This is a genomic window from Flavobacterium zhairuonense (genome assembly GCF_004352915.1).
GTDB classification, from domain to species: Bacteria; Bacteroidota; Bacteroidia; order Flavobacteriales; family Flavobacteriaceae; genus Flavobacterium; species Flavobacterium zhairuonense.
Genome location: NZ_SJSY01000072.1, coordinates 57,672 through 115,342 on the forward strand (window position 1 = coordinate 57,672; position 57,671 = coordinate 115,342).

The window sequence follows — 57,671 nt, forward strand, 5'->3', positions numbered from 1 at the left end:
CTTTTGTAACACTAAAAAATTATTTAATTTGTTCACTTGTTTTTCCAAATCTACGTTCTCTTTTTTGATAACTAATGATAGCCTCATATAAATCTTGATCTTTAAAGTCTGGCCATAAGACATTCGTAAAATACAATTCTGCGTAGGCAATCTGCCATAGCAAAAAGTTACTTATTCTATGTTCTCCACTTGTTCGTATTAATAAATCTACGTCAGGTAAATTTTGCGTGTAAAGATGCTCATTTATAATTGAATCGTCAATAGTGTCTAATGAAATTATATTATTTTTAACTTTATCGCTGATGATTCTCACGGCATTTACCAATTCTTCTCTCGATCCGTAACTTAAAGCCAGTGTAAGCGTAAGACGAGTGTTGTTTTTCGTCTTATCCATAACGTCTAAAAGTTCTTTTTGGGCTGATTTTGGCAATTTCTCAAGATTTCCAATAGCGTTTAGTCTGATATTGTTTTCTTGTAAAGTAACTAGCTCTTTTTTTAATGAATTGATCAATATCTTCATTAATGCTTCAACTTCCAGTTTTGGTCGATTCCAATTTTCAGTAGAAAAAGCATATAATGTCAAATACTCTATGCCAAGTTTGGCACAGGTTGTAATTGTTTTTTTTACTGATTTTGTGCCGTTTTCATGGCCAAAAGCGCGTAAAAAACCTTGTTGTTTAGCCCAACGTCCGTTCCCATCCATAATAATGGCAAGGTGTTTAGGCAAATTTTTGTGATCTATAGAGTCTAGTAAATTCATTTTTTTATTCTGCGCAATAGCAAGGTTTTTGTCCAAAGGTATAAGTCAGTGTAATGCCAGAGAACACATACCAGTCATTATTATTTAAATTTCCAAAACGCAAATTCGAAAGATTGCTGTTTGAAGGATAGCTACCATCAATATTATCTGTAAAAGTATAGCGGGCGCCAACTTCGGCTCCTATAATAAAGTGGGGCGTTATATTTGATTTGATTCCTAAAGTCATCGGAATGGCAATCGAACTTGAAGTTTTGTCCTTGTACGTATAGCCTCCTTGAATGTATAGGTCATCATAAAAAAAGTAACTTAAACCTGTATATATATAAGGTGTAACTTTTGTATGGTAATCGTGCAGATTAAAATCGAAAAAATTAAATTCTAAACCGGCAGAAAGCTCTTTGATGTTGTTTCTAAAGCTGTATCCTCGGTTGTATCTTCCTGATTCATCTGAATCGGCATCATTTCCGGAAACTGTAGATTGTGTATACGAAAAGCGGTACGCGTGACGCGGACTTTTATTCCATTTGTATAATACACCGAAAGCCAGTTTGTCTGGATTGATATAAGTCGTACTTCCGACGTCGCCAATAAAGTTGCTTCCGCCAAGAAAAACACCTAACTCATTTATTTGAGCATGAAGTGTAATAAAGGGGAAAAAACATAACAATAAATTAAAAATTTTCTTCATTTAATTCAAAATTGCGTGCAAATATAATAATTATCGATACGAATCAACGTCGCTTTAGTTAAATGTGCTTTTTTTTCAATTTACATTATGATTTTGAGACATTTAATGCGGATTCGATACATGCAGAACGAGAAAAAGTGGTATTATCGTATAGTCGGGTGTCAGAAAAGGACTTAATTTCTCTTGTCTTCACCCCAAAGCAATTTATTCCTTAATGTTTTCAGGAAAGTTTCGCCAGGAATCTCTACCATTTTGATTTTGTAATCTGTTTTTTTGATTTTTAAAATAGACTCGTTTTTTACAGATGAAATCCTTGAATCTAAAGAAACTAAATATTGATCTTCTCTTCCTGATACGCGTAAAGTTATTTCAGTATCATCAGGAATAACAAGCGGTCTTGCCGTTAAGTTGTGTGGCGCGATTGGTGTTATGACTAAGCTTTTTACATCTGGCGTTAAAATAGGTCCGCCACAACTTAAAGAGTATCCGGTAGAGCCTGTTGGTGTTGAAATGATTAATCCGTCAGCCCAATAAGAATTTAAGTATTCGTTGTTTAAATACGTTTCTACAGTAATCATCGAAGTAGTGTCTTTGCGGCTGACAGTTACTTCGTTCATTGCAAAATTCAATTCTGCGAAAGCTTCATTATTTGGTTCAGAAGTTAGTCCGAGAAGGGTTCTTTCTGAAGTAGTATAATTTTGATCGATCACGTACTGCAATAAGATGTCGATGTTTTCTTTTTGGACTTTGGCAAGAAAGCCTAATCGGCCTGCATTAATTCCTAAAAGCGGAACGCCAGAATTTCGTACCAAAGCAGCAGATCTTAAAACGGTTCCATCTCCGCCAATACTAATCAGCATTTCAAAACTATCATCTAGAATTGTGCTCGATGAAAAAGTTTTATACTCTTTTTTCACCAGTTGTTTTTCATAAAGCATTTCCAGAAAATTCTCTTCAATAACAATTTCGACATTATTGGTGGTAAAAAACAAAAAAATGTCTTTTATAATAGGCTCGGTGCTGTTTTGATAATATTGTCCGTAAATGGCTATTTTCATTCTTTTTAAATTAGATAATTTGTCAATGTGTCAATTAGATAATTGTTTTAAAATGCGAAAATTATCTAATTGGCTAATTTTCTCATTGGCACATTCATAATTTATATGTTGAGATATTTGTCTAAGTAATCTGAGCGCTCTTTTAAGCTGTTGATGTAAGCGTCTTCCTGGTGTTCAGAAATAATTTCATAATTATATCGTCTGAAAGTTTGGATAATCTCGTTCAATGGACCAGTTCCAATTTTTACTGTAATCTGAACATTTTCAAGATCAGCTTCAGAAATAAAACAGCCAAGGACTTTGCCATTATTGCTTTCGACAATTTGAGCAATTTGTCCCATAGAATAATCCAAAAGCCCTTTTTGGACAATTATGATTCCTCCTTGTTCTTTTAGAAAAGGAGTTTCCTGAAAGAATTTCATGATGTCTTCCATTTCATAATAGCCAATATAGCTATTGTTTTCGTCTAATACAGGAACCGTATTGGTGTGATTTTTGGCAAAAACCTCAAGAACGTCAAGCCAAATCATAGATTTTCGGGCAAAAAAACGTTCTAAAGTGTATTTGTAGTCAATTGCTTTTTTATCGGTGTCAAAAGTTTCAATATCATCAGCCGCAATGCTGCCGATGAAAATCCCATCTTCTAGAATTGGGAAATGAGAAAAATTTACATCGATAAAAAAATCCTGAATCGAGGCTATCGTTTCCTGACTATCAATCGCTCTGAAATCATTGGTGATATAGTTTGTAATTTCTGTCATAAATCAATTGAAGATATTTCCTTTGCAAAATAATCAAAAAATACCAAAAACTACGACGTTTTACTTTGTATTTTTGTCTTTACAAATATAGTGTTACTAGAATTAATTATCTATTTATATGACAAAGTTAAGTGTTAATATCAATAAAATTGCAACTTTAAGAAATGCACGTGGCGGGAATGTTCCTGATTTATTAAAAGTAGCTGTCGATATTCAGAAATTTGGAGCTCAAGGAATTACGATTCATCCACGTCCCGACGAGCGCCACATACGCTATCAGGACGCTCGCGATTTAAAAGCAATTGTTACGACAGAATATAATATTGAAGGAAATCCGCAACATAATTTTATTGATTTGGTTTTAGAATGCAAGCCTGATCAAGTAACGCTGGTTCCTGATGCAATTGGAGCAATTACATCTTCTGCAGGTTGGGATACTATCAAAAATCAAGAATATTTGACTGAAGTTATTCAGGAATTTCAGAGAAACGGAATCAGAACGTCAATTTTTGTTGATCCTGTTTTGGAAATTATTGAAGGAGCAAAAAAAACAGGAACGGACAGGATTGAATTATATACAGAAGCTTTTGCGCATCAATACGAATTAGGAAATAAAAACGGAATTGAGCCGTACACGAAAGCGGCTGTATTAGCAAACGAATTAGGTTTGGGAATCAATGCTGGACATGATTTGAGTTTAGATAACATTAAATTCTTCAAAGAGAATATTCCGGGCTTATTAGAGGTTTCTATTGGCCACGCTTTAATTTCGGAAGCGCTTTATCTTGGATTGGATAATACTGTAAATATGTATCTGAATAAATTGAAATAAATCTTCAAAGTAAAAATAAAAATATGCTTTATTCAAAAATAGAAGGCGAAGGAAAGCCATTCATTATCATGCACGGTTTTCTGGGGATGTCTGATAATTGGAAAACACTTGCCGGACAATATGTAGAAGCCGGTTTTCAGGTTCATATTTTAGATTTAAGAAACCACGGGCGCAGTTTTCATTCAGATGAGTGGAGTTATGAAGCAATGGTTCAAGACGTGTTTGAATATTGTCAAGCAAATAATTTGACAAAAATTGATATTCTTGGGCACTCGATGGGAGGAAAAGTGGCAATGCTTTTTGCAACTACTCATTCTGAAATTGTCGATAAATTAATCGTGGCAGATATTGGTCCGAGATTTTACAAACAGCATCATCAAGATATTTTGGCTGGATTAAATGCAGTTGATTTTTCTGTTAAGCCAAGCCGAAATGACGTTGAAGCAATCGTTGCGCAATATGTGCCAGATTTTGGTACGCGCCAATTTTTGCTTAAAAACTTATATTGGAAAGAACCAGGACAATTGGCTTTTAGATTTAATCTAGAAGTTTTTAATAATAATCTGGATGCAATTGGAAAACCTTTAGCTGAAGGTTTGGTTTTTGATAAGCCAACATTGTTTATAAGAGGAGGAGATTCAGGCTATATTCAAGATGAAGATGTTGATGCGATAAAAGAGCATTTTCCGAATTTAAAACTGGAAACAATTCCAAATGCAGGACATTGGCTCCATGCTGAAAATCCGCAACTGTTTTTTGAGTTGACAGCAGGGTTTTTGAAAGAGTAGTTTTCTTTTGATGAAAATTTTATTACTTTTAAATGAATTTTAAACCTGAAAAACTATGAAATTATTACTTAGACTTCTTGTTACTGCAGCTTTGGTTTTGTTATTATCGAACCTTTTGACGGGTGTTGTAGTCACTAGTTTTGGAACCGCTGTAATTGTTGCAGTAGTTTTGGGCTTGTTGAATATTTTTATAAAACCTATTTTGGTGATTTTGACTTTGCCGGTAACAGTGGTGACACTTGGTTTGTTTTTATTGGTCATAAATGCAGTAATGATTTTATTATGTACTAAAATTGTTGGCGGTTTCGCAGTCGATTCATTCTGGACCGCATTAATTTTTAGTGTTATTTTGTCTGTTCTGCAATCGATCACTTATAAAATACTGGGAGACGATAAATAAAACAAATTGAGCAGATTAAAACTGCTTCAAATACAATAGATTAAAAACTTGGTTGGGTTGCAAAAATTTTATAATTTTGCAACCCAATTTTATTACGTAAATTAAAGAAGAAGATGGATATTAAAAGAGTAGCAATAGACGCTGTAAACGAGACGATTGTTATGAACGTTGTTCATATGGATTATAAAGGTCAAGTAGCAAAAAGAATTAACGAAAAAATGCCTTTAGCGCAAGTAAAAGGATTTAGAAAAGGTGCAGTGCCTAAAGATCTTGTTGAAAAGCAATATGGAAAAGCAATTAAACAAGAAGAGATTAAAAAAGTAGTTGATTTGGCTTTAGAGCGTTATATTCAATCTGAAAGATTAAATCTTTTAGGAACTCCTCTTGCTAAAGTAAACGAAAACTTTAACTGGGATGCTGAAGAATTGACTTTTGAATACGAAATTGGTTTAGTGCCAAACTTCGAAATTGATTTAGAAGCTAAAAATAATATCGTAAAATATATCGTTACTGCTGACGACAAATTAATCGACGGACAAGTAGAGCGTATCCAAAAACAATTTGGAAAAGCAATTCCACAAGAAGTATCTGATGCAAAATCTGACTTGACTGGAACTTTCTCAAGCGAAGCAAACGGAATCAATAATACAACTACAATTGCTGTTGATGCATTCAGCAAAAAAGCTCAAAAACAATTCACAGGTAAAAAAGTTGGAGATGTTGTTACAGTAAGCACAAAAGGTTTATTTGAAGATGACCACCAATTAATGGATTACTTAAAAGTAGGTCACGAAGGTGTTCACGGTTTAGATGTTGAAGTAAATTTCACTATTGAAGCAATCAACGGTTCTGAGCCAGCTGAATTAAACCAAGAATTATTTGACAGGCTTTTTGGTGAAGGTAAAGTTGCTTCTTTAGAAGATTTAAAAGCTAAAATTAAAGAAGATGCTGAATCTCAATTCGCACAGCAAGCTGACCAAAAATTATTATTAGATGTTCAGGATTTCTTGATCGAGAACACTAAATTTGATTTGCCAGCTGAATTCTTGAAAAAATGGTTGCAAACTGTTGGAGAGAAAAAACTTTCTGCTGAAGAAGCTGAAGTAGAATACGCAAGATCTGAAAAAGGTTTACGTTTCCAATTAATCGAAGGAAAAGCTTTAGCTCAAAGCAATATCCAAATTACATTTGAAGACTTAAAAGCTTTTACATCAAATGCTATCAGACAACAAATGGCTCAATTTGGTCAAACAAACCCAACTGACGAAGAAGTAGAAGGAATCGTGGCTAGAGTTTTATCTAACCAAGACGAAGTGAAAAGACTTTCTGAGCAAGTTGTAGCAGCTAAAATGTTAGATATCTTCAAAGAAAAAGCAAACCCTACAACTAAAGAGGTTACTTACGAAGAATTTATTGCAGCTTCTTACGGAGAATAATTTCTAAGAAAACAATTATATTGGAGCGTCAGGATTTTTTTCCTGACGCTCTTTTGTTTTAATTTATTTTTGATTACTTTTCAGGAGCTAATCCAGCTATCCGTTACAAGTTTTTTCATTGCTGTCTTTTTTTGTAAGGCATAAAAAGAGCTTCCGTTGGTCGCTTTTTTCTACCAACAAAAAATAGTTGCCATTTCAAAAAGCTTTTCACTACTATCTGGGCTAATTTTAGACAATTATTATTTTACTACGATTGTATGAAAAAATGGATTTTTTTCTTAAGAAAGATAAAATTGATTGAGAGTTTTAGTGTTGAGATTCCATTGTCGCTTAATGATTTAGTAAAAAAAATAGATATTCTCTTATATGAAGATAGATCTGGTTTTTTTTCGGGTACTTATTCGAGTAAAACCCAATTTATTGGCAAGGTAAATAAGAAAGGGTTTGAAATTAGAAATAATTTGATGCAGATGACTAAAGGTAAAACTGTAGTGATAGCTTATGGCTCTTTTACTGATTTAAATGAAAAAACGGAAGTAAATATTGAGATTAAAGGTTTTGATAAGTTCATGCATTTATTTTACGGTATGCAGTTATTATTCTATTCAATATTAATTTTATATTTAATATTTCACACTGACAGAATAATAAATCAACTTCATTCGTTGCCATTACATTCATCATTTTGGGGTATAGTAACAAATGTCATTATTCTAGGTTGTTTGTTTTTTGGGATGACAATTTATCCTTATTTTAAAATGAGAAAATCTATGGAAGAAATAGAAGATGATTTGAGAAGAGAGTTATGTCAAATAAGTAAAGAATAAAATAAAGAGACAGTTTGTCACATGAAATAAAAAGGTATGACCTTTGATGAAATGAAAATATACGTTAAATAAAGTAAACTTAGAACAGATACATATGAACTACGGTAAAGAATTCAAAAAATTTGCTACAAAGCACCAAGGAGTAAACGCTATGTACTATGACAAAATCATAGCAGCGATGAACCCAACGAACATGACTCCATATATTATCGAAGAGCGCCAGTTGAACGTTTCTCAATTAGACGTTTTTTCAAGATTAATGATGGACAGGATTATCTTTTTAGGAACAGGTATCGACGACCAAATCGCGAATATCGTTCAGGCACAATTATTATTCTTAGAAAGTGCTGATGCTTCAAAAGATATTCAAATTTACTTAAACTCTCCAGGAGGAAGTGTTTATGCAGGTCTAGGAATTTATGATACAATGCAGTACATCAAACCAGATGTTGCTACAATTTGTACAGGAATGGCAGCTTCTATGGGAGCAGTTTTATTATGTGCGGGAGCAGAGGGAAAACGTTCTGCATTGCCACACTCAAGAGTAATGATTCACCAGCCATCTGGAGGAGCACAGGGTGTTGCTACAGATATGGAAATCAATTTACGTGAAATGTTGAAATTGAAAGATGAATTATACAACATTATTTCGCACCATTCTGGACAAACTTTTGACAAAGTGCACAAAGATAGTGAGCGTGATTACTGGATGAAAGCTGATGAAGCAAAAGAATACGGAATGATCGACGAAGTATTAAGAAGAGGATAAATTTTTAAAAGATTCTAAGTTGCTGAGATGCTAAGATTCTAGGTTTTCTCTTTAACTTGTAAATCTAAAAATAATATTAAGCTGCAAAGAATTAAGTTTTTAAGTTTTAATTAAAATAAAAAGCTTAGAAACTTAGTATCTTTGCAGCTTAGTAACTTAAATAAAGAATGGCAAAAGTAGTTTTAGAATGTTCGTTTTGTGGAAGAAAAAAGCCAGAAACTAATTTATTAATTGCCGGGATTAATGCACATATCTGCGATAAGTGCATTGAGCAGGCGCACGGAATCGTATTAGAAGAATTAAAATCCAGCGGAAATGCTAAACTGGTTGGGGACTTAATTTTAAAGAAACCAAAAGAAATCAGAGCTTTCTTGGATCAATATGTTATTGGTCAGGATCAGACTAAAAAAGTAATGTCGGTTGCGGTTTACAATCACTACAAACGTTTAATGCAACAGCAATTAGACGACGAAGTTGAGATTGAAAAAAGCAACATTATAATGGTAGGACAAACCGGAACAGGAAAAACATTAGTTGCAAAAACGATTGCAAAAATGTTAGACGTTCCTTTGGCAATTGTTGATGCAACGGTATTGACAGAAGCTGGTTATGTTGGAGAAGATGTTGAAAGTATTTTAACGCGTCTTTTGCAAGCTGCAGATTATGATGTAAACAAAGCAGAAAGAGGAATCGTATTTATTGATGAAATTGATAAAATTGCTCGTAAAAGCGACAATCCGTCAATAACTCGTGACGTTTCTGGAGAAGGTGTTCAACAAGCGTTGCTAAAATTATTAGAAGGAACGATTGTAAATGTACCGCCAAAAGGAGGACGTAAGCATCCAGACCAGAAATTTGTTGAGGTTAATACTCAAAACATCTTGTTTATTGCAGGTGGAGCTTTTGATGGAGTAGAACGTATTATTTCAAAGCGTTTGAATCGTCAAGCAGTTGGTTATTCGACTTCTAAAAATGCAGATAATATCGACAAAGACAATTTATTGCAATATATTATTCCGAAAGACATTAAAGATTTTGGATTGATTCCAGAGATCATTGGTCGTCTTCCGGTCCTAACGCACATGGATCCTTTAGATAGAGAAACATTGCGCGCAATTTTGACACAACCTAAAAATGCATTGGTAAAACAATATCAAAAATTATTTTTAATGGATGATGTTGAATTCAGCATTACAGATGAAGCTTTGGATTTTATTGTTGATAAAGCTTTAGAATACAAATTAGGAGCTCGTGGATTGCGTTCGTTATGTGAAGCAATTTTGACAGATGCAATGTACGAACTGCCAAGTTCGGATGATACAACTCTGACAATCGACAAAGAATATGCAGAACATACTTTGAGTAAAAATTTATTGAAGCGTATGGAAATTGCTTCGTAATTATTAAAAATATATTTTCTAAAACCTGTTCATTTATTTGAACAGGTTTTTTTTATACTTTTTCAGAAAGATTTCCGTTTCAGATTTTATGTAAATTGCAGATATGAAAAATATGATTTTTGTAATTGGTTTGGCTGTGATTTTATCTTGTAATCAAAAAGATAATAAAGAAATAATTGTTTCTAAAAATGAAAGCAAAACTGAAATAATGGAAAAATCGACACCCCGAATCGAGATTAATTACAGTAAGTTTTATAAAGAGGCAAAAGAGTACACAATTAAAAACAATTTAAATAAAGATAAATTCATTTTGATTGATTTGGGATTGCACTCTGGTTTAAAACGATTCTTTATTTATGATTTTAAAAAGAATACAATTGTAAAATCTTGTATGGTTAGTCATGGTTGTGGTGATAATCAATGGGGAAGGACTTCTTCTAAAGAAAAAGTGCAAATTAGTAATGAATTTGATTCGCATTGTTCTTCACTTGGAAAATATGTGATTTTAGATCGCGGTATAAGTGAATGGGGGATAAAAGTCAATTATATTTTGCAGGGAAAAGACAAGACCAATTCAAATGCGAGAAATCGTGCAATAGTTTTGCATTCCTGGGAGGCAGTTTCTGAAAATGAAGTTTATCCAGAAGGAACTCCAGAAGGCTGGGGTTGTCCGGCAGTTTCAAATGAAAGCATGAAAGAAATCGATGAACTTTTGAAAACGAATAAAAAAGTTTTAATGTGGGTTATAAAATCCTAATTTTTGATGTTTTGAAAACAAAAACTTCTCATTTAGCCCTGATCGAAACGGCATCCTTTTGTGGTGGGGTTCACCACAAAAGATATAGTGGAGAGCAGGACAGGACTTCTTTTGAAACTGATATTTCTGCTCCTAAAAATTACTGAACCCTAAACTTCTCACGATATTCAATAGGTTTCATTCCAACCATTTTATAAAATACTTTTCTGAATGCTTTTGGGTCGTTATATCCTGTTTTTTCGATTATTTCTGAAATTGAAAGCTGTGTTTGTTCCAAGTATTTTTTAGAGCTTTCAACTCTGATGTTTTGTAGATATTCAATTGGCGGAATTCCCGTTACTTGCTTAAATCGGCGCGTCATGTTGCGGGCGCTTGTTGGAATATCTTTTGTGATTTCTTCCAGTTTTTCAATGGTATGATATTGACTTTCGATTTTTTGCTGCAACTGCGCTACCAAAGCATCATTGTGTAAGTGATTTGGTCTGAAAGTACTGAAATAACTTTGTTTGTATCGATTCAAATCGATTGAAAAGATTTTGGCAATTTGAACCGCAATTTCGTTGCCACAGTATTTTTGAACCAAAAGTATAAGCAAATGAAATGATGAGGTAGAGCCACCGCTTGTATAAAGACTTCCATCAGCAGTCAATGTTTCGTCTGGTTTTAGTTTCACTAACGGAAAAGCTTTTGTAAAAGCACTGCACGCGTCAACATGCGTGGTTGCAAGTTTTTCGTTTAATAATCCAGAAGCAGCGAACAAAAAAGCGCCAGTACAAAAACTAGCTAGTTCAGCTCCAGATTGATGTTGTTTTTTCAACCACGGAATAAAATTTCGGTTTTTTGCAATCATACCACTCATATCATCAGTAGTGAAAGCGGGAATTAGAATAAGTTCCAAATCGATGTTTGAAGTCTCAATGGCCTGAACATCATATCCAAATAAATTTTTTTGCGTAATTTGTTCAGCCGATTGAAATAGCATAATATCAAAAGGTTTTTCAGCATCTTTGCTTAGTTTATTGGCCGTTTCAAAAACTTCTAAAATCGCAGCTATACTCAATAATTTATAGTCGTGCGGTACGATCAAACCTGTTTTCTTGCTCATGACTTTTTCTTTTTTGGAATATTCTAATTCTTACAAAAGTAAACAAATTGTCTTAAATGACCCTAAAGTTGACTTTTATTGTCGTTTTAAACTAATCTTAAAATTTTACATTTGCTTTGATTAATTTGTAATTTTATAAAGATGAAAACAAAGATATTCTTAAATCTTCCGGTAAAAGATTTAAATCGTTCAATTGCTTTTTTTACTAAAATGGGTTTTTCATTTAATCCAAAGTTTACAGATGATAAAGCAACATGCATGATAATTGGTGAAGATATAAATGTGATGCTTTTGGTTGAAGCGTTTTACAAAACGTTTACCCACAAGCAAATTTGTGACGCCGCAACAGCTAGCGAAGTTTTAATTTCTATTTCGGTAGAAAGCCGAGAGCAGGTTGATGAATTGGTAAAGAAAGCAGTTGATGCAGGCGGAACGGATTACATAGAAGCAAAAGATTATGGCTGGATGTACCAAAGAGCTTTTCTTGATTTAGATGGCCATCATTGGGAGCTGTTCTTTATGGATGAAAGTCAGATTCCAAGTAATTAAAATGATTTCGGTAGAAGTTACAGTTAGGGTGCCAATAGAAAAAGTTTGGGATTTTTGGATTACGCCAAAGCATATCCAAAACTGGAATACAGCTTTTGACAATTGGTACACGCCTCATGCTGAAAATGATTTGAAGGAAGAAGGAAAGTTTAAGTACGAAATGACATCAAAGGATAATACTGGAAGTTTTGATTTTGAAGGAATATACACTAAAATTGAAAAATTCCGTTTAATAGAATACCAACTTTCAGATCACAGAATCGGGAGTGTTTATTTTGAGGATTTTGGTGATCAGGTGAAAATCATTGAAAAGTTTGAACCAAATAAAAACGATCCTGAAAGTATGCAAGAAAAGTGGTGTCAGGATGTACTTGATAACTTTAAAAATTATACAGAAAACAGTTAAAAAGATTTTTAAAACTAAATTTAGAAATAATGATAACAATCAAAAATACAGTAAACGCACCGATAGCTAAAGTTTGGGAATATTGGAACACACCAGAGCATATTACAAAATGGAGTTTTGCTTCGCCAGACTGGCACACGCCATATGCAGAAGCTGATTTGAGAGAAGGCGGAAAATTCAAATCGACTATGGCGGCTAAAGATGGCAGTATGAGTTTTGATTTTGGAGGCGAATTTACATTAGTAAAGCCTGAAGAAGCGCTTTCGTATGTTTTAGGCGATGGCAGAAAAGTTGAAATTACCTATACTGAAACAGCAAACGGTGTAGAAATCGTGGAGCGTTTTGATCCTGAAACAGTAAATCCTGAAGAAATGCAACGCGCAGGTTGGCAGGCGATTTTGGATAATTTTAAAAATTACGTAGAGAATAATTAGTTTTTAGGAGCAAAGGCTCAAAGGTGCAGAGGTGCAGAGGTTCAAAGATTGCAATACAGATTAAACTTAAATTGACTTACATAACTAATGGTTTAAATAAATTGTTTAACACAAAAAATCTAAAAAAATGACAAAACAAATATGGTTGAATCTTCCTGTAAAAAATATAGCAAAAGCGAAAGATTTTTTCTGGAAAATAGGTTTTTCGTTTAATGAACAGCACGATACGCCAAGTTCAACTTGCATGGTGGTTGGTGAAGGACATTTTGTAGTAATGCTTTTTGAGGAAATGCTTTTTTCTAGTTTCTCTCAAAATGCACTTACAGATACAAAGCTAAGTTCTGAAGTTTTGATTTCTATTGATGCCGAAAGCAGAGAAGAAGTTGACGAATTGGCTAAAAAAGTGACAGAAGCCGGAGGAACTGTTTTTGCAGCACCAGCAGAAAGCCAAGGCTGGATGTACGGTTGTGGATTTGCAGATTTAGATGGCCATAGATGGAATGTTTTGTATATGGATTTTAGTAAATTATCTTAATTATGGAAACATTAGAATTTAAGAGTAGAATTAAAGCTCCCGCGGCAAAAGTTTGGGAAGTTTTATGGGATGATGACACTTATAAAGAATGGACAGGTGCTTTTTGCGAAGGTTCATATGCTGTAAGTGATTGGAATGAAGGCGACAAAATTCATTTTATGTCACCAAATGGCGAAGGAATGAACAGTCTTATTGAGAAGAAGATTCCAAATGAATATATGGCTTTTAAGCATATAGGCGAGATTAAAGATTTCAAAGAACTGCCACTCGATGAAGAAACAAAAAAGTGGAGTGGTGCAATGGAAACCTATCGTTTGTTATCAGAAGATGGATTTACTGATTTGACGGCACACGTTGACGTTGTCGAAAAGTACATTGACTATTTTAAAGAAGCTTTTCCTAAAGGTTTGGAGAAAGTAAAAGAGTTATCTGAGAAGTAGAAATAGATTATAGAAGAAAGAGATGAGGTTTGATCTTTTGCTTCAAAAAAAAATAAAAATTTATAACTAACAATTAAAAATAAAAAAAATGGCAACAGTAAACCCTTATTTGTTATTTAATGGAAATTGCGAGCAAGCATTCCTATTTTATAAATCCGTTTTTGGAGGAGAATTTCCTTATATCGGAAAATTTAAAGACATGCCAAAAGAAGAAGGCTGTGATGAAGTTTCTGAAGCAGATGCTGAAAGAATCATGCACGTTTCATTACCAATTGGAGAGACAATTTTAATGGGAAGTGACAGCTCGACAAGATTTGGAGATCTTCCTTTTGGAGAAAATTTTTCAATTTCGATTAATACTGAAAGTGCAGCAGAAGCAGACCGAATTTTCAACGGACTTTCAGCTGGAGGAAAAGTGGAAATGCCGATGAACAAAACTTTCTGGGGCGCTTATTTCGGAATGTTCAAAGATAAATTTGGAATCAACTGGATGGTGAATTTTGATGAAAATCAACCGGCGAAATAATCATTAAAGTTATGTTATTCTAAAAGCGGAACATAATTGTTAAATTACTTTAAAAAGCGCATGTATATGCGCTTTTTCTTTGCAAAAAACAAGGATTATTCTTTTTTATCACCAATAGATTGCCGATTTTTGTCGCTTCAAAATCAATAAAGAAAAAATGGCAATAGAGGATAAAGAAATTATTTTATTAAAAGTTTCAGGACACGATAAAATAGGGGTTACAGCGGGTCTAACAGCTGTATTGGCGGCTTATGATGCTAATATTTTAGATATCGGTCAAGCCGATATTCACGATACACTTTCTTTAGGAATTTTATTCGAAATTGCTGCGGGTTCGTCTTCTGCACCAGTTTTGAAAGACTTGCTGTTTAAAGCTTACGAACTGGAAATTAAAGTGAAATTTATTCCAATTTCTATTGAAGATTACGAAACGTGGGTAAAATCACAATCAAAACAACGCTATATTATCAATATTTTAGGCGAAAAACTTGCCGCTTCTCAATTGGCGGCGGTGACTAAAATTATGTCAGACCAAAACCTGAATATTGATTCTATTATACGATTAACAGGGAGAACTTCTATTGTTGAGAAAGAACAATACCCTCGTTCTTGCATTCAATTATCTGTAACAGGCGAAATTGTAAATAAAATTGACATGACAGCTAATTTTATGGAAGTTTCAAGAACCCTTAATGTCGATATTTCTTTCCAAGAAGATAATATTTATAGAAGAAATCGTCGTTTAGTGTGTTTCGATATGGATTCTACTTTGATTCAAACTGAAGTTATCGACGAATTGGCAGAGTTGAATGGAGTAGGAGATCAGGTAAGAGCAATTACAGAATCAGCAATGAATGGCGAAATTGATTTCAACGAAAGTTTCAAAAAGCGTATGGCTTTGCTTGAAGGTTTGAGCGAAGAAGTTTTGCAAAATGTTGCCGTTAATTTGCCAATCACACAGGGCGCGCACCGTTTGATGAAAGCTTTGAAATACTACGGTTATAAAACCGCAATTCTTTCTGGAGGATTTACTTATTTTGGAGAATACCTGCAAAAAGAATTGGGAATTGACTACGTTCACGCCAATCAATTAGAGATAAAAGACGGTAAATTGACAGGAAAATATATAGGTGATATTGTTGACGGCCAAAAGAAAGCCGAGCACTTAAAAGCAATTGCTGAGAAAGAAGGAATCCACATCAACCAAACTATTGCCGTGGGCGACGGAGCAAACGATTTGCCAATGCTAAATTTAGCAGGATTAGGAATCGCTTTCCATGCAAAACCAAAAGTAAAAGAAAGCGCTTCAACCTCAATTTCAAGTTTAGGTCTTGATGGTGTTTTGTATCTTTTAGGGTACCACGATCGATATATTGATATGATGTAAATCTATTTTGTCATTTCGACCGAAGGGAGAAATCACACACGAAACTCGACAAAGATTGGCGACATTCTATGCGGAATTTCTTGTGTGATTTCTCCCTTCGGTCGAAATGACAATATTGAGAAAATCTCACCAACTTAGAATCTTAGCATCTTAATAATGGCATGTCCCTGCGGGTCGGGCTATCCGTTTCAATCTTTTGTGTCTCGTTAAAGAAACGAGACACAAAAGGATTTCCACTTCTATCCCTCATGCGAGTTTAGTGGAATTAGAGGTTTTTAATTTAAAATAGGTAATTACTCTTTTGCGGTGATGAATGAAAGTTGCTTGTTTACAATCTTCATTAATTCTTCTCTAGTCATTTTAATGTCAGAATAATTTTCTGAGATAACTTCTAATGTTACGTCCTTGAAGCGAATGACAAAATGTTTATAATTTGAATAATGGATATCTAAATGTTGAGGATGTTGGCGATTATTACTTTTTAATTCATGAATCCATTCAGAGTTGTAAACTTGATAGAAACCATATAACTCAATTCCAGTTATGTAATTAGTCATTCCAATTTCATCATTTGGATATCCATACTTGTAAATTTTGAACTTAAAATTTAATGCTTTTATTAGATCATTTTTTTCTTCTAATAAAAGGAAGAGATCGTTTTGACTAGAGATAATGAAATTATTATGAATAAAATTATAATTACTGTTTAGTTCGATTTCTTTGGCATATTGATTTGAAGATTCTACTTCCAATCCCAATAATTTTAATAGTTTCATCTATGATTTAATTGATTGTTAGTATGGAATTAGAGTAATAATTCGTAAAAAATTGTAAAATATTCTATTAAAAATTACATCTCCTTCAACTGCTCTAAATAATCCCTTTGATTCGAAAGTCTAGGAATTTTATGCTGACCACCTAATTTATCTCTTTCTTTAAGCCAATCATAAAATAGATTTTCACGGGCAACATTAATCACCAAAGGATTTAACGTCATATTGTTGTAGCGTTTCGCTTCGTAGTCTGAATTTAAAGTCTGCAATGTTTCATCCAAAACTTTTTGGAAAAGACCAACATCAGCTGGTTTTTTCTTGAATTCAATCATCCATTCGTGTGCGCCTTTCTCTTTGTCGTGCATAAAAATAGGAGCAACCGTATAATCGATAACTTCGGTTTGAGTGACTTGGCACGCTTTAGCAATAGCTTGATCTGTATTTTCGACCATCAATTCTTCACCAAAAACATTAATATGATGTTTGGTTCTTCCGGTAACTCTTATTCGATACGGATTCAATGATGTAAAACGAATGGTGTCGCCAATTAAATAACGCCATAAACCGGAATTGGTCGTAATAACAATGGCGTAGTTTTTATTCAATTCAACATCAGCCAAACGAACCACTTTTTGGTTTGGAGTCCCAAAAGTGTCCATTGGAATAAATTCATAGAAAATTCCGTAATCCAACATCAGCAATAAATCACTAGAATAATTCAAGTCTTGAATAGCAAAAAAGCCTTCAGATGCATTGTAAATTTCGTAATATTTAAAATCAGAACTTGGCAGGATTTTTTTGTATTGGTCTTTATAAGGAGAAAAACTCACACCTCCGTGAAAGTAAACTTCAAGATTTGGCCAAAGTTCCAGCAAGTTTTGATTTCCTGTATTTTCTAAAACCTTATTCATTAAAACCAGCATCCAGGAAGGTACTCCGGCAAAACTGGTTACATTTTCGTTTTTTGTTTCATTAATGATTGCTGCAATTTTGCTTTCCCACTCGCTCATCAATGAAGTTTTACTGCTTGGCGTACTGCTGAATTCAGCCCAAATTGGCATATTCTCAATCAAAATTGCCGATAAATCACCAAAAAAAGTATTGTTGTTTTCATAGATCTGAGAACTTCCGCCCAAACGAAGACTTTTTCCTAAAAACAATTCAGAATCTTCATTATTATTCAAATAAAGACAAAGCAAATCTTTGCTTCCTTTATAATGACAATCTTCTAGCGCTTCGTTGCTTACCGGAATAAATTTGCTTTTGGCATTTGTAGTGCCGCTTGATTTGGCAAACCATTTAATTGGAGTTTCCCAAAAAACGCCTTGCTCGCCTTGACGCGTGCGCTCAATCAACGGTTGCAATTCTTCATATGTAGAAATCGGGACTCTTTCCGCAAAAGTCTGATACGAACTTATTGAAGCAAAATCATATTTTTTTCCAACAACCGTATTTTCTGAAGCTGTCAATAAATTATGCAACAGTTCTTCCTGAACTTCATTCGGATATTTTAGAAAAAGTTCAATTTGGTGTATCCTTTGTTTAAGGACCCAAGATGCGAAAGAATTGATGATAGATACAGGCATGAGTGAATTTTAGATTTTAGATTGCTGATTTTAGATTTTAGATTTGACGTCCCACGTAAAATCAAGAAATTTAAAATTTGAATATCAATAGACAAACACTAACTTTGTCATATTATCAAAAATAGTATTTTTTTGTAAAAAAAACCATTCTATGTTGAGTAAAGATTCTAATTAAATTGAATTAAAAATTAAATTCTGAACTCAAAAGAAGTAAATCTAAAATCTAAAATCAGCAATCTAAAATACAATGACTTATCAAGGCGTACTTACAAAAATGCAGACAGAAATGGGAAATCCAATTCAATATTATTTGGTTTTCGAAGATAGTTTCTTAAGTATGAATCAATTATTGAATAAGCATATTGAAATAAATTTTGTAGGTTTTCAGTGTTTAAATTGCGGCAAAAAGAAAAAAATCTACAGACAAGGTTTTTGTTATGAATGTTTTTATTCAAGTGCTGCAGTTGGTGATTGGATTATGCGCCCAGAATTGAGTACCGCTCATTTAGGAATTGCAGATCGTGATTTAGATTTTGAATCAAAAGCACAGTTACAACCCCATATAGTATATCTAGCGTTTTCAACTGAAGTAAAAGTTGGAGTGACCAGAAAATCTCAAGTTCCAACAAGATGGATTGACCAAGGCGCAACGCAGGCAATTGCAATTGTTGAGGTTCCAAATCGTTACTTGGCGGGAATTACTGAGGTCGCTTTGAAAGATCATTATACAGATAAGACCAATTGGAGAAAAATGCTTCAAAACACAACAGAATCATGTGATTTGATTCTCGAGAAATCAAAAGTGGAGAGCTTGATTCCAGCTGAAGTAAAGGATTATTTTTATAGTGAAAAAAATGACGTTTACGAGTTAAATTATCCGGTATTGAGTTATCCGGCAAAAATCAATAGTTTGAACTTAGATAAAACGCCATCATTTCAAGGAAAATTAGTTGGAATAAAAGGACAATATCTATTATTTGAAAACGGAACAGTTTTTAATATCCGTGGTTCTGAAGGTTATGTGGTTACCATAAATGTCTAGTATAATCTACCATTCGTCTATTTGTTTTTAGCTTCTGTCTATTAAATATAAAAAAGCGCCAAAATCCTTGTATTTTCGGCGCTTTTTAAAATTAATGATGAGAATTCTGTTAAATTAATTTACAATTATGTAATATTTACTTATTCAAAGATTTTAATTTTAAGAAAAATTTAACTTACATTTGGCCAGTTCAATACCACTGAATTACCAAGTCAGGCAAGAACTTTTTTTAATTCTAAAAACAAAATGAATGAGTAACTTAAAAAAAGTTAACGGATTCAGACGCAGTTTAATGCGTAGTTTAACCAAGAACATTGGTCGCTCGGATATGCAAAAAGGCGAACCAATCAATAAAGGCGAAATCAAGAAAGTATTAATCGCTAGACCAAATCAGAGATTAGGGAATTTGATTTTAATTTCACCTTTAGTCCAGGAAGTAACTAAAACATTTCCGAATTGCAAAATCGACTTATTTGTCAAAGGAACTTTAGCTCCAATTGTTTTCGAAAATTATGAAAACATCGACAAAATAATTGATTTGCCTAAAAAGCCTTTCAAGGAATTAATCAAGTATTTGAAAGTTTGGACATTGATCCGAAAACAAAATTACGATGCTGTAATTAATGTCGATCAAAACTCATCGTCAGGAAGATTGGCAGTGAAATTTTCGGCTGCGAAATATAAATTTTTTGGTGACTTGCCAGAAAATGTGCAGTTGTCTTATGAAGATTATTCTCATATTGCAAAATATCCAGTTTATAATTTTAGATATGCTTTAAGTCAATTAGGCATTGAAGATAAAAAAGAGCCAGTCGATCTTATTGATTTAAAATTGTCGCAAGATGAAATTGCAAAAGGAAAAACAATCTTGAATGGAATTGTTGATGAAAATAAAAAATCGATTGCCATATTTACTTTTGCAACTGGAGAAAAATGCTATCGCGTAGAATGGTGGGAAGAGTTTTATACTGCTTTAAAAAAGGAATATGAAGCAGATTACAATATTTTCGAAATTTTGCCAGTTGAAAATGTTTCCCAAATAAATTTTCAGGCACCGTCGTTTTATAGTAAAGATGTTCGTGAAATTGGTTCTGTAATGGCTAACAGCGAAGTGTTTATTGGAGCAGACAGTGGCATCATGCATTTGGCAAGTGCTTCAAAAGTAGCTACGGTTGGATTGTTTTCAGGAGCCAATATTAAAAAATACGAGCCTTACGGAAATAACAGTGTTGGTGTTGATACCAATACAAACTCGATTTCTGATTATATCCAAATAATAAATTCGATTTTGAACAAATAATAAATTGCTATCAGCTATAAAAAAAATCCTGCTCCATAAAGAGCAGGATTTTTTTATGAAAATCAATTCAGATTTTAGTTTTTCTTCTTAAATAATCCATTCAGCAAGTCGCTTGCTTTTTTGGTTACTTCTTGAGTTTTTTGTTCTTTTTCAGTTTTTGCAGCCTGAGTTGTATCTTTTGCTTTTGTGTTTTTATTGATCAAATCAGTTAAAGCAGCAGTACCTTTTTGCGTTAATTTTTCTTTTTGCTGATTTGCAACTTGAGTTGCTAAACTGCTAACAGCTGTTTTCATGTCCGTACTGATTTTCGGACTTGAAAAATTACCTGTAATCATCGCATTGATCGGAATGTTTTCCAGTTTTGCGGCATCAGCTGGCGACATTTTTGCGATCAGAGCATTTGCTTCGCTTCCTAAATATTTGGCAGGAACATCAAATTTCAAGTTGTAATTCATAGTTTGGTCAAAACCATGAGTTCCTCCAACTGTTACTTTTATGTCTTGATATTTAATATCGAAAGGTTTCACATTTACTTTTCCGTTATCAAAAGTCAAGGCCGCTTTAATGTCATTTAAATTTACCTTATTCATATCGATAAATTTAATATTTGAGCTAAGCGAATTAAGCAAAGTGGAGTTTTTAGCATTTACCGTTGTTGATAGCAATTGTCCAATCAAATCTCCCGAAATAGATTTTAAATCTGGAGTTAATTCATTTGCATCAAGATTTCCATTTAATTTGATGGTTGAGTTCAGTTTCCCATTAATGATTCCAGCAATTGGCGCAATTTTTTTCATCATGTCTAATTGCGTAAAAGTCTGCGCAATATCAACTTGATTGAAACCTAAATTCATATCAAATGTTGGCACTTTTTCTTTTGTTGAAACTGCTCCAGTCAAACCAATTGTTCCTCCAAAAATTGATGTTTTGAAGTTTTCTAAAAGTGCTTTTTCATCTTTGATGATTAGTTTTCCAGAAACATCTTTCAGTTTTAAATTGTCATATAAAACTGTTGTTGCTTTTGCGTTTAAAGTACAGTTCAAGAATGCTGGAATTTTCATTGCTTCAGCAGGTTTTGCTGGAGTTTTTGTTTCGGTCTTTGCAGGCTCGCCAGCGGTCATGAAATCATCAACAGCTAATTGATTCGAACTCATATTGAAGTTTCCTTTCAATTCTTGTTTTTTGAACATGAAACCGTAGAAGTTTTCTAAAACTCCATTGATTGCAAGATCGCTTTTTCCAGTAGTTGCATTAAATTGTTTTAAGTTGATTTTGCTTGGATTAAACTCAACTAAAGCGGTGCTGATGTTCATTGCTTTCCCGTTTTCGTCAGTATATTTAAATCCTGACAAACTCATAGTTCCAGCATTTTTGATGTTTTGATATTGACTTTTTTCAACAGAAGCCATGTCAAAATTAGTCGTAACATCAGCTTTCAGAATACCAGCAAGAGGTTTATCCATTTTAATTGGATATGCTTTTGAAAGATTCGCCAAGTTGATTGTTCCTTTCAAAGCAGCATCAACCATTGGATTTACGGTAATGTTTTTAATATTCGCTTTAGCGTTAAAAACGTCTTGGTCAATTCTGAAAGACAGTTTGTCTAAATTGACGTAGGTGTCGTTTAGAATTCCTGTTTCGTTTATGATTTTAGTGTCAATTACGATATTTTGAACTGATTTTGGCAAGTTTGGATATTGAAATGAAGAGTTGCTTGAAGCAATTTCAATATTGAATTTAGGAACAGTAGTATCTGTCAATTCTCCTTTTGCAAAACCATTTACGGTAAAATCTCCGGTAGTTTTTACGCCTTCTAAACTTGATGCATAAGCAGAAGGAATTAAACCTAAGAAGTTTGTAAATGATGAAGTCGGGGTTTTAAATTTTAAATCGTAGATCTGCGCTTTTTCAGTCATTTGAATGAATCCGTCAAATTCTAATGGTAATTGATTGATCAAAGCTTTATTCTCTTTAAAAGTATATTTGCTTTTTTCAAGATCGATTCCTAAAATCGCGTCCAAAGTCAGTTTTACATTTTTCATGTAATTGATTTTGTCCATATCCAAAGATACTTTTGCAGTAGATTTTGTTGTTAAATCTAGTTTTGAATTGGTAAAATCTCCAGTTCCTTCGTGGTTTAAACTGTCGATAACCATTTTAATTTTAGAACCTTGATCGATATATCTGAAAGTGAAATTTTCGATTTTATAGTTCTGAATTTTTAAAGCAAGAGGTTTGCTTTTTTCGTCTTTGCTTTCTTCTTTTTTATCTTTTAAAGCAATGTCGAAGTTTCCAACACCATCTTTATTAAAAATAATGTTGATTAAACCATTTTCAGACGTAATTCCTTGAATGCTCAACGGTTCGTCTTTTCCTTTGAAAAGTTCTTTGATGCTCATTTTTAAGTTTAGTTGGCCTAAAGAAACCAAAGTGTCACCTTCAAAAGGAGCTTTGTTGATAATTACCAATTTTTCAATCCCAACAGCTGCATTTGGGAAGTTTTTAAATAAACTTAAATCGGCATCAGCAAAACTTACTTTCGCATCAACACTTTCGTTGATTGCTTCGGAAATTTTTGCCTTGATCTGATCCTTAAAGAAGTAAGGAATGGCAAATAGTGCGGCCACAAAAACCACAATTACAATGGCGGTTATTTTTAAAATTTTCTTTAACATATTTATAGATTTGAGGGTTTTACTTAAAATCAGACTCTGCAAAAATAGTTTTTTTTGCCAAAGAGCGAAGATAAAGTTTTCTTAAAAAAGTAAGAAATGGATTATTTTTGTTGAAATAAAAAATCCGTTTGAAATTATCAAACGGATTTGCTATTAGTGTTGTGTCTGTTTTTTTATGAAGGAAACAATTTTGTTAGTCAATACTTCTGAAATTGGCAAGGTTTCATTATTATAGCTGTCAAAATTTGCTTTATTATCACCATCAATTATTTTCAGAATATGATTCATTTTGTCTACAATTACCAATTCAGCATTGGTATTTGCTTTTGATAAATTTTCAGCATCCGTAATGCTTACTTGCAAATCACTGCTTCCTTGAAGAATTAAAACAGGAACAGTCAGTTTTTTAATTTCTGTTTGAGGATCATATTTAAACCAAGAAATCAAATAAGGCTGAATGCTTGGCCTGAATAGGGAATTTAAAAGCGGGTCAACTTTGTTTACTTTATTTCCAGCTTTTAAACTATCAATAATCGGGAAAGTCATTTCCTCGATCTGCTTATTTGATTTAGAAGAAATCTGCTCTTTTAACAATTTGTCTGCCGATTCGCCCGCTCCGGCAATCGAAATAAATTTGTTTGCCTTTGCGCCCGCAATCATCCCAATTAATGATCCTTCGCTATGACCAATAACTGTTAATTGTGAAAAGCGTTTATCTTGTTTCAAAAAGTTGATCCAGCTTTTGGCATCTTCTGTATAATTTTCAAAAACCAAAGTCGATTCTGTTGGCGCTGATGCTTTGCTTTCGCCAATTCCTCTTTTGTCATATCGTAATGATGCGATTCCGCTTTTTGCTAAAGCTTCAGCAAGCATTTTCAACGAATTATTTTTCATCTTCGGATTATTTCCGTCTCGATCCGTTGGGCCAGAGCCTGAAATAATCAAAGCAACTGGACACTTTTTTGTTACATCAGGAACAGTCAGTGTGCCGTAAAGCTGGTCGATATTGATTTTTAAAGTAACATTAGTTTCCTTAAAAGTATGTTGTTCTGTGTTTTGAGCATTTACAACAGAAAAGAGTAAAGCGCTCAAAAACAAAAAGATCTTTTTCATTTTTTAAGATTTGAATTACTTAATGTTAATTCCAAAAGGCATCATCGCCTGAACCCCTTTTTGTTTTTGAAGTTTTTTAATCTGCTCAATCATCAAGTAGTTTTCTTCGCCGATTTCTTCTTTTATGAAAGCTTCTTTGGATTTTGCAAAAGGCATTTTTGATAGAAGATCCCCAAAAGTCTTTTCGTATTCAGGATAATTTTGCGTTGAGTATGTTTTTACTTTAGCCATTTTAGCAGCTTCGGCAATAGCATCGTTTAATCCACCAATTTTGTCCACTAAACCAATTTTCAAAGCTTCGCTTCCAGACCAAACTCTTCCTTGTGCAATAGCATCAACTTGTTCAAAAGTCATTTTTCGTCCCTCTGCAACATGCGTTACAAAAGTTTTGTAGATATGTTCAACGCCTTCTAAAGTGAAAGCTTTGAATTTTTCATCAACAGGAACAAACGGACTATAATTTGCTGCGTTTTCGTGTGTTTTTACTTGCTCAGTATTAATTCCTAATTTGTTCGCTAACGGACTGAAGTTTGGCAATATTCCAAAAACCCCAATAGAACCTGTAATTGTGTTGCTTTCGGCGAAAATTTTATTAGCATTGCAAGCAATATAATAACCTCCAGAAGCCGCATAATTACCCATTGAAACCACTACAGGTTTTACTTTTTTAGTTACTTCAATTTCTCTCCAAATCAAATCTGAAGTCAAAGCGCTTCCTCCTGGGCTGTCGATTCTTAAAACTATTGCTTTTACGTCATCATTTTTTCGAGCTTCTTGAAGTGCGCGTCGCATAGAGCCTTCGCCAATAACGTTGACATCTCCTTCGCCGCTTTCAATTTCGCCTTGAGCGTAAATAATTGCAATTTCGTCAGTTGCAGTGTTTGTTAACGCGGTTGTAACATTATTTTGTGTATAATCTTCAATTGAAATTTTATTGTAATCATCATCGCCAGTTACTTTCAATTGTTTTTTTATGGCGTCATGATAAACATCTTCATAAGCTATAATATCAACTAACCTGTTTGCTTTTGCCAATTCTGGCGTTCTTGCTAACAAGCCATTTGCAATTTCGTTCAATCTTGGAAGCGGAATATTTCGGCTTTTTGAAATATCGGCAGAAACCGTTGACCAAATTGAATTTAATAATGCAGTAACTTGTTCTCTGTTGGCATCGCTCATTTTATTTTCTAAAAATGGTTCGACAGCACTTTTGTATTTTCCGTGACGAATAACTTCCATGTGAATTCCAGATTTGTCTTGGAAATCTTTGAAAAACATTACTTCAGATGAAAGTCCTTTGAAATCTAATTCGCCTGCAGGATTCAAATAAACGGTATTGGCAACAGAATTTAAATAATATTCTTTTTGCGAATAAGCATTGGCGTAAGCCCAAACAAATTTTCCAGATTTTTTGAAGCTTTCAAGAGCGTTTCTCAAATCTTTGTATTGCGCAAGTCCAAGTGAAGATTCATCATTCAAGATTGAAATTCCTTTTATATTATCGTCTGTTTTTGCCGCTTCAATGGCGTTGATGACATCGGTTATGCCGATTCCTTTTTGTTCTGAAAAAACAGTTACCCAAGGATCTTTATATTTTCCGGCATAGTCGTTTTTGATTTCTTTTAAATTCAATTCGATAACCGAATCCTTTTTTACCGAAACCGTATCGTCTCCTCCAAATATTGCCCCAATAAGGATTACTCCAAAAAAGAATATCATGATAAATACAAAAATACCAATCACTGTGGCAATTACATTTCCTAAAAACTTCATAAGTGTATTTTTTTAATAAGTAGCAAAAAAGCCTCTTTCGTTACAAATATATTTAAATGCGATTTAATTATAGAATCCAATTTATGAAATATTTGTAGATTTTACATTTTCAAACTCGATAAATAATACAACCGATTCTAAATTGTTTTTAGTTACTTTGCATTAATTATGAAGTCACAGCATCAAGTCGTTTTATCAATAGGAAGTAATCAAGGAAACAGATTAGCAAATATCGAAAGTTGTATTGCTCTAATACATCAAGAAGTGGGCACTGTTATCAGGGTTTCAAAACTATACGAAACTCCAGCTTGGGGATTTGAAAGTGATGCTTTTTATAATTGTGCACTGCTTTTGCATACCACTTCATCAGCGCAAAAAATATTGAATCAAGTTTTAAAAGTCGAAAAACAATTAGGAAGAATTCGATCCAATCAAGAAGGTTATCAGTCTCGAGTTATTGATGTCGATATAATTGCTTTTGATGCCGAAATTATTGAAACTGAAAAATTGCAGATTCCGCATCCATTAATGCAAAACAGAAATTTTGTTTTGTTGCCATTTAATGATTTGAAATTAGATTGGAAACATCCCGTTTTGCAGAAAACGATTCAGGAATTAATTGCAGTTTCTCCAGATGATAGCATTTGTACTGCAGTTCAAAACTTGAAAAGTCCGTTGCAGGAAATTGCTTTAGAGAATTTCAATTATATTGCTTTTGAGGGGAATATTGGCGCTGGAAAAACAACATTAGTACATAAAATTGCCCAAGATTTTAATGCCAAAACTGTTTTGGAAGGTTTTGCAGATAATCCTTTTTTGCCAAAGTTTTATAAAGATCAAAATCGTTATGCATTTCCTTTAGAAATGTCTTTTTTAGCGGATCGTTATCAGCAATTATCAGACGATTTAAAACAGTTTGATTTGTTTAAAGATTTTATCGTTGCCGATTATCATATTTTCAAATCTCTGATTTTTTCTAAAATAACGCTTGGAGAAGACGAATATCGATTGTACAGAACTTTGTTTGACATTATTTACAAAGAAATGCCAAAACCAGATTTGTACATTTATTTATATCAAAATACAGAACGTTTGCTTCAAAACATAAAGAAACGCGGTCGCAGTTACGAACAAAACATCGAAGCGACTTATTTGGATAAAATTAATACTGGTTATTTGGATTACATCAAATCTCAAACTGATTTGAATGTTTTGATAATTGATGTTTCGGAGCGTGATTTTGTGAAAAAACATGAAGATTATCTTTTTATTCTAAATGAAATCAAGAAAAAAATTGAGTAATACCTCAATTAGGAATGTGTCAATTAGAGAATGTGTCAATTAGAAAATTAGATGATTTTATGTGGTTTCAATAGCATTTTCTAATTATCAAATTGACAAATTATCTCATTATATAATTCCAAGTTGTTTTCGAAGTTTTACAGATAATTTTTCCTGCACCAGATGATACGACTGCTGAATGTATTTTTCCCACTCAGATTTTTTCATTCGCGTTATGTCATCAATTAAAACCCATTTGTATTTTGCAACATAAGGTGCAGGCTTGAAACCAGGTTTGGTGCTCATTTCTTCAAATTCTTCATCCAAAACTTTAAATGAAGCCGAAGTTGGATTTTGATCAAGTCCAACAACACAATACATTTTGGTTCCAACAGAAAATACAAGATCATGATCCCATTTTATGTCTTCTGTTGTTCCAGTTAGCTTTTGGCATATTTCGCGAATTGTTTCTATATCCATAATTATCTTTTTAATGAAAAATGACCTCTTAAAATAGGTTGTGTATTATCAATTTTTAAAGCGTACCAATAGTCTGATGCCGGCAATGGTGCTTTATTTAGGGTTCCATCCCAATATTTTTTTGAAATGTTAAGTTGTGTTATGAATTTGCCGTACCGATCAAAAATAGTCACTTCTGCTTCAGGATAATTCTCAATCCCTATTATTTCCCAAACATCATTGTACGAATCATTATTTGGTGTAAAAAATGCAGGAATATCTAGAACAATAAAACTCATTGAAGCAGTTTTACAACCACTTTTTTCTCTAGCGTAAGCCGTTTGCAAGCCGCCTGGGACATTCTGAAAGACATTATAATTCTGGAAATTTATACCATCAATAGAGTACTCGTAAAAGTTTTCAAGATTATTAAGAATAATGGTTACGGTTCTATTATCAACTTCTATTTTTTGAATTTCAGGTGCAGGAAGTTCAATTACTTTGATTGTTTTTGTATTGGCGCAATTTCCTTCTGTAGAAGCTGTAACATCAACGAAATAGGTTCCCAATTGCGAAACTGTTATTTTTTGAGTCGTCTCTCCAGTTGACCATAAGTAGCTCATATCGCTAATTCCCGCATCAAGTGTGACTGAATTTGGAGCGCACAAAACGACTGATTCATTTTGAACGTCAGGCAACGGATAAATTTTTATTTCAATTGGAGTTCGTGAGATCGAACGGCAATCATTGTTATTGGCTTCGGCATAGTAAATTGTATTTGCCGAAATAGAAGATGTAATAAATAATGGTCCAGTTCCTAAAAGTACTCCGCCAGTTTTTGAGTCGTACCAATTTGCATCACCCTCAGAAACTGTAGCTTCTAAAAAAAATATTCCGGAACCGCATTCAGGTGCTGGACTAGAAACAGAAGTTACTACAGGGACTTTGTTTACTCTAACGTCAACTGGAATTGTTTTAGAAAAGCATCCGTTATATTCTGTCGCAACATAAAATGTTTGATTTGAATTTAAAAATGGAGTTGTGAAATTAGGACCAGTGGCAATTAAACTTGATCTAGTTTCATCAGTATACCAATTTATTGTTCCAACGGCACTTTTGGCTTCTAGTATTGTTGTTCCAGATCCACAGATATCTGGAGCTTTTGTTTCTGTAATTGAAAGCATGGTTAGTGAGGTGCTTGCGCTTATTTGCGGGTAGACATCGCCCGGCATTCCTCCATATTCAACAATATAGCCACGAGGATAATTGACATTTGTTGGGTCAGAACTTCCATATAGTGAAGCATCGTTCCATCTTCCTTTTTGGCCATATCCTGGAGGCGTGATATACGCATAATCTTCAACGCCGATTAATCGTATTTCGCCTCCATTATCGGGTTCTTTAAAATTGTTCCAATAAGCAAAAGTTGTAGTTGAGCCACTTTCACGACCATACCAAAATTGAGTTCCTTCTTCAGGGCCTGTTTCCCATCGCCATTCTGGTTCTTTTCTGGTGTCGCTTCCGCCAATCCATCCTGTTCCCGAAAGTTGTTCGCCAACAAATATCGCTTCATCTAAAGTAGTGATCGTTACTAAATAGCCTTTTAATCCAAAATAATTGCTCGCTGCGGCAGCTCTTTTAGCTTCTCCCCAAGAAATTCCTGGACTAGAAACAAATTTGTAATAATGTTTAGAAGAAGGCAAATAATTGGCTTGCCCCAAGCTTATTGAAAAATTTCTAATACCTTTTGGATCTAGTGAGCTGTTTTTAAATTCAACGGCTTTAATTGCCGTAATAAATTCAGAAAGCGAAGCTGTTTTTCCGGCAATATTTGAAATAACAAGAGTGCCAGAATCAGAGTTCCAGTTTGAGGTTAAATTAGGATGAGTACCAATTAAAGTCAATACGTCCTCATTAATCGCATATCCAGAAGAAATTTGTATGTAGATTGCGTTGATTTCTTCTGTTGCATTTATGGCAACATCGGTTACGATTTTTATAGTGCTTTGCGGACAATATACTTGATCTCCAGTTGCAGTAATTGCTGATGCAATTGCCATTGGTCTTTTTAAATCTTCTGTTTTAGGTTTTCTTTCAGGCAAATGTCTTGCATTAACAGCAAATAGTATATTACAAAAAAGTAATATAGATGTCAAAATGCTATTGCAAAAGAATTTAGTTTTCATATTTAAAAATACATTTTTTAATTGAAAACCTTATACGAAACGCTTAAAAATGAGCTTTATCTCTTTAATGTAAAATGCCCTCTTAGAATAGGATGATTATCATCAATTTTTAGTGCATACCAATAGTCTGAAGCAGGAAGTGGGGTGTGGTTGAAATTCCCATCCCAACTCATTCTTGAAACAGATAATTGCGCTAATAGTTTTCCATAACGATCAAATATCGTGACTTGAGCTTGTGGATAGTTTTCCATTCCTGTTACTTGCCATACATCATTATAACTGTCATTGTTTGGAGTAAAGAAAGCTGGGAAAACTAAAACGACAAAGTTTTTTGCTGTACCGCCACAACCACCTTTTTCTCTCACATAGGCAGTTTGCAGTCCGCCCGGGACATCATAAAAAATATTTGAATCTTGGAAATTTGAACCATCAACAGAGTATTCAAAGTAAGATTGTTCTTTTTTAAGATAAATTATAGCTCTTGTTCCTTCAACATCAATACGGTCGATTTGCGGAATTTCGTGTTCTTCAACAATAATTGTTTTTCGGCTCGTACAGTTTTGCGGAGCTGGGCTTGTTACATCAACAGTATATGTGCCACCAGTTCCTATTTCAATGGTTTGAGTTGTTGCGCCAGTTGACCATAAATAAGTCATTCCAGCTATTCCAGCATCAAGAATTTTCTTTTTAGATTGGCATAATACAACTGTTTCATCTGTAACTACGGGAGGTGTATAGACAGTAATGTTTACAGGAGTTCGGGTTGGATTTAGACAGCCATTGTTTGAAGCTTCAGCATAATAAACAGTTGATGAAGTAATGTTCGGTGCAGTAAAAATGTTTCCTGTCCAAACGCTTGTCCCTCCCGATGAAGTTGTGTACCAGCTTATAAGCCCTACATCAGTTGAAGCCTGCAATGTTACATTTCCTGGTCCGCAACGAGAAACATTTGACGAAGCTACAGTTGGTGTCGCTGGAGTTTTGTTGACAACAAGAGTAACTGATTTGCGATTGCTTTCACATCCAGCATCTACATAATAAGTAGTAGTTGAACTTAATATTGGAGTTGTGTATGGGCTTCCGGTAGCAACAGCAGTTCCGCCATTTGCTTGAGTGTACCAGCTGATTGTTGCTCCTGTAGTAGCTGTTGCATTTAAAGTAAAACTCCCTGAATCGCAAATTGGATTTGGAGTCAAAACACTTGCCTCAGGAATTGTAATTTTTGTACTTGCTGCAATTTCTAAAGGTGATTCGCCGGCAGATCCACCATATTCAACTACATAACCTTTTGGTTGATAGTTGTCACCAGGTATTAATGATCCCGTGTTTGACAAATCATTCCAAGAACCTCGAATTCCAACTCCGGGCTGCGTAATGTGGGCATAATCTTCATCTCCTTGATTATTAGGTTCGCCATTATTCCAAAAAGTATAAGTCATTAAAGTTCCAGCTTCAGGACCTGTTACCCATTTCCAAACACCTTCACTTTCTGCATCGCTTCCACCAATCCATCCCGTTCCTGACGCCTGTTCACCAATTAATTTGGCTTCATCAGCAGATAAGATAGTGGCCAAATATCCTTTAAGTCCATAATAAGTACTTGCCGCAGCCGCATCTCGTGCTGCGGTCCAAGTTATACCAATACTTGGGATATATAGATAAAAATGCTGTGTTGAAGGTAAATAATTGGCATTTCCAATTGTTATTGAAAAAGTTCGCGTTCCAGATGCAGTTGCTGATGAATTTGTGAAAACTACATTTTTTACAGCAGCAATTAAATCAGAATATAGAACATCAGTTCCAGACGGACTTGTTATGCTTAATTTTCCTGCTACTGAGTCCCAGATTGTTGTTACATTAGGATGTGAAGCAGGATTTGCTAAAGTAAGCTGATCCAAACCACTTGAGTACCCAGATGAAATTTGAATATAAACGCCTTTAGTTCCTGTTTCTGCTGGATCATGTATAATATTGAAATCAGTTACAATATTTATTGTGTTTTGTGGGCAATATAATTGATCTCCGGTTGCTTTGACGATAGGAGCAGTTGCCGTAATTTGAGCAAATCCAAAGAAACTAGACAGCAGAAAAGCTAATGAGATATATGTTTTAAGAGAGTAATTTTTTTTCATTTTATAAAAGTATCACTTTTATAATAATAAAAAAAAATATTTCAATTTCTAACAATTAAAGCCTAAAAACAACTTTAAAATCACATTTTTTAGGCAAAATATTCTTAATTATTCGCTGGCCAGTTTAGTTTTTGAAATAAATCCCAAACCACAATTCCGGCACTTACAGAGATGTTCAAAGAATGTTTGGTTCCAAGTTGAGGAATCTCGATACAGCCATCGCAAATTGCAACGGCTTCCTGTGCAACACCATAAACCTCGTTTCCAAAAACCAATGCATATTTTTGATTTTTCTCTACTTTGAAATCTTGAAGAAAAATAGCGCTTTCTACTTGTTCTATCGCAAGTGTCAAAACATTTTCTTTTTTAAGGTTTTCTATAACTTCCAAGACATTTTCATGATGTTCCCAAGTTACAGTTTCTGTTGCGCCAAGAGCAGTTTTGTGAATTTCCTTATTTGGCGGAGTAGCTGTGATACCACACAAAATGATTTTTTCGATCAAAAAAGCATCAGCAGTTCTAAAAACAGAACCAATATTGTGCAAACTGCGAATATCATCCAAAACCAAAATTAAAGGTGTCTTGTCTGATTTTTTAAAATCTTCAATCGATTTGCGGTCTAATTCGCTATTTTCAAGTTTTCTCATTTTTGTTGTATTCAGGTCATAAAAAAAGCTTCCAAAGATAAGGAAGCTTTTTCAATTATTTTATTTTGTTTTATTTCAGATTAGCTTTTTACTGGATCTGGTAAAACAGTACCTTTAATAGTAAGTACTTTTGTTGGTTGTCCTTCAGCATTTGAAGTAACAGTTACAGTTTTTGTAAAAGCACCAACTCTGTCAGTAGCATATTTTACTCCAATAATTCCTTTTGCACCTGGAGCGATTGGCTCTTTTGGTGTAGTTGGAACTGTACATCCACAAGAACCTTGTGTGTTAGTGATGATAAGTGGCTTAGTCCCGTTGTTAACAAAAACGAATTCACGTTTTCCGTCAGCATTGTGAGCGATTGTTCCGTAATCAATAGTTTCTGTTTCAAAAAGCATTCCTGCTCCTTCAACTTTAGCAACTTTAGCCGCTCCTTTTTTTGTGCTTTGTGCGTTAGAAGCTGTAACTCCAGCCACAGCTAGCATTACAAATAAAATTATTTTTTTCATTTTTATAGTCTTTGTTTAAATGATAAAACAAATCTATGTAAAATTCTGAAATGTCAGCTTAAAAAACTCTTAAAAATTTTTAATTTTTGAAGCCTTCGATATGCCACTAAAAAATTATAAATTCGCTGTCTTAATTTTCATTTAAAACATATCGATTTGGCAGCTAAAGAAAAAGTGGTGAAGGAAACACCTTTAATGAAACAGTACAACGAAATCAAGAGAAAATATCCTGATGCATGTCTGCTTTTCAGAGTTGGGGATTTTTATGAAACCTTTGGAGAAGATGCGATTAGATCTTCTAAGATTCTTGGAATTACGTTGACCAAAAGAGGTGCTGGTTCTGATACCGAAACAGCTTTGGCTGGTTTTCCACATCATTCGATAAACACGTATTTGCCAAAATTGGTTAAAGCAGGACTTCGCGTAGCAATTTGTGATCAGCTTGAAGATCCAAAAATGACTAAAACTATCGTGAAACGTGGCGTGACTGAATTGGTTACTCCGGGAGTTTCTTTGAATGATGAGGTTTTGCAATCTAAATCAAATAATTTCTTGGCATCGGTTTATTTTGCCAATAAAAATATCGGAATTTCCTTTTTGGATGTTTCAACAGGAGAATTTTTGACCGCTCAAGGAAATGCTGAGTATATCGATAAGTTATTGCAGAATTTCAATCCGAGTGAAGTTTTGGTTCCAAAAGCAAATAAAGGCGATTTTAAAAATGCTTTCGGAGAAGATTTTCATAGTTTTTATCTAGAAGATTGGATTTATAAAGAAGATTATGCTTTAGAAACGCTAACAAAACATTTTCAGACGAATTCTTTAAAAGGATTTGGTGTCGAAGAACTGAAAGAAGGAATTATCGCTTCTGGAGCAATTCTGTATTATTTATCAGAGACACAGCATAATCGTGTGCAGCATATTACGGCAATTCAGCGAATTGCTGAAGATGCATATGTTTGGATGGACCGTTTTACGATTCGAAATTTAGAATTGTATCATAGCTACAATCCAAATGCGGTTACGCTTTTAGATGTTATAGACAAAACACTCTCTCCAATGGGAGGCCGTTTGTTGAAACGTTGGTTGGCTTTGCCTTTAAAAGATGCCAATAAAGTAAAAAGCCGACATGAAGTTGTTGCATATTTAAAATCTAATCCTGAAATCCTGCACAATATTCAATATCAGATCAAGCAAATTTCTGATTTGGAGCGTTTGATTTCTAAAATTGCCGCTGGAAAAGTTTCGCCACGTGAAATTGTTTATCTGAAAGAATCATTAGACGCCATTATCCCGATAAAAACTTTGGCGCTTGAAAGTCCGCAGGAAGCTGTAAAAGTTATTGGAGATAGTTTGCATGCTTGTGATCTGCTTCGCGAAAAAATAAAGCTAACCTTAAATCAAGATGCGCCGGTTGCGATCGCCAAAGGAAATGCAATTGCAAGCGGTATTAATGAGGAGCTTGACGAACTTCGCGCGATATCAACTTCTGGAAAAGAATATTTAGAGGGAATTGAGAGGCGAGAATCTGAGCGTACAGGAATTTCTTCTTTGAAAATATCTTTTAATAATGTTTTTGGGTATTATATTGAAGTTCGAAATACGCATAAAGATAAGGTTCCTGCAGAATGGATAAGAAAGCAGACATTAGTCAATGCAGAGCGTTATATTACAGAAGAATTAAAAGAATATGAAACCAAAATTTTAGGAGCAGAAGAAAGAATCTATAAAATTGAGGTCGATCTTTTTGAGCAATTAGTTGCTTGGATTGCAACCTATATAAAGCCAGTTCAAATGAACGCCAATCTTGTGGCGCAATTGGATTGTTTGTGTTCTTTCACGCAATTGGCAATAGAAAACAAATATGTTTGTCCAGAAATCGACGATACATTTGAATTGGAAATCAAAGAAGGGAGACATCCTGTAATTGAAAAGCAATTGCCAGTTGGAACGCCGTATATTTCGAATGATGTTTATTTGGACAGAGAAACCCAGCAAATTATCATGATAACGGGGCCTAATATGTCGGGTAAGTCGGCTATTTTGAGACAAACTGCTTTGATTGTATTGTTGGCTCAAATGGGAAGTTTTGTTCCTGCTGAAAGTGTAAGAATGGGAATTGTGGATAAGATTTTCACAAGAGTAGGGGCTTCTGATAATATTTCGATGGGAGAATCTACTTTTATGGTAGAAATGAATGAAACGGCTTCTATTTTGAATAATATTTCAGATCGAAGTTTGGTTTTGTTGGATGAAATTGGAAGAGGAACCAGTACGTATGACGGAATTTCGATTGCGTGGGCAATTGCCGAATTTTTACATGAGCATCCATCGAAAGCTAAAACTTTGTTTGCAACGCATTATCATGAATTGAATGAAATGACTGAATCGCTTCCGAGAATTCAGAATTTTAATGTGGCGGTGAAAGAATTAAAAGATACTGTTCTTTTTGTTCGTAAATTAGTAAAAGGAGGAAGTGCACATAGTTTTGGAATTCATGTTGCAAAAATGGCTGGAATGCCACAATTGGTTATTTCGAAAGCGCAAAAACTTTTAAAGAAATTAGAAAAAAATCATTCAAGTGATGCTTTGAACGGAATAAAATCGGCGAATGATGAAATGCAGATGAGTTTCTTTAATTTGGATGATCCTTTGTTGGAGGAGATAAAAGAAGAAATTTTGGGCCTTGATATAAATGCGATAACACCAGTTGAAGCGTTAATGAAGCTGAATGAGATTAAAAGAATGTTGGTCAAAAAATAAAATAAAAATTTTTCAAGTTTAAAGTTTAGGTTATCAGAAAGTTATAAAATAAGCAAAATATTTTTTCAAAAAACGCTTGTGTAATTGAATAAATGTCCTAAATTTGCACTCGCAATACAAAACAAGTCAAGTATTGCGAGTTCTTAAACAGAATTTGAAATGCGAAAATAGCTCAGTTGGTAGAGCGCGACCTTGCCAAGGTCGAGGTCGCGGGTTCGAGCCCCGTTTTTCGCTCAAAACCATATAATGCTCGGATGGTGAAATTGGTAGACACGCTGGACTTAAAATCCAGTGAACAGCAATGTTCGTGCGGGTTCAAGTCCCGCTCTGAGTACTAAAGCCTCTTCTTTTGAAGGGGCTTTTTTTATTTGCATACTTGTGAATGATAAATTTGAGTGCTAAATTTATTAGAAATCTCAGAGTCTAAAATTAATAATCTAAAATCTAAAATTTCTAAATGGGTGCTTTTGTAATTAGCAGGCGATTTAATGATGAATATAAATTTACGTTCACTTCTCGAAAAGGGAAAGTGATTTTTACGAGTTTGAGTTATGAGTTGCGATTTGAATGCGAGGAGGATATTGAGAAATTTAAAGTGAATATTGAGTCTGCGAAGTTTTTGAAATTTAAGGGCTCTGGCGGGAAGTATTTTTTCAAATTGATGCTGGGTGAGGTTCATTTTGCAACAAGCCGTAAATACAGTACGGAATTGCTTTTGCAAAAGGGAATAAAGGAAATTGTGACCTATTCTTCAAGATCGGAAATTTTGGATTTTTCATCAAATGAAGCAATTTTTGAAGACGAGGCTGTGGAGGAAGAAGAGGAAGTGGAATAATCTTATTGTGTAATATAAAAAAAAAGTGTCTGCTTTCGCGGACACTTTTTTTATGGTGCTGATTAAAAATCGGCATAAAAAAAACCATCGCTATGATGGTTTTAAAATTTTTAGAACTTAGGTTCTAATTATTTTTTTACTTCTTCTACTTTAGCAGCAGCAGAATCAACTTTAGCAGCAGCAGAATCAACAGTTGCAGCAGCAGAATCAACAACAGCAGCAGCTGAATCAACAGCAACAGCAGCAGAATCTACAGCAGGAGCTTCAGCAGCAGCGTCAGCTTTTTTACAAGATACAACAGTTAATACAGCAACAACAGCTAAACTTAAAAATACTTTTTTCATCTTACTTTATTATAAAAGGTTAATTATTAATTCGTGGCAAAGATATAAATTTTTTAATATGTAAAATATTTTTTCACTTTTTTTTTAAAATATTTTCGTTGCTCACGATTATCTTAGTTATCAAAAAACATGCCAAAATACGAAAAAAATATTATATTGTAGTATTTTTTAAGGAAATTATTTTTTGTTGCATAATCGGCAAAAAAATAAGCTGTACGTATTCGTTTGCTTGCACTTTATTTTGTTTTTTGTGAGATATTCTTCAAAAGATACGGCCTCGTATTGGCTTTTTTAAGGGCTTTTTTTGATGGCAACGACCTCTAAATGGGTTTGTGGTCTTTTAGACTGTTTCTGAAACTATTTTCATGATGGAGTTTGTTGCTCCTTTGTTGTCACGAATAAAAGATTTGCAGATTTGGCTTTTTTCTTCAAAATACGCTTTGTCAGAAAGTAATCGGTCGAAATTTTGCTTTAATTCGGTATAATTGGAAATAGAAATACATCCTCCTAATTGTACTAATGAAACGGCTTCTGCAAAATTCGAATAATTTGGCCCGATTAAAATTGGGATTCCAAATGTGGCTGGTTCCAAAATATTATGGATTCCTGGGTTTCCAAAACCGCCTCCGACATAAGCAATTGTTCCATAGCTGTATATCTTGGTTAATAAACCAATTGTATCGACTATAAAAACATTATATTTTGATAAATCGCCAGCTTGTTCTTTTTCTGAAAACAAAACGGTCGATTTTGTGATTTGTGTTTTTAAACTCGAAATTTGATCTTCTTTGATATTATGAGGCGCAATAATAAATTTTACATTTTCTGAGGCTTGATTGATGTATTCCGCTAATAACGCTTCATCTTTTGGCCATGAGCTTCCTATGACAATTGTGGGTTGGTTGTTTTTGAATTCCGCAATAAAATCAACTTTGTTATCTCTTTCTAAAATTGCTGCAACGCGATCAAAACGCGTATCTCCAGAAACAACAACATTTTGAAATCCGATAGCTTCAATTTTTTCTTTTGATTTTTCATTCTGAACAAAAAAATAAGTAAAAGCTTTTAGTGCTTTTCGGTAGAAACCGCCATACCATTTAAAAAACATTTGATTGTCTCTGAAAATGCCTGAAATTAAATAAGTTGGTGTTTTGCTTTTTTCTAATTCCTTTAAATAATTTAGCCAAAATTCATATTTGATGAAAAAGGCGATTTCTGGATGCGCTAATTTTAAAAACTTTTTTGCATTCCTTTTTGTGTCTAAAGGAAGATAAACAGTGGCGTCTGCAACTGTGTTATTTTTACGCACTTCGTATCCAGATGGTGAAAAAAAGGTTACGACGATTTTGTGTGCAGGATATTTTTCTTTGATTTTTTCGATAACGGGAAGTCCTTGCTCGTATTCGCCTAAAGAGGCTGAATGAAACCAGATGGTTTGGTCTTCTGGTTTGATTTTTTCTTGTAAGGTAGAGAAAACGTCTTTTCGGCCTTCGACAAAAAGCTTAATTTTCGGACTAAATAGCGCAATGATCTTTAAGAAAAATCCTGCTAAGTGTATGGCTAAATTGTATAAAAAAAGCATCTAATAATTTTTGCAGCTAAATTACATTTCTTTCGACTATTTTCATTGGTTTGAAGCTATTAATAACTATTTTTGTTCCTCCTTTTAGAGATTCTGTCAAAAAAAACAGGTCTTTAATTTTAAATGTTATTCAAAATGAAAAAAATACAAATGGTTGACTTAAAAAGTCAATACGAAAAAATAAAATCTACTGTAGATGCTTCAATTCAAGAAGTTTTAGACACAAATACCTATATCAACGGACCTTTGGTTCATCAGTTTCAAAAAAATCTTGAAGATTATTTGGGTGCAAAACATGTAATTCCGTGTGCAAATGGAACCGATGCGCTTCAAATTGCCATGATGGGACTTGGTCTTCAGCCAGGAGATGAGGTAATTACTGCCGATTTTACTTTTGCAGCAACTGTTGAGGTTATTGCTTTATTGCAATTGACGCCGGTATTGGTTGATGTTGATATGGTGAACATGAATATTGATATTGATGCTGTAAAAAAAGCAATCACATCAAAAACTAAAGCAATTGTTCCAGTTCATTTATTTGGACGTGCAGCGAATATGGATGCAATTATGGAAATTGCTGCAGAACATAATTTGTACGTAATTGAAGATAATGCGCAAGCAATTGGAGCAGATTATATTTCTAAATCTGGATCAAAAACTAAAGTTGGAACAATTGGTCACGTTGCTGCGACTTCTTTCTTTCCGTCTAAAAATTTAGGATGTTATGGAGACGGTGGAGCAATTTTTACAAATGATGATAAATTAGCACACATCATCCGCGGAATTGTAAACCACGGAATGTACGAGCGTTACCATCATGATGTTGTGGGAGTAAATTCTCGTTTGGATAGTATTCAGGCTGGAGTTTTGAACGCAAAATTGCCTTTGCTTGATGAATATAATAAAGCACGTCGTTTAGCGGCTACAAAATATAATGCTGCTTTTGCAGGAAATGCACACATCATTACGCCAGATTTCGATGCAAACGAAAATGATCACGTTTTTCATCAATATGTATTAAGAATTATTGATGCTGACAGAAATGCTTTGATGCAGCATTTGTTGGATAAAGGAATTCCGTGCGCGATTTATTATCCAATTCCGTTGCATTCTCAAAAAGCATATTTAGATCCTCGTTATAAAGAAGAGCAGTTTCCAGTTACGAATCAGTTAGTGCAGGAAGTGATTGCTTTGCCAATGCATACAGAACTTGATGACGAACAAATTAAATTTATTACTGATTCTGTTTTAGAATTTCTAAATAAATAAAAAGATGAGAAGAATAAGTCTTTTAATTTTCTTGATTTTTTTCCAAGTTACGGTTTTTGCTCAAAAAACAAATTCTAAAGATGAAAATGCTGTTAGCAGTCAAGTTGAAATTTTGCGTCAGGCAATGATCGATGCGGATGGAGCGAAATTAAAAGCTTTAACTTCAAGTCAATTGTCTTATGTTCATTCTAATGGCAATTTTCAAAATCAAACTGAATTTATTGAGGGAATAGTTAGCGGAAAATCTGATTTTGTGTCTATCGATTTTCAAAATCAAACTATATCTATTCAGAATGACGTTGCTATAGTTAGACATGTTCTGTCGGCTCATACTAAAGATGGTGGAATTGACAAGGATATTAAAATTGGAATAATGTTGGTTTGGCAAAAACAAAAAAATAATTGGATTCTTATTGCAAGACAAGCTTATAAATTAACTACATAAAAACAACCACAAAAATGAAAGTATTAGTAACAGGAGGATTAGGTTTTATTGGTTCTCACACCGTAGTCGAATTGCAAAATGAAGGCTTCGAAGTAGTGATAATTGATAATCTTTCTAATTCTTCAGAAGATGTTTTGGGCGGCATAACAGCCATTACAGGAAAAACACCTTTATTCGAAAAAATTGATTTAAGAGAAAAAAGTGCCGTTAAGGATTTCTTTAAAAAACATAGTGATGTTACTGGGGTAATTCATTTTGCAGCTTCAAAAGCGGTTGGTGAAAGTGTTGAACAACCTTTGTTGTATTACGAAAACAACATTAGCAGTTTGGTTTATTTGTTGCAGGAATTACAGCAAAAATCTGAAGCTAGTTTTATTTTCAGTTCGTCTTGTACAGTTTACGGTCAAGCCGAAAAAATGCCAATTACAGAAGATGCTCCAGTTCAAACTGCAATGTCACCTTACGGAAATACAAAACAGATTGGAGAGGAAATCATTACAGATACTGCAAAAGTTACCAATATTAGTGCAATTTTATTACGCTACTTTAATCCAGTTGGAGCGCATAAATCAGTAGAAATTGGCGAATTGCCTTTAGGAGTTCCTCAAAATTTAGTTCCGTTTATTACGCAAACAGGTGTAGGTTTACGCCAAGAATTATCTGTTTTTGGGGATGATTACCCAACGCCAGACGGAACAGCAGTTCGTGATTATATTCATGTTGTAGATTTGGCAAAAGCACACGTAATTGCTTTGCAACGCTTATTGAATAAAAAGAATTTGGCAAAAGTGGAAACTTTCAATCTAGGAACTGGAAAAGGAAGTTCTGTTTTGGAAGTCATTCACAGTTTTGAAAAAGTTAGCGGTAAAAATCTGCCTTATAAGATGATGCCTCGTCGTGAAGGTGATATTACAGAAGCTTACGCAAATACAGATAAGGCAAATAATGTTTTAGGATGGAAGGCTGAATTAAGTCTGGATGAAGCAATGGCAAGTGCATGGAAATGGGAACAAAAAGTGAGGAGTAAATAATTCATCACTTTGAAATTATAAAATTTTAAGATCCCAAATTATAGTAATATAGTTTGGGATTTTTTTTAGCTGATTGATTATCATGAAACAAAGTTTAGATTATAAATTGATTTTTGCTCTAACTGCGGTTGGAGTTATATGGGGTACGACATTTTTGGGAATCAGAGTTGCTGTTGAAACGATTCCGCCTTGGTTTGTCACTTCAATCCGTCAAGGTTTGGCAGGATTGATTATGATGACGATCTTATTGTTTAAAAAAGAATTAAAGTGGATTGGCTGGGGAAATTTCAAACAACAGCTTATACCTTCAGTCTTAATGATTGTAATTGCCAACGGTTTTACCACAATTGCCGAAAAGACTTTGCCAAGCGGATTAGCTTCTGTAATAAGTGCATTGTCTCCCATATTGATTTTTCTAGGCAGTATTTTAGTTGGATTGCAAAAAATGAGTCTTAAGGGATTTGTTGGAGTACTGATTGGGTTTTCGGGAGTCGTTTTTATTTTTAAAGACGGACTAGGATCATTTTTAGATGCTGATTACAGATTGGGGATGATGTTTATGGGATTTGCAATTTTGGCTTGGGCCATTGGAACAATTTATACCAAAACACACGCCAATAAATCAAACAATATTGTGCTTAACTTGTTTTATCAATTTACAACAGCATCTTGCATTCAGTTGGTTTTGGCTTCTATTTTTTCGCCAAATCCAGATTTTAGTTCGTGGAGTTCGAGAAGTATTTTGGCAGCATTGTATTTGTCGATTTTTGGATCTGTGATTGCTTTTTTTTCTTATAGTTATGCTTTGAAACATGTTACTGCGGTTCAGGTTTCTATTTTAGCATATATAAACACAATAATTGCAGTTTTTCTAGGATGGTTGCTTTTAGATGAAGTCATTACAATTGATTTTATTATTGCGACAGCTCTAATTATTCTTGGGGTTTTTATTGTAAATTACAAGAAGAAGGAAAAGAAAGCTTTATAAATTTTGATTCAATTTGTTTTGTAAATTTGTAAGATTAAAATATAGGAAAAACGAATTCAGATAAAGAAAATAAAAAGAACAGGAACAAGGTTGAAGAACCGAGAGTAGAATACGAAGTTCAAAAACCAAAAACTCAAGGCATAGATCCTGAAACTTTTGATTTTGATGCCGAGTTTGCAAAGGGATTAACGGTAGAAGAAGCGAAAGCAGAATCGAAAAGGAGAATTAGAGAGTGGTGGCCAGAGAATTTTGATGTTGAATTTGCTAACGGATTTACGCCAGAAGAATTTAAAGCTGAAATGTCTAAAAGAATAAAAGCTTATCCTTGGAAATGATATAAAACAAAATCCTCATAAACCATTAAGTCTATGAGGATTTTTTTATGTTATTTAAATACGAAAGACGCACTGCAGTGCGCCTCTACAATTTAAGCATTAGCCGTAGCAGCTTCTTTATCAATTTTATTAATCAAACCAGCTAACACTTTTCCTGGGCCAACTTCAGTAAACAAAGTAGCGCCGTCAGCGATCATTTGCTGTACAGATTGTGTCCATTTTACAGGAGCAGTCAATTGAATAATTAAGTTCTTTTTAATTTCTGCAGCATCAGAAACAGCATTTGCAGTAACGTTTTGGTATACTGGACAGCTTGGAGTAGAGAATGTAGTTGCTTCAATTGCAGCAGCCAATTCTTCTCTTGCTGGTTCCATCATTGGAGAGTGAAAAGCACCTCCAACAGGTAAAATTAATGCGCGTTTTGCTCCCGCAGCTTTCATAGCTTCGCAAGCTTTTTCAACTGCTGAAGTTTCTCCTGAAATTACTAATTGTCCTGGGCAGTTGTAATTTGCAGCAACCACCACACCGTCAATAGAAGCGCAAACTTCTTCCACAATATTATCCGCTAAACCTAAAACTGCAGCCATAGTAGATGGAGTGATTTCGCAAGCTTTTTGCATTGCTAAAGCACGTTGAGAAACTAATTTTAAACCATCTTCAAAAGATAAAGTTCCATTAGCAACCAAAGCGGAGAATTCTCCTAAAGAGTGTCCGGCAACCATTTCTGGTTTAAAATCTTCTAAAGTTTTAGCTAAAATAACCGAGTGTAAAAATACAGCTGGTTGTGTAACTTTAGTTTCTTTTAGTTCTTCGGCAGTGCCTTCAAACATAATATCTGTAATTCTAAAACCTAAAATTTCATTAGCTTTTTCGAACAATTCTTTGGCTAAAGCCGAGTTTTCATATAAGTCTTTGCCCATTCCTGTAAACTGTGCGCCTTGACCTGGAAATACGTATGCTTTCATTTGTCTAATTTGTTTTTTTATTTTTTTTGGAATTGAAAATTAGTTTCAATTGAAAGGCAAAAATAACACTTTTTTATTTCGTATAATCCTTAAACATGTAAATCCATGCTAACCTAGAAAATCTTAGATTGAAAGAAGTGAGCAAAGTAATCACAACGGCAATAATCGGGATGATTCTTAAATCGAAATTTTTTTCAAAGAAAAACTGTGCAATACAGTATGTTGCAATTCCCTGAGCGACTGTTAATCCGTAGTTTACATACATAGCGCCAAAGAAATAACCAGGTTCTTTCTGGAATTTATAATTACAATGACTGCAGTATTCATTCATTTTTGGAAGACCAAAAGTCAAAAAAATACTTTTGTCTGTAAATACTTTTCCTTTGTGACAAATCGGACATTCGTTGCTTAAAATATGAGTTAATGCATTTGACATGACTTTAATGTTTTTTATTTATACAAAGGTAATTTGGAGTAGTGTAAAAGTCTTTTTAGTATCTTCGCTACTTATAGCACAATAAAGACATTTTTATGAAGAAATATCCAGTTTATAGTGTTCAGAATTTCAGTTGTAACGACATTCACCGCGATTTTTATGTGAATACTTTTAAAGAACATTTGAAAAGCCACAGTTTTGTCGAAGAACCGCATCGGCATGATTCCTATTTAATGGTCTTTTTTGCAAAAGGATCAGGATTGCACGAAGTCGATTTTGATCAATTCGAAATCAAAAGAGGAAGTTTATTCGTTTTACAGCCTGGACAAATGCACCATTGGAGTTTGTCTGAAGATGTTGAAGGTTTTGTAATTATCTTTTCGCAGGAGTTGTACAATTTGTATTTCGGGCAGAAAAAAATAAACGATTATAATTTTTATCATTCTATTCATAATCGTCCAGAAATGGTTTTTGAAGAAAAAGAAATCTCAAAAATACTCCCGTATTTCGATTTGCTGATTCAGGAAAACAGCCAAGACAATAAATTTCAGTTGGATAAATTATTGAATTTGTTGGATTGTATTCATATCGAAGTAGCGAGAAAATATGGAGAAACCTATTCGCATCAGACCCATTCGTACAATATTAAAATCAATAAGTTCGAATCGCTTTTAGAGGAATATTTCAGAACCGAAAAATTGCCTTCTTTCTACGCAGAAAAACTAAATATCACGCTAAAACATTTAAACAGAATCTGCAATGAAATCCTTCAAAAGACAGCGACAGAAGTAATTACAGATCGTGTAATACTAGAAATAAAAAGGATGCTAATCGACAAACAATTAGCTGTAAGCGAAGTAGCTTTCAAAGTCGGCTATGAAGATTATTCCTATTTCTCTCGATTCTTCAAAAAACAAACAGGAGTTTCGCCAACAGAATTTCGAAATACTGTACGATGAGTTTTTTTAGCCACGAATTACACTAATTTCCACGAATTGTTTTTGCCACAGATTAAAAAGATTATTTGGATTTTTAATCTGTGGGAATCCTTTTAATCTGTGGCAAAATTTCGGTTTTAAAAGAAAAATTCGTGCAAATTCGTGTAATTTGTGGCAAACAAAAAAGCCCTGCAAAATGCAGAGCTTTCAATAACCAACCAATTAAATCTAAAATCAATAGATTAAGCTTGTTTTACAAATTGTAATTCAATGTTTAATTTTACTTCTTCACCAACTAAAACACCTCCAGTTTCAAGAGCTGAGTTCCAGTTTAAACCCCAATCTTTACGATTGATTTTTCCTTCAATGCTTAAACCTACTTTTGTATTCCCCCAAGGATCAGTTAAAATTCCGCTATATTCTACTGGGAATTTTACTTCTTTAGAAATTCCTTTGATTGTTAAATCTCCAGTTAATTGATAATCTCCAGCATCAATTTTTTTGAAAGATGAAGCTTTGAAAGTCAATTTTGGGTTGTTTTCAACGTCAAAGAAATCAGCGCTTCTTAAGTGTCCGTCTCTGTCTGCATTTGCAGTGTCGATAGAAGCGATATCACCAGAAAACTGAATATCTGCATTTTCGAAATCATCTCCTTGTGTAGTAATTGTTGCATCGTAAGTTCCAAATTTACCTGAAACATTTGTAAACATCATGTGTTTAACTTTAAAACCAATTTCTGAATGTGTTGGGTCAATTGACCATTTTGTAGTTGCCATAATTTTATTTTTTAAATAATTAATTTATTTGTTTCATTTTGATAGGACAAAGTTACGGTGGTAGTATGCGTAACGCACTTAACCTAGATTAAGAAATAAAAAAGACCTAACAGGTTTTTAAAACCTGTTAGGTCTCATGAGAGTTTATAAATAAGTTTAGTCGTGATTTTTGTTGTTTAAATAATAACTCAAAGCTCCCGAGGGACATTTGTTAACCGTCGAAATTATTTTCTCAGTTGTTGATTGCTCTGGCGTAATCCAGGGCTTTTCTTTTGGGCGAAAAACATCTGGATTATTTTTAACGCAATTGGCAGAATGTATGCATTTTCCAGATTGCCAAACAATAGTTACTTCGCCGTTTGTATATTCTTTAGTTAGGTTATTTGGATTCATTATCGAAAATTTTAAATAGTTAGTTTTAAATGAATTAAGACCAATTTTCATCTAATAAAAATACGTTTTCTTTTTGAGTTTTGATGAAATTTGGATAAAAAAAGAAACGATAACAAACTGAAATTCAGCTTGTATATCGTTTCTAAAAAAAAATATTAATTGTAATCTTGAATTAGTAATTCATTGGAATATCCATCAATAAAAATTCAGCATCTGTATTGGCTTTAATAGTTAAAGTATCAGTTCCTGAAATTCCAACCGCATCACGAGAATTTAATTCCTGACCGTTGATGGTAACATTTCCTTTTAAAACGAAAGCATAAACTCCGTTTCCTTCTTTTTTGATTTTATATTCAGTTGCGATTCCTGCATCAAAATTCCCCATGTTGAACCAAGCGTCCTGGTGAATCCAAACCCCTTCATCATCTGCATTTGGAGATAAAACCTGAGACAATTTATTATGTCTGTCAGCCACATTCAAAGTAATTTGCTGATAACGTGGAGTAACATTTCTTTTGTTTGGAAACAGCCAAATCTGCAACAATTTAGTCTGTTGATCTGCATTTGGGTTAAACTCACTATGCTGAATTCCGGTTCCGGCACTCATAACCTGAATATCGCCATTTTTGATGATCTCAGTATTTCCCATGCTGTCTTTATGAGCTAAATCACCTTCTAACGGAATTGTAATAATTTCCATATTATCGTGAGGGTGCGTTCCAAAACCCATTCCACCCGCAATTGTGTCATCGTTCAAAACACGAAGCGCTCCAAACTGAATTCTATCCGGATTGTACCAACTCGCAAAACTAAAACTGTGGTAAGCGTTCAACCATCCGTGATTTGCGTTTCCTCTTGTGTCTGCTTTGTGCAATACTATATTTGCCATGATTCTGTCCTTTTGTTAATTTTATAGTACAAAGATACGGTCAAGGTCAAGCAAAAACACTTAATGTAGATTAAGAAAGATTCTGAGATACTAAGATTCTAAGTTTTTCTTTGTAGAATTTTTACGATTTAGCAAAATTATCTAATTATCATATTCTCAAATTATCTAATTGTTTTTTGAAGCAGAAATATAGTTTTCAAAAGGCGTGACGTCCCGCTATCCGTTTCAATCTTTTATGGTGAACCCCACCATAAAAGGATTTCCACTTCTATCGGGGCTAAACGAGAAGTTTAGTTTTCAAAAGTTGGATAGGCGTAAAGGGATAACGTCCCGAAGGAACAATACATATTGTAGGGATGGATTTTAATCCATTCTTCACAAGTGGCTCGACAAAGATTGACGATTATAGGATTGGAATTTCTAGTGTGATCTCTCCTTCGTCGAGATGACAAGATTGTCTGGAATTATTTAATCCTAATCAATTTCCCTTTCCCAACTACTACATCAAGGTAATTAGAAACTGGGCTTTGCTTATCGTGCATATAAAAATCAATAGTATCTTTTGTAATTTGATCTTTAGGAATACTGATAATTAAATCTCTATTTATGAAATTATCCAGCAATATTATATTGCCGTATGAAATTTTTCCTTTTGGCAGATATTTGTTGTCAAAGGCAAAAACACTATCATTAAAAGTAATTTTATCTTTCAGGTTATAAGCGCCTTCGTCTTCAATCAAATAATTATAACGACCGGTAAGTTTGTCCGTTTTTTGGCTGAAATTGATGAAAAATAAGGTTATTAATAAGGCAAAATATTTCATAATGATTTAACTATATTGATTCATAAACTGTTGCACAACTGCATCTGTGTTTTCATGGCGTTTCTCTTTCTCCAAAACAGTCGGTGGAGCGCTTCTTTCCAAACAATCTTGTACAGCGCAGGTTTCGCAAGTTACACCAACAATTCGTTTGACCAAAGGTTTTCCGTCAATGAATTTGAATTTCTTTTTCATTGTCGGGTTAATTAAGATTCCAACGGAAATACTTCTGATGTAATTTTCCGCAAAAGGATCTTTTGTAGCCGATGAAAAAACCAAATATTCGTTCCCGCTATTGGCATAACTCGAAATCTGAGCATCAAAAAAATGAGATTTATTTTGTCTAATGGCTTCATCTATAGTTTTTATAGAAACCCATCTTCTGCAATAATGTTCGTTGGTTTCATTAGCATGCGGTTCTTGTTGATGCGTAATATGCAATTCTTTATTTATCTGATAAAAATCAGAACCAATTTTGTGTGACAATCTTAAGAAGAAAAGGTTTTTCAGCTGAAAATCTTTTGGCAATAAATTGGTCAATCGCTGATAAAAAGATTCAGGCGAAACTTCAAAACTTTCAATTAAGTGAACAAATTCTTCTGGTTTTGGATTTTCGTTTTCTAAAAAAAGATTGATTTTGTCTACAACCAATTTTCTCGGCAATAATAAAGCACCGGCAAAATAAGAAGCATAAAAATTATGCAAAACCTGATCGAAATTATCGAACTTAATCCAGCTGAAAGTCAGCAGTCGATCGGAGATTTTCAAGTAATTATAAGCAATTTCTTTGGCTAAAATAAAAGCTTTCTGCGGAGCATCAAGTTCTGTAGAAAGCAATAAAGTTTTGCTTTTTGGAACATAAATCGAACGCAAATCGTCCAAAGCTTCCTGATCTGTAAAAGCAATTTCTTGAATTTTATATTCGTATTCTTCTTTTAAAATTGCCTCTAATTCTTCGATAGTAATTTTAGAATCTAAATTGATCTGAAACGACTTCGAAAACGCAATTACTTTTTCTTCTAAATCTTCAAAATAATTGCTGTGCGCTTCCTGATACGAGCGTAAAGCGGCCAAAAAGAAACTTTCACGGCTTAAATTATAATGCTGTGCAATTTCGATTATGGTACTAATAAAGGCGTTGACTTTTGCCGGAGCATTCGCAATAATATCAATTAAATCCGCTTCCTGAATTCCGAAAAGTTCTAACGGAATCTCTTTTAGAATTCCTGATTTTAAGATTTCGCCGATGGGAGCGAGGTTGTTATCGAGTTTTAAAGATACCATTTGGTCATAAGTCACGTCCAAATGTTCGCAGAGAAGCAAAATTTTATCTGTTTTTGGATATTTTTTTCCCTTTTCAATCTCGTTTAAATACGATTTTGAAAGATTTGTCAATTTGGCTAAGCCAAAAAGAGACAGGTTTTTTTGCGTTCTGACTTGCTTCAATTTTAGTCCGAAGATCAGCTTTATATAGTCTTTTTCGATATCCATGAACCAAATATAGTTAATCTAAAAATAATCGCCAAAAAATTATTTTTCATTTTTAGCGAACGTTCGCTTGTTTTGTAAAAAACTTTTTTATAATATTGTCATGTAGAAATTATTAAAAATCAAAATGTTACGATTTTGGTATTCTGAAATGAATAGACAATCAATAAACGATTAGATTTTTTTCTAATAAAAAAATAAAACCACAGCTATGAAAAACCAATTAGAAATTACCGAAACGGCGATGGAATTTTTAGCCGAAAAGAAGCTTCGTTATCCAAAAATTTGGACAGAAGAAGCCATTGTTTTTATAACCGAATTGCATAGAAAATTCGAATCACAACGAAAACTATTGCTTTTGCAGAGAGAACAAAAACAAGTCGCTTTTGATCAGGGGATTATGCCAGTTTTTATTCCGGAAACCAAAAGCGTTAGAGAAGGAAATTGGAAGGCTGGAGGAATTCCGAAAGATTTATTGGATCGTCGAGTAGAAATCACGGGGCCAGTTGATCGCAAAATGATCATCAATGCGTTGAATTCAGGAGCTAAAACCTTCATGGCCGATTTTGAAGACAGCACTTCGCCAACCTGGAAAAATCTTATGGACGGCCAAGTAAATTTAATCGATGCGGTAAATAAAACAATCACTTATACGGATTTGGTAAAACAGAAATCCTATCATTTAAATGAAAAAATCGCAACATTAATTGTTCGTCCAAGAGGTTTACATCTTCCTGAAAAACATGTTTTGATTGAAGAAAAGGAAGTTTCGGGTTCTTTGGTGGATTTTGGTTTGTATGTCTTTCATAATCATAAAAAACTTTTAGAAAACAATTCAGGACCGTATTTCTATATTCCGAAATTGGAACATTATTTAGAAGCAAGATGGTGGAATACTGTAATTGATTTTACAGAAGATTATCTGAATCTGAAACGAGGAACGATAAAAGTGACCGTTTTGATTGAAACCATAACAGCAAGTTTTCAGTTGGACGAAATCATTTATGAATTAAAAGAACATATCGTGGGCTTGAACTGCGGACGCTGGGATTATATTTTTTCGTACATCAAAAAATTTAGAAAAAATCCAAAATTCATTGTTCCGGATCGCGATCAGGTAAATATGACTTCGCCTTTTATGAATGCATATTCGAATCTAGTAATTCAAAGATGTCATAAAAGAGGAATTCATGCGATTGGCGGAATGGCAGCGCAGATCCCGATTAAAAATAATGAAGAAGCCAATGCGATCGCTTTCGCGAAAGTAAAAACCGATAAAGAACGTGAGGTTCGAAATGGCCATGATGGAACTTGGGTTGCGCATCCAGACTTGGTTGCGATAGCAAAAGAAATTTTTGATAAAGGAATGCCAACGCCAAATCAAATTCACATTAAAAGAGAACATCGAAAAATCACAGAAGCCGATTTGATTGAACCGCCAATTGGGTTAATCACAGAAAACGGCGTTCGAAAAAATATCAATGTTGCGGTTCTGTATCTGGCTTCATGGCTGAACGGACAAGGTGCTGCTGCATTGCATAATTTGATGGAAGATGCTGCAACAGCCGAAATTTCAAGATCGCAATTGTGGCAATGGCTTCAAAATAAAGTGATTTTGGATAATGGCCGAAAATTAGATTTAGCTTATTATCATGAATTGGCTTTAGATGAATTCAGAAAAATCAAAGAAGAATTAGGCGAGGAAAGTCACGAAAAACAGCAATTTCCATTAGCTGAAAAAGTATTGGAAAGATTAGTAGTTAACCCTGATTTTGTTGATTTCTTAACGATTCCGTGTTACAAATATTTATAAGAAAAAAATCCGCTGAATCTGCGAGATCTGCGGGAGAATAATTTTTTCACGCAGATTTAGCAGATCATGCAGATAAAATATGAATGAAAAGATCTACGCAGATCTTCTTAAAACTATTTAAGTCCGGTTAAAACTGATAACTGAGACTGAAAACTATAAACTTTACTAACCACTTTAACTAAACTATATTATGAAAACAACAGAAGACAGAATTCAGGAATTGATTAACGATTGGATTACGAACCCGAGATGGAAAGGAGTTGAGCGTCCTTACACTGCGAGCGAAGTAGTAACGTTGCAAGGTTCTTACCATATTGAGCATTCTATTGCCAAAATGGGAGCGCAAAAATTATGGAGAAAGTTAAAAAGTCAGGATTTTGTTGCTGGTTTGGGCGCGTTGACCGGAAATCAGGCCATTCAGGAAGTGGATGCCGGTTTAGAGGCAATTTATTTAAGCGGATGGCAAGTTGCGGCTGATGCAAATCTGGCGGGAGAAATGTATCCGGATCAATCACTTTATCCAGTAAATAGCGTTCCAATGGTGGTGAAAAAGATCAACAACGCTTTGCTACGTGCGGATCAGATTCAGAATGTAAATAAAATTGAAGATAAAAAAGATTATTTAGTTCCGATTGTGGCTGATGCCGAAGCTGGTTTTGGAGGAAACCTAAATGCTTTCGAATTAATGAAATCTATGATTGAAGCGGGAGCTTCAGGAGTTCATTTTGAAGATCAATTAAGTTCTGCTAAAAAATGCGGGCACTTGGGTGGAAAAGTTTTGGTGCCAACTCAGGAAGCAATCAATAAACTAATTGCTGCAAGATTGGCTTCAGATGTTATGGGAGTTTCAACTTTAATCGTTGCCAGAACAGATGCCGATGCTGCAAATTTATTGACAAGTGATGCAGATCCAAGAGATAGAAAGTTTTTAACGGGCGAGAAAACTGCTGAAGGTTTCTTCTACGTAAACAATGGAATCGATCAGGGAATTGCAAGAGGTTTGAGCTATGCGCCTTATGCCGATTTAATTTGGATGGAAACGAGTAATCCCGATTTAGAATATGCGAGAAAATTTGCAAAAGCAATGAAAAAAGAATTTCCGGATAAAATGCTGGCATACAATTGTTCACCATCTTTCAATTGGGCTGCGAAACTAACAGTTGCCGAAATGGAAACGTTCAGAGAAGATTTGGCTGCAATGGGTTATAAATTCCAATTCATTACTTTGGCAGGATTCCATGCTTTGAATACAAGCATGTTCGAATTGTCAAAAGCCTACAAAGAACGCGGCATGGCTGGTTATTCTGAATTGCAGGAACGCGAATTCGCTTTACAGCAAAACGGATTCAGAGCGGTAAAACATCAGGCTTTTGTGGGGACTTCTTATTTCGATGCGGTTCAGAACACCGTTATGTTAGGAAAATCAGCAATAACCGCAATGAAACATTCTACAGAGGTTGAGCAATTTTAATTCTTTTTTTACCATTAAGATATTAAGAAAGTTAAGTTTTTGCCTTAATGAAGCTAATTAAGTTTCTGCTCTTAATGAACCTTAATGTCTTAAATGGTTATTTTTTTTACCATTAAGATATTAAGAAAGTTAAGCTTCATATCCTTAAAAAAATATGGAAGATTAAGTCTAGCTTAATGAATCTTAATGTCTTAATGGTTTAATTTTACCTTATGGTTTAATTTTATTTTTTCAAAAGGCGAGCTTTCATTTTGCTGAAGAATTCAGGTGTTACGCCAATGAATGAAGCGATTTGTTTTTGCGGGACTTGGTGAACCAGTGGGCCGTATTTTTTTGTGAATTTTTCGAAACGTTCTTCAGCGGGCAAACTCAAGTTGTCCATTAATCTTTGTTGATTGGCGACTAAAGAATTTTCAATTAAAATCCTGAAAAAACGCTCCAGTTTTGGAATTTCAAGATACAATTGTGCTTGATTTTCTTTTGATAAAGAAACCACTTCGGCTTCTTCCAAAACTTCAATAAAAAGCTGTCCCGGTTTTTCAGAAAAATAACTGTACATATCACTTATCCACCAGCCTTCGCAAGCGAAAGAAAGCACATGTTCCACAATATTATCGTTGATGTTGAAACTTCTTAAAATTCCGGAGTTAACAAAATAGGAATGTTTGCAAACTTCGCCCGCGTTTAATAAAACAGTTTTGGCTTTATAAGTATTTGTTTCCAGTTTCGATAAAAAAAGCGCTTGCTCTTCTGGTGTTAAAGAAACATGTTTGGCGATATTTTCGAGGATTAAAGCCATTATTTTTTATCGTCTATTAGTGTAAATGAAGTAGCGATAAATTTGTTTCCTTTGATTTGCCCGGTAACAGAAGCCTTTCTGATTGCGTTGCAGAATCCATCTTTTGCATGAGCGTCGCCATGCTGATCAATTTTTGTTCCTTCAACAAAATACGATTTTCCATCAATACGAACGGCTAAATCACAGCTTTTGCCTTTCATTCCAAATTGGCATTCTCCACAAGAAGCTTCTACTACGGTTGGTTGATCAAATTTCTTTTTGTCTTGAGCCTGAGATGAAATTCCGATAAACAGGAAAGTCATGAATATAAGTTTTTTCATTTTTTAAGAATTTACAGTTATTAGTTTTGCCGTTTCTTTGGCACGTTCGGTTACTTCGTTGACCGGAGTAGAAAGTGTATCGTGGCTTAAAACAACTCCCATTCTTCGGTAAGGTCTTGAAGTTGGTTTTCCGAAAATTCTGAAATCGGTTTTTGGTAAAGCGGCTACTTTTTCGATTCCGGTAAAAGTTGGACTTGTAGAATCTTCTGATGCTAAAATTACAGCACTTGCTCCCGCTTTTTCTAAAGTAATTTCGAAAATAGGAAGGCTTAAAATTGCTCTTAAATGCAATTCAAATTCGTTGAAATTTTGAGTTCCAGCTAAAGTGACCATTCCGGTATCATGCGGACGCGGAGAAAGTTCAGAGAAATAAACGCCTTCTTTGGTTAGGAAAAACTCAACGCCAAAAAGTCCGGCGCCTCCAAGTGCTTCAGTAATTTTTTCGGCCATATCTTGAGCTTCGTATAAATCTTTTTCAGAAACCAAAGCCGGCTGCCAGCTTTCCTGATAATCGCCACGTTCTTGTCTATGACCAATTGGAGCGCAAAATAAAGTTGGATTGTTATTTTGAGTAATCGTTAAAAGTGTAATTTCAGAATCGAAATTGACAAAAGCTTCAACAATTACTTCTATAACATCACCACGCGAACCAGCAACTGCGTATTGCCATGCTTTTTCAATGTCGCTTTCTGTTTTAATTGTTGATTGCCCTTTTCCAGAAGATGACATTAACGGTTTTACCACGCACGGAATTCCAACTTCCTGAACGGCTTTTTGAAGCTCTTCTGCTGAGGTTGCGTATTGGTATTTTGCTGTACGTAATCCGAGTTCTTTTGAAGCTAAATCACGAATGGCTTTACGGTTCATGGTAAAGTTTGCCGCTTTCGCTGATGGAACAACGGTAATGCCTTGTTTTTCGTAATCGTAAAAACGTTCGGTACGAATGGCTTCTATCTCTGGAACGATAAAGTCTGGTTGGTGTTTGGCTACGATTCGGTCAAGTGCTTCGCCGTCGAGCATATTGATGACTTCGAAAGCGTGTGCAACTTGCATGGCTGGTGCGTTTTCGTAACTATCAACTGCAATTACAGTTTGTCCGATTCGTTGCGCGGCTATTACGAATTCTTTGCCTAATTCGCCTGAACCTAGGAGTAGTATTTTCATTTTGTTTGATTTAAAGTTTGGGTGTTTTGACTCACTTTTATAATTATTAAACTACTTATGAAAGTTAGAATCATTAATACGAATGACAGAAATAAAATCATTAGTATTGAAAACAAAACTACATATGGAATTTGTGATTTTAATACAACAGATAGTCCATTGGTAAATAATCCAATTATATAAATTGTAAAAAGTGATAATATAATTCTTGAACTTATCCTAAAAGAAAATTGAGAACAAGCAGTGAAATAGTTTAGTTCATTTAATGAAATGCTCATTTTTTTTGCTGTATTCCAAAACAGAAAAACAGTGAACAAGGGAAATAAAATTCCCCAGAAAATTGGATTCCAGAATATTCCGAAATCGGATATTTGGGTGCACAAATCTATAAAAAGACTTTTTGAAAAGATTAGAAGTGGAAAAAAGGCACACACAAAAATTCCTGCAATGATGGCGTATTTTTGAATGTATTTGTTTGATTCCATTTAAAATTCTTTTGAAGAGTAAAGATAAATAAAATGAAATTTATTCTCACGCAGATTTTGGAGATTCAGCAGATTTAATTTGATAGCCGATTTGTTTTTTAGACGAAGCAGCCATGCAGTTTGTCATTTCGAGGAACGAGAAATCAAACTAGAAGCTCGACAAAGATTGGCTTGTTGGAACGGAGTTACTTGCGGAGATTTCTCCTTAAGTTGAAATGACAAGATTGTGGAAATTGCAGAATAAATTTAATTGCAAAGAGCGCTAAGTTTTTGTTTTAAAGTTAAAAAAAGGCGCAGAGAATTTTTCACGCAGATTTTGCAGATCGAGCAGATTTAATTTTGTACTAGATTTTAGTTTTAAGACAAAGTAACCACACAGTTTGTCATTTCGAGGAACGAGAAATCACACTAGAAGCTCGACAAAGATTGGCGCTTTAGTTTGCAGAATCCCGCGTGTGATTTCTCGTTCCTCGAAATGACAAGATTGTGTGTATGGATACCGGAAAACGAAAACGCTCTTATAAACCCATTTGCGTGAGGGATAGAAGTGGAAAGCCCACAGCCGTGAGGCACGAACAGGCGAGGACTTGTAACGGATAGCCCGACCCGGAGGGACACGCCCAAAATAAAAAACCGATACTTCTTTTAAAAAGTATCGGTTTGTATATTAATGAAAATGATCTTCTTCAATCTCAAATTCTGCATCTTTTTCCCAGATTTCCATTTCGCAGGGTTTACAGTTGAATTTTAGTTTGTATTCTAATTCTCCCTGTTTTAAAACCAATGGTTCTTTTACCTTAACACCAACAATGTCTTTTTGGTGAATCGGGCATTTTTTTAATTCGTATTTGATGCAATATTTGGTTGTCATTACACGAGATTTTCCTGGATCCCATTGTAATTCGAATGCTTTTTCGATTTCGGTAACACCGTGGCGTTCGTAGAATTTACGAGCCGTTTTGTTTGAAACATTGTACATGAAATCCAGTTTGGTTTCTGGATATGGATGTGACGTTTTTACCAATTGGTGTTCTTCACGAACGTAATTTGCCAAACGAATTTCAGTCAATTGATCGTAAACCGTTCTTCTCATTTCGTTGATTTTTGAAATAGGAAGGAACCAGTTTTGAGAAAACATAATATTGATTTCATCAGCAGTGTAAGGTGTGAAACCAGTTTTTGCTAATTGTGTTTTAATGTTTTCTTCGATAGATTCGCCCGTTTTTGTCTGCTCTTTTGGATGTTCTAAATTTACTGTACTAACATTTCCGTCTTCATCGGTTGCGATTAAGTGGAAACCGGTTTCAGTTTCAGTAAGCAATAAAGTAGTGCTCAATTTACGAACGGCGCTGTCTTCTCTTTCTACAATTTTGATGAAAGCAGCGTCGTTATTTCTGTAAATGAAAGTTCCGTCTTTGATTTCTTTTAGGACGTTTGGATATACTTTTCCGTTTTCGGCTTTGTTTACGTAGATTCCATCGGCTTCGTTATTTTCGTTGATGAAGCAAAGTCCGTCACCGTTGTTTAATAATTCGCCGTTTTCGATTTCGTAAGCACCGCCAACAGTTCTAATTAATTTACCGATATATTGACCTTTTGATTTTGGGCTTTCCCAAGAACCAATAGAACTGTGTCTGTCGTTAACGAAGTAATCGGTATAGCCACGGTTGAAAGTTCTGTTTAGTGCAGAATCAAAAGTGTAAGTACATTTTCCAGAAGAAGCTTTGGTGTATTTATCGCTTCCTGGACCTTCTAAATAACTATCTAATTTTTGACGAAGATAAGATACGTTGTTTTTAACGTAGGCTACGTCTTTTAATCGACCTTCGATTTTGAAAGAAACAATTCCCGCTTCAATCAAATTCGGAATCTGATCTGAAATATCTAAATCTTTAATCGAAAGCAAGTGACTGTTTCTGATTAACGTATCTCCGTTTCCGTCGATTAGGTTATAGGGTAAACGACAGTTTTGCGCACAAGAACCACG

The 57,671-nt window shown here is 34.2% G+C and carries 57 protein-coding genes and 2 tRNA genes (2 of these 59 cut by a window edge); 30 read left to right on the forward strand and 29 right to left on the reverse strand.

Translation table 11 applies throughout. From position 1 onward, the window contains the following. From EYY60_RS10545 to EYY60_RS10565, 5 genes are all read right to left on the reverse strand, one after another. A protein-coding gene (locus EYY60_RS10545) for a BamA/OMP85 family outer membrane protein (protein WP_162847873.1) crosses the window boundary here: on the reverse strand, positions 1-87 show its start. It extends 2,670 nt beyond the left edge of the window; only the first 87 of its 2,757 coding nucleotides appear in the window; its start codon is at positions 85-87; the stop codon falls past the left edge of the window. Then, entirely contained in the window at positions 20-760 is a 741-nt protein-coding gene (locus EYY60_RS10550; RefSeq protein ID WP_132989314.1) for an isoprenyl transferase, read from the reverse strand. Before EYY60_RS10550 ends, EYY60_RS10545 begins: the two co-directional genes overlap by 68 nt. Before the next feature lie 4 nt (positions 761-764). After that, positions 765-1,448, reverse strand: a complete 684-nt coding sequence (porG, locus tag EYY60_RS10555) for a type IX secretion system protein PorG (protein ID WP_132989315.1) — start codon at positions 1,446-1,448, stop codon at positions 765-767. Positions 1,449-1,621: 173 nt separating this feature from the next. After that, on the reverse strand, positions 1,622-2,506 hold the full coding sequence (locus EYY60_RS10560; protein ID WP_132989316.1) for an NAD kinase: 885 nt from the start codon (positions 2,504-2,506) through the stop codon (positions 1,622-1,624). Positions 2,507-2,607: 101 nt separating this feature from the next. Further along, positions 2,608-3,267: a CBS domain-containing protein gene (locus EYY60_RS10565; RefSeq protein ID WP_026730675.1), complete on the reverse strand. Its 660-nt coding sequence runs from the start codon at positions 3,265-3,267 to the stop codon at positions 2,608-2,610. A 118-nt stretch (positions 3,268-3,385) separates the two neighbouring features. Between EYY60_RS10565 and EYY60_RS10570 the strand changes: the two genes are divergently transcribed. The 8 genes from EYY60_RS10570 to EYY60_RS10605 all read left to right on the forward strand — a co-directional run bounded on the left by EYY60_RS10570 (position 3,386) and on the right by EYY60_RS10605 (position 10,476). Then, complete coding sequence (locus EYY60_RS10570) at positions 3,386-4,099, forward strand: pyridoxine 5'-phosphate synthase (protein WP_132989317.1); 714 nt, start codon at positions 3,386-3,388, stop codon at positions 4,097-4,099. Between the two features lie 23 nt (positions 4,100-4,122). After that, positions 4,123-4,887, forward strand: a complete 765-nt coding sequence (locus EYY60_RS10575) for an alpha/beta fold hydrolase (protein ID WP_132989318.1) — start codon at positions 4,123-4,125, stop codon at positions 4,885-4,887. A 55-nt stretch (positions 4,888-4,942) separates the two neighbouring features. Next, a complete protein-coding gene (locus EYY60_RS10580; protein ID WP_132989319.1) occupies positions 4,943-5,287 on the forward strand; it encodes a phage holin family protein in 345 nt (114 codons plus the stop codon). 113 nt (positions 5,288-5,400) lie between these two features. After that, on the forward strand, positions 5,401-6,723 hold the full coding sequence (locus EYY60_RS10585; RefSeq protein ID WP_132989320.1) for a trigger factor: 1,323 nt from the start codon (positions 5,401-5,403) through the stop codon (positions 6,721-6,723). A 257-nt stretch (positions 6,724-6,980) separates the two neighbouring features. Beyond that, entirely contained in the window at positions 6,981-7,550 is a 570-nt protein-coding gene (locus EYY60_RS10590) for a hypothetical protein (protein ID WP_132989321.1), read from the forward strand. A gap of 94 nt (positions 7,551-7,644) precedes the next feature. Beyond that, complete coding sequence (gene clpP, locus EYY60_RS10595) at positions 7,645-8,319, forward strand: ATP-dependent Clp endopeptidase proteolytic subunit ClpP (RefSeq protein WP_132989322.1); 675 nt, start codon at positions 7,645-7,647, stop codon at positions 8,317-8,319. A 167-nt stretch (positions 8,320-8,486) separates the two neighbouring features. After that, positions 8,487-9,719, forward strand: coding sequence for an ATP-dependent Clp protease ATP-binding subunit ClpX (gene clpX, locus EYY60_RS10600; protein ID WP_132989323.1), 1,233 nt, complete (start codon positions 8,487-8,489; stop codon positions 9,717-9,719). A 103-nt stretch (positions 9,720-9,822) separates the two neighbouring features. Beyond that, complete coding sequence (locus tag EYY60_RS10605; protein WP_132989324.1) at positions 9,823-10,476, forward strand: murein L,D-transpeptidase catalytic domain-containing protein; 654 nt, start codon at positions 9,823-9,825, stop codon at positions 10,474-10,476. Positions 10,477-10,615: 139 nt separating this feature from the next. Here EYY60_RS10605 and EYY60_RS10610 read toward each other — a convergent pair whose 3' ends face one another. Continuing rightward, positions 10,616-11,581, reverse strand: a complete 966-nt coding sequence (locus EYY60_RS10610) for a GlxA family transcriptional regulator (protein ID WP_132989325.1) — start codon at positions 11,579-11,581, stop codon at positions 10,616-10,618. A 141-nt stretch (positions 11,582-11,722) separates the two neighbouring features. Between EYY60_RS10610 and EYY60_RS10615 the strand changes: the two genes are divergently transcribed. The 7 genes from EYY60_RS10615 (at position 11,723) to serB (ending at position 15,858) form a co-directional block, all read left to right on the forward strand. Continuing rightward, the gene (locus tag EYY60_RS10615) at positions 11,723-12,130 is read left to right on the forward strand and encodes a VOC family protein (RefSeq protein ID WP_132989326.1); all 408 of its coding nucleotides are present in this window, start codon (positions 11,723-11,725) and stop codon (positions 12,128-12,130) included. Further along, on the forward strand, positions 12,105-12,536 hold the full coding sequence (locus EYY60_RS10620) for an SRPBCC domain-containing protein (protein WP_235832318.1): 432 nt from the start codon (positions 12,105-12,107) through the stop codon (positions 12,534-12,536). The genes EYY60_RS10615 and EYY60_RS10620 overlap by 26 nt, the downstream gene beginning before the upstream one ends. A 29-nt stretch (positions 12,537-12,565) precedes the next feature. Next, positions 12,566-12,970, forward strand: coding sequence for an SRPBCC family protein (locus EYY60_RS10625; protein WP_132989327.1), 405 nt, complete (start codon positions 12,566-12,568; stop codon positions 12,968-12,970). Positions 12,971-13,097: 127 nt separating this feature from the next. Beyond that, positions 13,098-13,505, forward strand: a complete 408-nt coding sequence (locus EYY60_RS10630; RefSeq protein WP_132989328.1) for a VOC family protein — start codon at positions 13,098-13,100, stop codon at positions 13,503-13,505. 2 nt (positions 13,506-13,507) lie between these two features. After that, positions 13,508-13,945 (forward strand): SRPBCC domain-containing protein, encoded by a 438-nt coding sequence (locus tag EYY60_RS10635; RefSeq protein WP_132989329.1) that lies wholly within the window; start codon positions 13,508-13,510, stop codon positions 13,943-13,945. Positions 13,946-14,033: 88 nt separating this feature from the next. Continuing rightward, positions 14,034-14,471 (forward strand): VOC family protein, encoded by a 438-nt coding sequence (locus tag EYY60_RS10640; RefSeq protein ID WP_132989330.1) that lies wholly within the window; start codon positions 14,034-14,036, stop codon positions 14,469-14,471. Between the two features lie 157 nt (positions 14,472-14,628). Next, positions 14,629-15,858, forward strand: a complete 1,230-nt coding sequence (gene serB, locus EYY60_RS10645) for a phosphoserine phosphatase SerB (RefSeq protein ID WP_132989331.1) — start codon at positions 14,629-14,631, stop codon at positions 15,856-15,858. A gap of 293 nt (positions 15,859-16,151) precedes the next feature. Here serB and EYY60_RS10650 read toward each other — a convergent pair whose 3' ends face one another. After that, positions 16,152-16,610 carry a hypothetical protein gene (locus EYY60_RS10650; RefSeq protein ID WP_132989332.1) on the reverse strand — a complete coding sequence of 153 codons (459 nt, stop codon included), beginning with the start codon at positions 16,608-16,610 and terminating at the stop codon, positions 16,152-16,154. 98 nt (positions 16,611-16,708) lie between these two features. Then, positions 16,709-18,217 (reverse strand): GH3 auxin-responsive promoter family protein, encoded by a 1,509-nt coding sequence (locus EYY60_RS10655; RefSeq protein ID WP_132989333.1) that lies wholly within the window; start codon positions 18,215-18,217, stop codon positions 16,709-16,711. A 247-nt stretch (positions 18,218-18,464) separates the two neighbouring features. Here EYY60_RS10655 and EYY60_RS10660 point away from each other — a divergent pair, with 247 nt between their 5' ends. Then, positions 18,465-19,259: a DUF2797 domain-containing protein gene (locus EYY60_RS10660; RefSeq protein ID WP_132989334.1), complete on the forward strand. Its 795-nt coding sequence runs from the start codon at positions 18,465-18,467 to the stop codon at positions 19,257-19,259. Positions 19,260-19,509: 250 nt separating this feature from the next. Next, positions 19,510-20,559: a glycosyltransferase family 9 protein gene (locus tag EYY60_RS10665; protein ID WP_132989335.1), complete on the forward strand. Its 1,050-nt coding sequence runs from the start codon at positions 19,510-19,512 to the stop codon at positions 20,557-20,559. Positions 20,560-20,633: 74 nt separating this feature from the next. Here EYY60_RS10665 and EYY60_RS10670 read toward each other — a convergent pair whose 3' ends face one another. The 3 genes from EYY60_RS10670 to sppA all read right to left on the reverse strand — a co-directional run bounded on the left by EYY60_RS10670 (position 20,634) and on the right by sppA (position 26,120). Continuing rightward, complete coding sequence (locus EYY60_RS10670; RefSeq protein WP_132989336.1) at positions 20,634-23,234, reverse strand: AsmA-like C-terminal region-containing protein; 2,601 nt, start codon at positions 23,232-23,234, stop codon at positions 20,634-20,636. Between the two features lie 153 nt (positions 23,235-23,387). Then, positions 23,388-24,347 carry an alpha/beta hydrolase gene (locus EYY60_RS10675; RefSeq protein WP_132989337.1) on the reverse strand — a complete coding sequence of 320 codons (960 nt, stop codon included), beginning with the start codon at positions 24,345-24,347 and terminating at the stop codon, positions 23,388-23,390. Between the two features lie 15 nt (positions 24,348-24,362). Beyond that, on the reverse strand, positions 24,363-26,120 hold the full coding sequence (sppA, locus tag EYY60_RS10680) for a signal peptide peptidase SppA (protein ID WP_132989338.1): 1,758 nt from the start codon (positions 26,118-26,120) through the stop codon (positions 24,363-24,365). 168 nt (positions 26,121-26,288) lie between these two features. On the opposite strand from sppA, the gene folK reads away from it, so the two are divergent. Continuing rightward, on the forward strand, positions 26,289-27,422 hold the full coding sequence (folK, locus tag EYY60_RS10685; protein ID WP_132989339.1) for a 2-amino-4-hydroxy-6-hydroxymethyldihydropteridine diphosphokinase: 1,134 nt from the start codon (positions 26,289-26,291) through the stop codon (positions 27,420-27,422). Positions 27,423-27,530: 108 nt separating this feature from the next. Here folK and EYY60_RS10690 read toward each other — a convergent pair whose 3' ends face one another. The 5 genes from EYY60_RS10690 to EYY60_RS10710 all read right to left on the reverse strand — a co-directional run bounded on the left by EYY60_RS10690 (position 27,531) and on the right by EYY60_RS10710 (position 33,334). Then, the gene (locus EYY60_RS10690) at positions 27,531-27,881 is read right to left on the reverse strand and encodes an MmcQ/YjbR family DNA-binding protein (protein ID WP_132989340.1); all 351 of its coding nucleotides are present in this window, start codon (positions 27,879-27,881) and stop codon (positions 27,531-27,533) included. Positions 27,882-27,883: 2 nt separating this feature from the next. Next, on the reverse strand, positions 27,884-30,046 hold the full coding sequence (locus tag EYY60_RS10695; protein WP_235832319.1) for a T9SS type B sorting domain-containing protein: 2,163 nt from the start codon (positions 30,044-30,046) through the stop codon (positions 27,884-27,886). Positions 30,047-30,102: 56 nt separating this feature from the next. Then, complete coding sequence (locus EYY60_RS10700; RefSeq protein ID WP_132989341.1) at positions 30,103-32,178, reverse strand: Ig-like domain-containing protein; 2,076 nt, start codon at positions 32,176-32,178, stop codon at positions 30,103-30,105. 104 nt (positions 32,179-32,282) lie between these two features. Further along, positions 32,283-32,825 (reverse strand): RNA methyltransferase, encoded by a 543-nt coding sequence (locus EYY60_RS10705; protein ID WP_132989342.1) that lies wholly within the window; start codon positions 32,823-32,825, stop codon positions 32,283-32,285. 80 nt (positions 32,826-32,905) lie between these two features. After that, entirely contained in the window at positions 32,906-33,334 is a 429-nt protein-coding gene (locus EYY60_RS10710; RefSeq protein ID WP_132989343.1) for a DUF1573 domain-containing protein, read from the reverse strand. A 156-nt stretch (positions 33,335-33,490) separates the two neighbouring features. On the opposite strand from EYY60_RS10710, the gene mutS reads away from it, so the two are divergent. The 4 genes from mutS (at position 33,491) to EYY60_RS10730 (ending at position 36,932) form a co-directional block, all read left to right on the forward strand. Then, the gene (gene mutS / locus EYY60_RS10715) at positions 33,491-36,097 is read left to right on the forward strand and encodes a DNA mismatch repair protein MutS (protein WP_162847874.1); all 2,607 of its coding nucleotides are present in this window, start codon (positions 33,491-33,493) and stop codon (positions 36,095-36,097) included. Positions 36,098-36,258: 161 nt separating this feature from the next. Further along, positions 36,259-36,331, forward strand: a tRNA-Gly gene (locus EYY60_RS10720). Between the two features lie 14 nt (positions 36,332-36,345). Further along, positions 36,346-36,431: transfer RNA gene (locus EYY60_RS10725), tRNA-Leu, on the forward strand. Positions 36,432-36,554: 123 nt separating this feature from the next. After that, positions 36,555-36,932 (forward strand): DUF1508 domain-containing protein, encoded by a 378-nt coding sequence (locus tag EYY60_RS10730; protein WP_132989344.1) that lies wholly within the window; start codon positions 36,555-36,557, stop codon positions 36,930-36,932. A gap of 128 nt (positions 36,933-37,060) precedes the next feature. Here the strand turns inward: EYY60_RS10730 and EYY60_RS10735 are convergent, their stop codons facing one another. Next, positions 37,061-37,276, reverse strand: coding sequence for a PG1828 family lipoprotein (locus EYY60_RS10735; protein ID WP_109191883.1), 216 nt, complete (start codon positions 37,274-37,276; stop codon positions 37,061-37,063). A gap of 340 nt (positions 37,277-37,616) precedes the next feature. Next, on the reverse strand, positions 37,617-38,858 hold the full coding sequence (locus EYY60_RS10740; RefSeq protein ID WP_132989345.1) for a 3-deoxy-D-manno-octulosonic acid transferase: 1,242 nt from the start codon (positions 38,856-38,858) through the stop codon (positions 37,617-37,619). A gap of 135 nt (positions 38,859-38,993) precedes the next feature. Here EYY60_RS10740 and EYY60_RS10745 point away from each other — a divergent pair, with 135 nt between their 5' ends. The 4 genes from EYY60_RS10745 (at position 38,994) to EYY60_RS10760 (ending at position 42,591) form a co-directional block, all read left to right on the forward strand. Continuing rightward, on the forward strand, positions 38,994-40,127 hold the full coding sequence (locus EYY60_RS10745; RefSeq protein ID WP_132989346.1) for a DegT/DnrJ/EryC1/StrS family aminotransferase: 1,134 nt from the start codon (positions 38,994-38,996) through the stop codon (positions 40,125-40,127). A gap of 4 nt (positions 40,128-40,131) precedes the next feature. Then, on the forward strand, positions 40,132-40,572 hold the full coding sequence (locus tag EYY60_RS10750) for a nuclear transport factor 2 family protein (protein ID WP_132989347.1): 441 nt from the start codon (positions 40,132-40,134) through the stop codon (positions 40,570-40,572). Between the two features lie 14 nt (positions 40,573-40,586). After that, positions 40,587-41,603, forward strand: coding sequence for a UDP-glucose 4-epimerase GalE (gene galE, locus EYY60_RS10755; protein WP_132989348.1), 1,017 nt, complete (start codon positions 40,587-40,589; stop codon positions 41,601-41,603). A gap of 82 nt (positions 41,604-41,685) precedes the next feature. Further along, positions 41,686-42,591: a DMT family transporter gene (locus tag EYY60_RS10760; protein ID WP_132989349.1), complete on the forward strand. Its 906-nt coding sequence runs from the start codon at positions 41,686-41,688 to the stop codon at positions 42,589-42,591. Positions 42,592-43,018: 427 nt separating this feature from the next. On the opposite strand, the gene fabD is transcribed toward EYY60_RS10760, so the two are convergent. Beyond that, positions 43,019-43,891: an ACP S-malonyltransferase gene (gene fabD / locus EYY60_RS10765; protein ID WP_132989350.1), complete on the reverse strand. Its 873-nt coding sequence runs from the start codon at positions 43,889-43,891 to the stop codon at positions 43,019-43,021. 73 nt (positions 43,892-43,964) lie between these two features. Further along, complete coding sequence (locus EYY60_RS10770; protein ID WP_035651659.1) at positions 43,965-44,327, reverse strand: DUF983 domain-containing protein; 363 nt, start codon at positions 44,325-44,327, stop codon at positions 43,965-43,967. A gap of 95 nt (positions 44,328-44,422) precedes the next feature. Here EYY60_RS10770 and EYY60_RS10775 point away from each other — a divergent pair, with 95 nt between their 5' ends. Beyond that, on the forward strand, positions 44,423-45,286 hold the full coding sequence (locus EYY60_RS10775) for a helix-turn-helix domain-containing protein (RefSeq protein ID WP_132989351.1): 864 nt from the start codon (positions 44,423-44,425) through the stop codon (positions 45,284-45,286). A 221-nt stretch (positions 45,287-45,507) separates the two neighbouring features. On the opposite strand, the gene EYY60_RS10780 is transcribed toward EYY60_RS10775, so the two are convergent. From EYY60_RS10780 to EYY60_RS10800, 5 genes are all read right to left on the reverse strand, one after another. Continuing rightward, a complete protein-coding gene (locus EYY60_RS10780; RefSeq protein WP_132989352.1) occupies positions 45,508-46,041 on the reverse strand; it encodes a YceI family protein in 534 nt (177 codons plus the stop codon). 156 nt (positions 46,042-46,197) lie between these two features. Continuing rightward, positions 46,198-46,434 (reverse strand): (4Fe-4S)-binding protein, encoded by a 237-nt coding sequence (locus EYY60_RS10785; RefSeq protein WP_132989353.1) that lies wholly within the window; start codon positions 46,432-46,434, stop codon positions 46,198-46,200. 172 nt (positions 46,435-46,606) lie between these two features. Beyond that, positions 46,607-47,323 carry a pirin family protein gene (locus EYY60_RS10790; protein WP_132989354.1) on the reverse strand — a complete coding sequence of 239 codons (717 nt, stop codon included), beginning with the start codon at positions 47,321-47,323 and terminating at the stop codon, positions 46,607-46,609. 464 nt (positions 47,324-47,787) lie between these two features. After that, positions 47,788-48,147, reverse strand: coding sequence for a hypothetical protein (locus EYY60_RS10795; RefSeq protein WP_132989355.1), 360 nt, complete (start codon positions 48,145-48,147; stop codon positions 47,788-47,790). Positions 48,148-48,153: 6 nt separating this feature from the next. Continuing rightward, positions 48,154-49,635, reverse strand: coding sequence for a helix-turn-helix domain-containing protein (locus EYY60_RS10800; RefSeq protein ID WP_132989356.1), 1,482 nt, complete (start codon positions 49,633-49,635; stop codon positions 48,154-48,156). A gap of 208 nt (positions 49,636-49,843) precedes the next feature. On the opposite strand from EYY60_RS10800, the gene aceB reads away from it, so the two are divergent. After that, a complete protein-coding gene (gene aceB / locus EYY60_RS10805) occupies positions 49,844-51,445 on the forward strand; it encodes a malate synthase A (protein WP_132989357.1) in 1,602 nt (533 codons plus the stop codon). Positions 51,446-51,635: 190 nt separating this feature from the next. Next, complete coding sequence (gene aceA / locus EYY60_RS10810; RefSeq protein WP_132989358.1) at positions 51,636-52,916, forward strand: isocitrate lyase; 1,281 nt, start codon at positions 51,636-51,638, stop codon at positions 52,914-52,916. A gap of 223 nt (positions 52,917-53,139) precedes the next feature. Here aceA and EYY60_RS10815 read toward each other — a convergent pair whose 3' ends face one another. The 3 genes from EYY60_RS10815 to purT are packed head-to-tail and all read right to left on the reverse strand — an operon-like array spanning position 53,140 to position 55,199. Then, complete coding sequence (locus EYY60_RS10815; RefSeq protein ID WP_132989359.1) at positions 53,140-53,715, reverse strand: Crp/Fnr family transcriptional regulator; 576 nt, start codon at positions 53,713-53,715, stop codon at positions 53,140-53,142. Continuing rightward, a complete protein-coding gene (locus EYY60_RS10820; RefSeq protein ID WP_132989360.1) occupies positions 53,715-54,035 on the reverse strand; it encodes a DUF6370 family protein in 321 nt (106 codons plus the stop codon). The genes EYY60_RS10815 and EYY60_RS10820 overlap by 1 nt, the downstream gene beginning before the upstream one ends. 3 nt (positions 54,036-54,038) lie before the next feature. After that, positions 54,039-55,199 carry a formate-dependent phosphoribosylglycinamide formyltransferase gene (gene purT, locus EYY60_RS10825; RefSeq protein ID WP_132989361.1) on the reverse strand — a complete coding sequence of 387 codons (1,161 nt, stop codon included), beginning with the start codon at positions 55,197-55,199 and terminating at the stop codon, positions 54,039-54,041. 57 nt (positions 55,200-55,256) lie between these two features. Between purT and EYY60_RS22500 the strand changes: the two genes are divergently transcribed. Then, positions 55,257-55,382 carry a hypothetical protein gene (locus tag EYY60_RS22500; protein WP_262711206.1) on the forward strand — a complete coding sequence of 42 codons (126 nt, stop codon included), beginning with the start codon at positions 55,257-55,259 and terminating at the stop codon, positions 55,380-55,382. A 969-nt stretch (positions 55,383-56,351) separates the two neighbouring features. Here EYY60_RS22500 and EYY60_RS10830 read toward each other — a convergent pair. Then, a protein-coding gene (locus EYY60_RS10830; protein ID WP_132989362.1) for a peptidase U32 family protein crosses the window boundary here: on the reverse strand, positions 56,352-57,671 show its 3' portion. 555 nt of this gene lie beyond the right edge of the window; the window shows 1,320 of its 1,875 coding nt (coding positions 556-1,875); its start codon lies off the right edge, out of view; it ends in the stop codon at positions 56,352-56,354.

Excerpts from the sequence above, each read along its gene's own strand:
- EYY60_RS10550 (WP_132989314.1), bottom strand. The coding sequence starts at position 760 with ATGAATTTACTAGACTCTATAGATCACAAAAATTTGCCTAAACACCTT.
- porG (WP_132989315.1), bottom strand. The coding sequence starts at position 1,448 with ATGAAGAAAATTTTTAATTTATTGTTATGTTTTTTCCCCTTTATTACA.
- EYY60_RS10560 (WP_132989316.1), bottom strand. The coding sequence starts at position 2,506 with ATGAAAATAGCCATTTACGGACAATATTATCAAAACAGCACCGAGCCT.
- EYY60_RS10565 (WP_026730675.1), bottom strand. The coding sequence starts at position 3,267 with ATGACAGAAATTACAAACTATATCACCAATGATTTCAGAGCGATTGAT.
- EYY60_RS10570 (WP_132989317.1), top strand. The coding sequence starts at position 3,386 with ATGACAAAGTTAAGTGTTAATATCAATAAAATTGCAACTTTAAGAAAT.
- EYY60_RS10575 (WP_132989318.1), top strand. The coding sequence starts at position 4,123 with ATGCTTTATTCAAAAATAGAAGGCGAAGGAAAGCCATTCATTATCATG.
- EYY60_RS10580 (WP_132989319.1), top strand. The coding sequence starts at position 4,943 with ATGAAATTATTACTTAGACTTCTTGTTACTGCAGCTTTGGTTTTGTTA.
- EYY60_RS10585 (WP_132989320.1), top strand. The coding sequence starts at position 5,401 with ATGGATATTAAAAGAGTAGCAATAGACGCTGTAAACGAGACGATTGTT.
- EYY60_RS10590 (WP_132989321.1), top strand. The coding sequence starts at position 6,981 with ATGAAAAAATGGATTTTTTTCTTAAGAAAGATAAAATTGATTGAGAGT.
- clpP (WP_132989322.1), top strand. The coding sequence starts at position 7,645 with ATGAACTACGGTAAAGAATTCAAAAAATTTGCTACAAAGCACCAAGGA.
- clpX (WP_132989323.1), top strand. The coding sequence starts at position 8,487 with ATGGCAAAAGTAGTTTTAGAATGTTCGTTTTGTGGAAGAAAAAAGCCA.
- EYY60_RS10605 (WP_132989324.1), top strand. The coding sequence starts at position 9,823 with ATGAAAAATATGATTTTTGTAATTGGTTTGGCTGTGATTTTATCTTGT.
- EYY60_RS10610 (WP_132989325.1), bottom strand. The coding sequence starts at position 11,581 with ATGAGCAAGAAAACAGGTTTGATCGTACCGCACGACTATAAATTATTG.
- EYY60_RS10615 (WP_132989326.1), top strand. The coding sequence starts at position 11,723 with ATGAAAACAAAGATATTCTTAAATCTTCCGGTAAAAGATTTAAATCGT.
- EYY60_RS10620 (WP_235832318.1), top strand. The coding sequence starts at position 12,105 with ATGAAAGTCAGATTCCAAGTAATTAAAATGATTTCGGTAGAAGTTACA.
- EYY60_RS10625 (WP_132989327.1), top strand. The coding sequence starts at position 12,566 with ATGATAACAATCAAAAATACAGTAAACGCACCGATAGCTAAAGTTTGG.
- EYY60_RS10630 (WP_132989328.1), top strand. The coding sequence starts at position 13,098 with ATGACAAAACAAATATGGTTGAATCTTCCTGTAAAAAATATAGCAAAA.
- EYY60_RS10635 (WP_132989329.1), top strand. The coding sequence starts at position 13,508 with ATGGAAACATTAGAATTTAAGAGTAGAATTAAAGCTCCCGCGGCAAAA.
- EYY60_RS10640 (WP_132989330.1), top strand. The coding sequence starts at position 14,034 with ATGGCAACAGTAAACCCTTATTTGTTATTTAATGGAAATTGCGAGCAA.
- serB (WP_132989331.1), top strand. The coding sequence starts at position 14,629 with ATGGCAATAGAGGATAAAGAAATTATTTTATTAAAAGTTTCAGGACAC.
- EYY60_RS10655 (WP_132989333.1), bottom strand. The coding sequence starts at position 18,217 with ATGCCTGTATCTATCATCAATTCTTTCGCATCTTGGGTCCTTAAACAA.
- EYY60_RS10660 (WP_132989334.1), top strand. The coding sequence starts at position 18,465 with ATGACTTATCAAGGCGTACTTACAAAAATGCAGACAGAAATGGGAAAT.
- EYY60_RS10665 (WP_132989335.1), top strand. The coding sequence starts at position 19,510 with ATGAGTAACTTAAAAAAAGTTAACGGATTCAGACGCAGTTTAATGCGT.
- EYY60_RS10670 (WP_132989336.1), bottom strand. The coding sequence starts at position 23,234 with ATGTTAAAGAAAATTTTAAAAATAACCGCCATTGTAATTGTGGTTTTT.
- EYY60_RS10675 (WP_132989337.1), bottom strand. The coding sequence starts at position 24,347 with ATGAAAAAGATCTTTTTGTTTTTGAGCGCTTTACTCTTTTCTGTTGTA.
- sppA (WP_132989338.1), bottom strand. The coding sequence starts at position 26,120 with ATGAAGTTTTTAGGAAATGTAATTGCCACAGTGATTGGTATTTTTGTA.
- folK (WP_132989339.1), top strand. The coding sequence starts at position 26,289 with ATGAAGTCACAGCATCAAGTCGTTTTATCAATAGGAAGTAATCAAGGA.
- EYY60_RS10690 (WP_132989340.1), bottom strand. The coding sequence starts at position 27,881 with ATGGATATAGAAACAATTCGCGAAATATGCCAAAAGCTAACTGGAACA.
- EYY60_RS10695 (WP_235832319.1), bottom strand. The coding sequence starts at position 30,046 with ATGAAAACTAAATTCTTTTGCAATAGCATTTTGACATCTATATTACTT.
- EYY60_RS10700 (WP_132989341.1), bottom strand. The coding sequence starts at position 32,178 with ATGAAAAAAAATTACTCTCTTAAAACATATATCTCATTAGCTTTTCTG.
- EYY60_RS10705 (WP_132989342.1), bottom strand. The coding sequence starts at position 32,825 with ATGAGAAAACTTGAAAATAGCGAATTAGACCGCAAATCGATTGAAGAT.
- EYY60_RS10710 (WP_132989343.1), bottom strand. The coding sequence starts at position 33,334 with ATGAAAAAAATAATTTTATTTGTAATGCTAGCTGTGGCTGGAGTTACA.
- EYY60_RS10730 (WP_132989344.1), top strand. The coding sequence starts at position 36,555 with ATGGGTGCTTTTGTAATTAGCAGGCGATTTAATGATGAATATAAATTT.
- EYY60_RS10735 (WP_109191883.1), bottom strand. The coding sequence starts at position 37,276 with ATGAAAAAAGTATTTTTAAGTTTAGCTGTTGTTGCTGTATTAACTGTT.
- EYY60_RS10740 (WP_132989345.1), bottom strand. The coding sequence starts at position 38,858 with ATGCTTTTTTTATACAATTTAGCCATACACTTAGCAGGATTTTTCTTA.
- EYY60_RS10745 (WP_132989346.1), top strand. The coding sequence starts at position 38,994 with ATGAAAAAAATACAAATGGTTGACTTAAAAAGTCAATACGAAAAAATA.
- EYY60_RS10750 (WP_132989347.1), top strand. The coding sequence starts at position 40,132 with ATGAGAAGAATAAGTCTTTTAATTTTCTTGATTTTTTTCCAAGTTACG.
- galE (WP_132989348.1), top strand. The coding sequence starts at position 40,587 with ATGAAAGTATTAGTAACAGGAGGATTAGGTTTTATTGGTTCTCACACC.
- EYY60_RS10760 (WP_132989349.1), top strand. The coding sequence starts at position 41,686 with ATGAAACAAAGTTTAGATTATAAATTGATTTTTGCTCTAACTGCGGTT.
- fabD (WP_132989350.1), bottom strand. The coding sequence starts at position 43,891 with ATGAAAGCATACGTATTTCCAGGTCAAGGCGCACAGTTTACAGGAATG.
- EYY60_RS10770 (WP_035651659.1), bottom strand. The coding sequence starts at position 44,327 with ATGTCAAATGCATTAACTCATATTTTAAGCAACGAATGTCCGATTTGT.
- EYY60_RS10775 (WP_132989351.1), top strand. The coding sequence starts at position 44,423 with ATGAAGAAATATCCAGTTTATAGTGTTCAGAATTTCAGTTGTAACGAC.
- EYY60_RS10780 (WP_132989352.1), bottom strand. The coding sequence starts at position 46,041 with ATGGCAACTACAAAATGGTCAATTGACCCAACACATTCAGAAATTGGT.
- EYY60_RS10785 (WP_132989353.1), bottom strand. The coding sequence starts at position 46,434 with ATGAATCCAAATAACCTAACTAAAGAATATACAAACGGCGAAGTAACT.
- EYY60_RS10790 (WP_132989354.1), bottom strand. The coding sequence starts at position 47,323 with ATGGCAAATATAGTATTGCACAAAGCAGACACAAGAGGAAACGCAAAT.
- EYY60_RS10795 (WP_132989355.1), bottom strand. The coding sequence starts at position 48,147 with ATGAAATATTTTGCCTTATTAATAACCTTATTTTTCATCAATTTCAGC.
- EYY60_RS10800 (WP_132989356.1), bottom strand. The coding sequence starts at position 49,635 with ATGGATATCGAAAAAGACTATATAAAGCTGATCTTCGGACTAAAATTG.
- aceB (WP_132989357.1), top strand. The coding sequence starts at position 49,844 with ATGAAAAACCAATTAGAAATTACCGAAACGGCGATGGAATTTTTAGCC.
- aceA (WP_132989358.1), top strand. The coding sequence starts at position 51,636 with ATGAAAACAACAGAAGACAGAATTCAGGAATTGATTAACGATTGGATT.
- EYY60_RS10815 (WP_132989359.1), bottom strand. The coding sequence starts at position 53,715 with ATGGCTTTAATCCTCGAAAATATCGCCAAACATGTTTCTTTAACACCA.
- EYY60_RS10820 (WP_132989360.1), bottom strand. The coding sequence starts at position 54,035 with ATGAAAAAACTTATATTCATGACTTTCCTGTTTATCGGAATTTCATCT.
- purT (WP_132989361.1), bottom strand. The coding sequence starts at position 55,199 with ATGAAAATACTACTCCTAGGTTCAGGCGAATTAGGCAAAGAATTCGTA.
- EYY60_RS22500 (WP_262711206.1), top strand. The coding sequence starts at position 55,257 with ATGAAAGTTAGAATCATTAATACGAATGACAGAAATAAAATCATTAGT.